Below are 52369 nucleotides of genomic sequence, written 5' to 3' on the forward strand. Positions count from 1 at the left end.
ATCGGTAATATCAGCAGAAGCAGTAAGATAAACATCAACTTCTGGTGCTGAATATGCAGCATGGGTAACAGTTAACTTTGCCTCAGTCGCTACGCGACGAGTTTGCTCAACTAGCACCAGTGGTTCAATCATGCTATCGGTTAATGATCCTACCGCTAAGGTGCTATAACTTTTACCAAGATCTAAGTCGACGGCGGCCTTATCTATCACCACAACACTGTTATCGGCATCCGCAGCAACAGTTACTGTATGTGTACCGTCAGCAAGATTGACATAGCCCGTTACCTCACCAAAAGACAACATGTTAACTGCTGGAGTGACTGCTTCGTCAACAAATACGTCCACCGCAGGCGCGTCAGCAACAGCATGAACAACACGTAAATCTGCGCCGCTGTTGACATCATTTAAGATTACTTGCCCTTCTGGTAGCGACACTTGTAATGCTACTGGTGAATCACCAGACCAGGTATTAGGGATCGCGCTAATAAAGTAATCTTGCATATCGGCTAAGGCAACCGTACCTGAGTCATATACCACATCTTTCATTCCTGATGCGGTAATACGAATTTGATAGTCACCATTAGCTACCTCAATTTGCAAACTTACATCTAAATAGTTTGCAGATAATGTTGGAGTCATAGCGCTAATATCTGCATCAGGGGCGGTAACATAAACATCAACATTGCCCGCTGCAGGTGCAGCATGCAGAACTTGTACTCTGGCATAACCAGTAGCAATGTCCATTATTGGGTTTGCAATCAGTTTTAGATTTAGGGTGTCATTAGTCACTAACCCTAATGCCACTGCGGTATATTCCATATCACTTTGCGCATCAAGAGATGTTTCGAGCACGGTTGCAGTGTTACCATCGGCCAAAACAGCATCAACGCTAATATCGTAAGTCGCCGATGATACTTGGATTAGATCACTAGACATGGCGTAATCCACCTTCGACAGTAATGCATTTCCATTAGCGACAACATTCACTAATGGTGCATCACTACCTGCATGAATAACACGTACGAATGAAATTTCTGGCTCTACAGGATCAACAACCATGACATCATCGTCGTCAGAGCAGGCTGTTAAACCAATTAAAGAAACACACAGTGCAAAAGGGTAAATCCGTTTCATTTTAGAAATCCTCATTAAGTATTGTGACCGATTTCTATACGGGGTGATTTATTTGCTGGTTCAAAAAAAATACACACAAATAATTAACTTTTTAGATAAAAAGATATAAATATTTGATGCCAATATAAAATATGCACAAATAATAATTTAGCACTGGCTGTTTTAAAAAGAATGCTGACTATGATGAAAATAATCGCGGCACAATATCGCAAACATCATTATAGAGAACGGAAGGTAATAAGTGTTAATACTGCTAGCCTAACGTTTAGACTTATTAACTTCACCACAAAAAACCAACATAAACATTACTATCAATTAGTTAATCACCTATCACTGACACAATTAAACTGTAAAAATATCAATCATTGATGTAACTCTACTTACCACGCAAGTCTACTTTACACATTAAAATAAAATGTTGTTATCGACGAGCTTGATGCTGTGAAGCGTAGCTTGATCTTTTAGTACCGACTATTTTGCAAGTTCACCCCGTTAGTTTATTAAAACAAAAACTGATCTCATTAATTAACGAATGCGTAACTAATGCTGAACTCAAAAATGGTATGCACTCAAAAAAGGAAAGTATAATGTTAAATAAATTCACTACAATCATCGCTATTATCCTTGCTAGTTTAGCGTTCTCGTCAGTTTCTTATGCAGAGCATCATGGTATGAAAAAAGATATCGTTGATGTCGCTGCTGAAAATGGCTCGTTTAATACTCTCGTTGCAGCAGTGAAAGCAGCAGGACTTGTTGAAACATTAAAAGGTGAGGGTCCATTTACAGTATTCGCGCCAACAGATGATGCGTTTGCAAAGTTGCCTGAAGGCACAGTAGAAATGCTTCTTAAACCAGAAAACAAAGATAAACTTGTTGCAGTACTAACTTATCATGTTGTTTCAGGCAAAGTGCTGGCTGCTGATGTAGTTAACCTAGATAGCGCAACTACCGTTGAAGGACAAGCTGTTACCATTGAAGTAAAAGACGGTAATGTTATGGTAAATAATGCACAAGTAATCATGACAGATGTTGAAGCTAGCAACGGTGTGATCCATGTAATTGATACCGTACTGTTACCTAAGTAATCGCTAAGTAATGATGGGGCGTTGGTTTTATGTCACGCCCCTGATTTTTCATTTATAAAAATGCAATCTCACCGACACTGTAATGGTCAATTAAAATTATCATCTTGATGTCAAAAGCGATGATGTTCACTTTACACATTAGCCGGTAAATTTATTTTATCCAATTGATATAAACCTCATCCTCGTTAAATAGCATTATTGGCAATGTTAGTGACTTTACCCTTTGCCGATAATTAACATAGAGATAGACAGATTCACAATTAAAATGATCAATTATTTTATTACAGTGTTATAGCCAATAAAAACGGCTTCCTAAGAAGCCGTTAAATTAAATTTAAATCAAAGCTTTACTCAACCGTAACTGATTTTGCTAAATTGCGAGGTTGGTCTACATCAGTACCTTTAATTAATGCCACATGATATGACAGTAACTGCAATGGAATGGTGTAGATCAATGGTGCCATGAACGCATCACAATGGGGAACCTGGATAACTTTCATTGTGTCGTCTGACTCAAATTCTGCATCGACATCGGCAAACACATACATCAATCCACCACGGGCGCGCACTTCTTCAACGTTTGATTTAAGCTTTTCGAGTAACTCATTGTTTGGCGCAACCACAATCACTGGCATATCAGCATCAATCAAGGCTAATGGGCCGTGCTTTAGTTCGCCAGAGGCATAGGCTTCGGCGTGAATATACGAAATCTCTTTGAGTTTTAATGCACCCTCCATCGCGATTGGGTATTGATCACCACGGCCTAGGAATAATGCATGCTGTTTGTCAGCAAAGTCTTCTGCTAATTCAGCAATAGCATCATTTAAGCCAAGCGCCTGCTCCACTTTAGCTGGCATTGATAACAAGCTTTGAGTAATAGCCGCTTCCATTTCACTAGACATGCCATTATGACGGCCAATAGCGGTGGTTAACATTAACAAGCCAGCAAGTTGCACAGTAAAGGCTTTGGTTGATGCGACACCAATTTCTACGCCTGCTTTCATCATGTAAGCCATATCCGATTCACGAACTAACGATGAACCTGCAGAGTTACAGATAGTTAAAGTGGCTTTGTAGCCCATTTCTTTTGCTAGGCGCATTGCCGCTAAAGTATCTGCTGTTTCACCAGATTGTGAAATCGTCACTAATAAGCTATTTGGGAACAGGTGCGACTTACGGTAACGGAACTCAGATGCAATTTCGACGTTACATGATACGCCAGCCCAGTCTTCTAACCAGTAACGCGCGGCCATACCAGCATGATAACTGGTACCACAAGCAATAATTTGCACGTGTTTAATGTCTTTTAAAAATTCAGCGGCATTTTCACCAAAAGCTGAATCTAATACTTTACCACCCGCAATACGACCTTCTAAAGTATGCGCAATCGCAGTTGGTTGCTCGTAAATCTCTTTCAACATGTAGTGACGGTATTCACCTTTGTCACCGGCATCATGAGTCACTTCAGACTCTTTCATTTCGCGCTGAACAGCGTTGCCATTAACATCAAAAATGTTAACTTGACGACGGGTAATTTCTGCTACATCACCTTCTTCTAAAAATGCAAATGAACGCGTTACCGGTAACAATGCAAGTTGGTCTGAGGCAACAAAGTTTTCACCCAGACCATAACCTATAACCAATGGGCTACCACTGCGGGCAACAACCATGCGTTCGCTATCACGACGGTCGATAACAACTGTGCCATAGGCACCTTCAAGTTGCTTAACCGTCGCTTGAACTGCTACTAATAAGCTCGCGGCTGTTTTTAATTCATGATGAACAAGATGACAAATCACTTCGGTATCTGTGTCTGATGAGAACACATAACCTAAACCTTTTAATCTCTCGCGCAATTTACTGTGGTTTTCAATGATACCGTTATGAACAACGGCAATATCACCTTCAGATAAATGTGGGTGTGCATTACGCTCTGTTGGTTCACCGTGTGTTGCCCAACGAGTGTGAGCAATACCGGTACCACCACTTAGAGGGGTGATCTCAAGTGCAGATGACAACTCTTGTACTTTACCTACACGGCGAGTACGGCTTAGCTCACCTTGATGAATGACAGCAATACCTGCTGAGTCATAACCACGATATTCAAGACGGCGTAAGCCTTCGACTAAAATTTCTGCAACATCCCTTTGCGCAACAGCGCCTACGATTCCACACATGTTAGTTTCCTTTACTGTTTTAATTTAATTTGTTTACTTAGCGTATGGCGCGAGAATGACTCTGACGCCATGTGCTGAAATAGTGTTAACGGCTTCTTGGGTAATGTTGTCGTCGGTAACTAAGACATTAACCACTTCCCAGGGCAGCTCAAGATTAGGGATTCGTCGACCAATTTTGGTAGATTCCAGTAGTACCACCACTTCACGCGACATTTCTGCCATCACTTTACTCAAGCCAGTTAGCTCGTTAAACGTGGTAGTGCCGCGGTTAAGATCGATACCATCGGCACCGATAAACAGTTGGTCGAAGTTATATGAACGTAAAACCTGCTCAGCCACTTGACCTTGAAAAGACTCGGAATGGGGATCCCAGGTGCCACCGGTCATCAATAATGTCGGCTCATTTTCAAGTTCATGAATAGCATTGGCCAGTTGTAATGAATTGGTCATGACCACTAAACCATGCTTACCATTAAGCTGTTGAATGATGCCTGATGTGGTACTGCCACTGTCAATGATGATCCGATTATGGTCGCGGATCAGCTCAGCGGCTTTAGCAGCAATAGCTTGTTTATTTAAAGACAGGTTTTCGTTGGCTATTTGGGTCATTTCTTGTGGTAAAGGCACGGCGCCACCATAGCGTCGTAACAATAATCCATGGGTTTCAAGCATAGCCAAATCTTTACGGATCGTAACTTCGGAAGTGGCAAATAAATTAGCCAGTTCGTCGACACTGACTTCGCCTTGCTCATTAACCAATTTAATGATCGAATGGCGACGTTGTTGGGTGTTACGTTTAGTCATTTAAATTAACTACTTTCCGCATAAGTTTCGAAACGAAAGGTATTTTAGCATCAAATGAAACTTTATCTAGATCTTATAACTCAAAAGTTGAAATAAATGTACAAAAAAGCCTCTGAAATATGCAGAGGCTTTTTATGAACTAATTAAGATAAGTTAGCGTTAACTAGCCATATTAGAACTTAACCTCTGCGGCAACACTGAAGTTACGCTCTTGACCAATAGTCACCATATTATATTGACCACCTTCAATATAATCGGTATCAAATAAGTTTCTGACATTTGCACGTACGCTTACGTCTTTACCCATAACATCCATAGTGTAAGCGGCACCAATGTCAAAACGAACATAGCCGTCTTTGCGAATACTGTTATCGGTATTGGCAAAACGCTCGCCAACATAGATAGCACCAAAATTCAGCGCAAAATCTTCGTTCATTTGGTAGCGGGTCCAGATATTGGCAGACCATTCTGGCGCATCAACAGGCGTTTTACCTTCACGTTCATCGCCAGTGTGATATTCAGCATCAAGGTACATCATGGAAGATGTCATAAACCAATTGTCACTTATCTGGCCTTGAGCGCCCACTTCAAATCCACGATGCTTCTGCTCACCACCTTGAGTCGTAATATCAGTATAGGAACCTATTGGAGTCGGGAGTACTTCAGATATTGTAATATTCTCAAGGGTGATATCAAATACAGCCGCGGTCAGTAATAAGCTATCGTTGAACAGTTCCCACTTAGTACCAACTTCATACTGAATACCATATTCAGGTTTTAAATCCAGTTCATCGTTAACATCAAATGGATTATTAACAGCACCTTGCGGGGTAAAACTTTTTGAATAGTTTAGGTAAACACTGCCATTTTCCATGGGCGAGTAAATCACCCCAAACTTAGGCGATAGCGCATAACTGTTCTGGCCTAAACCGTCTTTCTTTTGCTCATCGTAACGAACACCAGTAAGCAGCTTCCATTGTTCATTAAGCGTCATTAAATCTTGCAAATAGAAGCCATAATATTTGTATTCGCTAGGATCACCTTTAACACTTGAATGGTAATCAAGATCAGGCTTAATAACAGGCTGCCCAGGAGTCACGGTTTGGGCTTTACCACGTTGGATCTGTTGCTGATAAAAATAATCTAGGTAATTTGCGCCAATTAATAACTGATGTTGAACTCCGGCAAAATCAAACTCGCCTGTAAAATCTACATAAGCCGTTTTATGTTGCCAGTCATCATAACGATCGAATGGTTTAATGCTATAACCATTACTAAGAGGATCTGTGGTGTATTGTGGCGCTGAGTCAAAACGTTGGCGATTGAATTGTTGATCGTTATAGCCCGCTTTGACTTTCCAGTTGTCACTCATATGCCAAGTCAGATCGGCACCTAAGTTTGACACGGTATTATCGGTAAAGGCCCAAGGCGCATCCCAAACGGTTTTACGTTCGCCAATGACATTACCTTGTTTATCTAACCAACCACCGGCATCAATACCGGCTTTATCTTGAGTGTGATCGTATTTCACTGACAGTAATACATCATCAGTTAAGTCAAATTCCATATTAAGATAACCTAACCAACGATCGCGTTCTTGATTTTCTTCGGTGGTTGAATATTCACGCCAATATGTTGTGTCTTGCTTAACTAACACTCCACGATAACGAATACTTTGGGCATCATTTAAACTTCCTCCCGCATCGATCTGCGCACGGGTAGAACCGTAACCATCTGTGTCTATACCCACATCAAGCATAGAATCATAAGTTGGCTTTTTAGTGACCATATTCACTAAACCACCAGGACCAGATTGGCCATACAACATACTAGAAGGACCTTTCAGCACTTCAACTTGCTGTAGCGTTTCAATAGGTTGTACATAGTGAGACCATTGCTGGTGGCCATTAATCAGATAACCATTACCCGAATTTAACTCAAAACCACGGATGCTAAAGACTTGGCGGTTCCAGCGTGTCGTTCCTGCCGTCACGCTGGAATCGTTAACTAATACTTCAGCAAGGTTAGTAGCTAATTGTTCATCGGTAACAAAATCAGGGATAACATTAACCGACTGTGGGGTATCCATTAAGTCGATATCACCGCGCATAGCGCCAGATGCTGTAGCAACTTTATAATCGTTAAAGGTACGACCGGTCACATTAATGCGCTCTATGTTAGCGTCACTCGACACTTCTGCCACAACTGGCATCGCCATTAATGCTGAACCAACCGCCAAACCTATAACTGAATATTTAAATACCATGACCAACTCCTCAATAAGACTTTCAGTCTAACAATTGAGGGGAATATAAATGAGAATTGTTTTTATTTAAACTTATTTGTGAAAAATTTACACTTACTTGTGACATAGCTATAAATTCATTTAAAACCAGTCAATTAAGAACATTTAATTAACATAAATCAAACTTATAACAAACCTTTTTTCAGTATAATTTTCATATAAAAAATGTATAAATAATAAAAAAGCGGCTCATGGCCGCTTGATTATATTTGAGTTAACCGTTATTTTTTAATTTTTATCGGACGCTGCCAACCAGTAATATGGCGCTGTTTAACGCGAGTAATCACCAGTTCATTTTCAGCAACATCTTTGGTTATGGTTGATCCAGCCCCTAGAGTGGCATTTTTGCCTATGGTAACAGGTGCTACTAACTGAGTATCACTGCCGACGAATACGCCATCTTCAATGGTAGTAATAAACTTATTGGCACCGTCATAGTTACAGGTAATTGTACCGGCACCGATATTCACGCCAGCGCCAATGTGTGCATCACCTAAATAGGCTAAGTGACCAGCTTTAGAACCTTTACCTAATACACTCTTTTTAATTTCGACAAAGTTACCTATATGAGCATCTTCTTTAAGCTCTGCCCCTGGGCGTAAACGGGCAAAAGGTCCTGCACTCGCGGCTTGTCCAAGCTTAGCGCCTTCTACAATAGTATAAGGTTTAATTTCTGCATTATCGGCAATGTCGCAATCAATCAAAATAGCACCTGCGCCGATTGTCACATTGTTACCTAGGGTTACTTTACCTTGAAAAATAACGTTAACATCTATCATCACATCCATACCAACAGTCACATCGCCGCGAATATCAATACGCGCAGGATCGCGGAGATTAGCACCGTCGAGCATCAGTTTTTCAGCAGCACGAGCTTGATAAGCTCTTTCTAATTGGGCAAGTTGCACGCGATTGTTAGCGCCTTCAACTTCGATAGCCGATTGTGGCTGTGATGTGCTAATTTCAACGCCATCAGCCTTTGCCATGGCAATGATGTCGGTAAGGTAGTATTCACCTTGAGCATTATTATTCGATAAACGATTTAACCAGGCTTTTAACTGCTTACCCGGCACAACCATTATACCTGTGTTCACTTCGGTTATGGCTAGCTGTTCAGCGTTAGCATCTTTTTGCTCGACAATTCCGACGACGCTGCCTTGTTCGCGCACTATGCGACCGTATCCGCTTGGGTTAGGTAAATTAACAGTCAAAATAGCCAAGCCATTCACAGGGCGTGCAGCTAATAATGCTTCTAAGGTTGATTGCTGAATAAGTGGTACATCACCGTAAAGGATTAATACTGTATCGTTATCGTTAATATTCGGGTTTGCTTGGGCAACCGCATGGCCGGTACCCAGTTGTTCAGCCTGTAATACCCAGTTTAATGCTTGCTCGCCAAGTGCTGTTTGTAATTTATCTGCGCCATAACCATACACTAACTGAATAGCATCTGATCCTAAGGCATTGGCAGTGTCTATCACATGTTGCACCATACTTTTATGAGCAATAGGATGCAGAACCTTTGGGAGATCTGAGCGCATCCGAGTTCCTTTTCCTGCAGCTAAGATCACAACATTTAACGACATTGAGCATTCCTTTAATGAACCGATATAGATTTGCGCTCATTTTAACGGAATATGGTCAAAAGGGAAAACAGGCAGGGGGTTAATTAGCCGATAATAGGCAATAAAAAAGGCGACTCATAAAGAGTCGCCTTTTAAGCGTCAAATAATCAGATTATCTGGTGATATTTTTCTTGATGCATTCAACAACACGTAATTGAGCCAAAGATTTGGCTAATTCGATTGCTGCGGCTTCATAATTGAAGTCAACTCCGGCGTTGGCAATTGCTTGCTCAGCACGTTCTTTGGCTTCTAAAGCAGCTTTCTCATCAATATCATCGGCACGTAATGCTACATCAGCAAGTACTGAAATTGCAGTAGGTTGTACTTCAAGTAAACCACCTGATAGATACAACACTTCTTCACTACCATCTTGCTTGATAAAGCGCGCCATACCAGGCTTGATTTTTGTCAGTAACGCAACATGGTTAGGCATAATACCTAACTCACCTTCAGCACCAGTAACTTCAAAGAAGCTAACTTGGCCGTGGTAGATGCTGTTTTCTGCACTAACAATATCAAGTTGGACTGTTTTGGCTGCCATCAAGTTCTCCTTAAAGAACTAAGCTTTACGGCCTAGTTATTTCTTTTTGTTAGCTTTCTCGACAGCTTCATCGATTGAACCAACCATGTAGAACGCTTGCTCAGGGATATGATCGAACTCACCATCCAAGATACCCTTAAAGCCACGAATAGTGTCTTTAAGAGAAACGTACTTACCAGGAGAACCAGTAAAGACTTCTGCTACGAAGAAAGGTTGAGATAAGAAACGCTCAATCTTACGCGCTCGGAATACCATGGTTTTGTCATCATCTGACAATTCATCCATACCCAAGATAGCAATAATGTCTTTCAGCTCTTTATAACGCTGTAATACAGTTTGTACACCGTTTGCAACATCATAATGCTCTTGGCCAACAACCTGTGGATCTAACTGACGTGAAGTCGAATCCAATGGGTCAACCGCTGGGTAAATACCCAAAGAAGCAATTTGACGAGACAATACAACAGTCGCATCTAAGTGAGCGAAGGTTGTGGCTGGTGACGGATCAGTTAAGTCATCCGCAGGTACATATACTGCTTGCACAGAAGTAATCGAACCAGACTTAGTTGAAGTGATACGTTCTTGAAGAACACCCATCTCTTCAGCTAGTGTTGGCTGATAACCTACCGCAGAAGGCATACGACCTAATAGTGCAGATACTTCAGTACCGGCTAAGGTGTAACGATAAATGTTGTCCACGAACAACAATACGTCACGACCTTCGTCACGGAACTTTTCAGCGATACTCAGGCCAGTTAACGCTACGCGTAAACGGTTTCCTGGAGGCTCGTTCATCTGACCATAAACCATGGCTACTTTGTCTAATACGCCTGAATCTTCCATCTCGTAGTAGAAGTCGTTACCCTCACGGGTACGCTCACCAACACCAGCGAAAACAGAAAGACCAGAGTGAGCTTTAGCGATGTTGTTAATCAGTTCCATCATGTTAACTGTTTTACCAACACCAGCACCACCGAACAGACCGACTTTACCACCTTTAGCGAAAGGACAAACAAGGTCGATAACCTTGATACCTGTCTCTAAAAGCTCAGTTGAATTTGACTGATCTTCGTATGAAGGAGCTGCACGGTGAATAACATAACGCTCTTCTTCACCGATAGGACCCGCTTCATCGATAGGCTCGCCCAATACGTTCATAATACGGCCAAGGGTTGCAACCCCTACCGGAACAGTAATTGGTGAACCTGAGTTTGCTACCTCTAGACCACGACGCAGACCATCAGAAGAACCCATAGCGATGGTACGAACAACACCACCACCTAGCTGCTGCTGAACTTCCAGCACCAAACCATTACAGGCGCCTTCACCAGTGATCTTCAGAGCGTCATATACTCGAGGTACAGAATCTTGTGGAAACTCTACGTCCACAACCGCGCCAATTACTTGGACAACAGTACCTGTGCTCATGATTAATCCTCTAAACTTGATTTCGTTACCTAAACCTAAACCGCTGCAGCGCCTGCAACAATTTCCGACAGTTCTTGCGTAATCGCAGCCTGACGGGCCTTGTTATAAACGAGTTGCAAATCATCGATCATTTCGCCGGCGTTATCTGTTGCCGCCTTCATGGCTACCATACGGGCAGCCTGTTCAGAGGCAATATTTTCAACAACACCTTGATATACTTGAGACTCTACATAACGAGTTAACAATAAATCCAATACTTCTTTTGGATCAGGCTCGTAAATATAATCCCAAGGATAACTAGCTACTTCTTCATCTGACTTAGGTAAAGGTAGCAGCTGTTCGATCACCGGAGTCTGGGACATGGTATTCACAAATTTGTTAAATACTATGAACAGACGATCCAGTTTACCTTCGTTGTAAGCTTTTAACATGACACGAACTGTGCCAATCAAATCAGCAAGTTTTGGCGAGTCGCCTAAACCTGATGCATGGGCGGATATTTCACCACCAAAGCTTTTAAAAAACTGAACAGAACGGGCACCAATTGGGCAAAACTCAACATTTGCACCTTGTTCTTTCCACTTTTTAACGTCTGACACAACCTTTTTAAATAGGTTAGCGTTCAAACCACCACAAAGGCCACGGTCGGTTGCTACAACAATGTAACCAACCCGCTTGGCATCTCTCACCTCTAAATAGGGGTGTTTATACTCGAGAGTACCTTGCGCTACGTGACCGATCACCTTACGCATATTTTCTGCATATGGACGGCTCGCTGCCATGCGTTCTTGCGCTCTGCGCATTTTGCTGGCGGCAACCATTTCCATAGCGGAAGTGATCTTCTGAGTATTTTTAACACTCGCGATCTTGGTTTTAATCTCTTTAGCGCTGGCCATCTCTACTCTCCAATCTGGGACCTGAGGTGCCTAATGACACCCCGTGTTCATTATTACCAGGTTTGGGTTTCAATGAACTTGTCCATGCCTGCCTTTAACTCACCTTCGATATCAGCGTTATAATCGCCAGTAGCATTGATGGTGTTCATTAGGTCAGCATGTTGACTGTTCATGTATGAAAGCAGAGAGGCTTCGAAGCGACCGATTTCATTTAAAGCAACACCTTTAAGGTAGCCTTTTTCAGCTGCGAAAATAGACACAGACTGGGCAGCAACGCTCATAGGAGCATATTGCTTTTGCTTCATTAGTTCGGTTACTCGCTCACCATGCTCAAGTTGAGCACGTGTTGCATCATCTAAATCAGATGCAAACTGTGAGAACGCAGCAAGCTCTCGATACTGTGCAAGTGCTGTACGAATACCGCCTGACAGTTTCTTGATGATCTTAGTCTGCGCAGCACCACCAACACGAGAAACAGAAATACCTGGGTTAACTGCAGGACGAAGTCCCGAGTTAAACAAGTCAGTCTCAAGGAAGATCTGACCATCAGTAATAGAAATTACGTTGGTCGGTACGAACGCTGACACATCACCAGCTTGGGTTTCAATAATAGGTAACGCGGTTAACGAACCGGTTTGACCTGTTACTGCACCGTTAGTGAACTTTTCTACATAATTTACGTTTACGCGTGAAGCACGCTCTAATAAACGAGAGTGTAGATAGAATACGTCACCTGGGTATGCTTCACGTCCTGGTGGACGCTTCAATAGTAGAGAAATTTGACGATAAGCAACTGCTTGCTTAGACAAATCATCATATACGATTAAAGAATCTTCACCGCGGTCACGGAAGTATTCACCCATAGAACAACCAGAATATGGCGCTAAATATTGCAGTGCTGCAGCTTCAGAAGCTGATGCAACAACAACGATAGTGTTAGCTAATGCACCATGTTCTTCAAGCTTGCGTACTACGTTTGCGATGGTAGAAGCTTTCTGACCAATAGCAACATAGACACACTTAATGCCTGATTCTTTCTGGTTGATAATTGCATCAATAGCCATCGCTGTTTTACCAGTCTGACGGTCACCAATAATCAATTCACGTTGACCACGACCAATAGGGATCATGGCATCAACGGCTTTATAACCAGTTTGGATTGGTTGTGATACTGACTTACGTTCAATAACACCAGGGGCAATTACTTCAACAGGAGAGAAACCATCGTTGTCGATAGGTCCTTTTCCATCAATAGGCTCACCTAGAGTGTTAACAACGCGGCCAAGTAGACCACGACCCACCGGTACTTCAAGAATACGACCAGTGGTTCTAACTTTATCACCTTCTGCTAAATTAGCATAAGGTCCCATCACTACGGCGCCGACAGAATCACGTTCTAAGTTCAACGCGATTGCAAAACAGCCACCAGGCAGTTCGATCATTTCACCTTGCATTACATCGGCTAGGCCGTTAATGCGAATGATGCCGTCACTTACTGCAACGATAGTACCTTCGTTGCGAGCTTCACTAACGACGTCGAACTGCTCGATCCGCTGCTTAATCAGATCGCTGATTTCAGTGGAATTCAGTTGCATGCTCAAACTCCCAATTACGACTGCAGCTTTTCAGACAAACGCGATAACTTACCGCTTACCGAGCCATCAATGACTAGGTCGCCTGATTTAATAATTACACCGCCAATAAGCGATGCGTCGATGCTGCAATTCAGCTTAACTTTGCGTGCGAGACGTTTCTCTAAAGAAACACTAATTTGCTGCTGTTGCTCAGAGCTTAGCTCAGTAGCAGAAACCACATCGGCCTCAACTTCTTTTGCCCACTCATTACGGTATTCAGCAAAAAGTAGCGATACTGTTGACAGTATCCCTAAACGACCGTTTTCAGCCATTACCTTTATCAGGTTTTGACCTTGCTCATTGACTTGCTCACCGCATACTTTAATAAACAGTGAAGCTAGTTGTGTACTCGCGAGAGTACCATTTAGCAGTGGCTTGATTGATTCGTTCTCACTCACCAATGAAGCGAAAGTTAACATTTCTGTCCAACTATCTACTGCTTTATGCTCAACAGCAAAATCAAAAGCTGCCTTTGCGTAAGGGCGAGCGATGGTGCTTAATTCAGCCATAACTCAACTCCCTTAATCAAATTTCAGCAACAAGTTTATTAACAATGTCACTGTGGGCTTCTGGATCAATCGTACGTTCAAGAATTTTCTCTGCACCAATGATGGCTAGAGAAGCAACTTGCTTACGCAGGTCGTCTTTCACGCGATTACGTTCGTTTTCAATTTCTGCTTGACCCTGGGCGATAATTTTAGCTCGCTCAGTTTGTGCTTCAACTTTAGCTTCATCAACGATTTGAGCCTTACGCTTATTAGCTTGCTCAATAATTTCGTTGGCAGTTACTTTTGCTTCTTTTAGTTGCTCAGTAGCTTTAATTTGTGCTAACTCTAGATCTTTTGCTGCACGGCCGGCATCCGCCAGACCATCAGCAATTTTCTTCTGGCGTTCTTCGATGGCATTCATCAACGGAGGCCATACAAACTTCATGCAAAACCACACGAAGAGAATAAAGGCAACCGTCTGACCGAATAGGGTAGCGTTGAAATTCACAACAGCCTCCTAGTTAGATTAAAGACAGAAGCGTTAGTTAAAGCATTGCACCCAATGGGTTAGTAAATAGCATAAATAGCGCAATACCTACACCAATCATAGTTACGGCATCTAGAAGACCCGCTACGATGAACATTTTAACTTGTAACATAGGCGCCATTTCTGGCTGACGAGCTGCACCTTCTAAAAACTTTCCACCTAAAAGGCCGAAACCGATAGCTGTTCCTAATGCACCCATACCAATAAGTAGAGCAACAGCAATAGCCGTCATTCCTAATACAGTTTCCATATCTATCTCCAATATTCTAAATCGTTGTTATTAATGATTTAGGTCAAAAAATTTTTCGGTTACCCTTAATGATCTTCATGTGCCATGCTTAAATAAACAATAGTCAACATCATGAAAATAAATGCTTGTAAAGTAATAACTAAAATATGGAAAATTAACCAACCTAGTTGTAATCCTACACCTAGAGCAGATAACGCCACGTTAGAACCGTACATCAATGCAATAAGGATAAATATCAACTCACCAGCGTACAAGTTACCAAATAGTCGTAGAGCCAATGAAATCGGCTTCGCAACTAGAGTCACTGTTTCTAATAATAAGTTGACGGGTATCATTGCCCAATGGTTAAAAGGCTGAAATGTTAGTTCTTTAACAAAACCTGAAACACCTTTGACTTTAATGCTGTAATAAATAATCAGCACAAACACACCAAGAGCTAAGCTGAAGGTAATGTTAACGTCAGTAGTCGGAACAACTTTTAGGTATGGCACACCAGCTAACGAAGCTAATGCAGGTAACCAATCGACTGGGATCATATCCATGAAGTTCATCATGAAAATCCAGACGAAAATTGTCAGAGCTAAAGGTGCAATAACAGGATTGCGGCCGTGAAAAGTTTCTTTCACACTGCTATCTACGAACTCAACAATCATCTCAACAAAACATTGAAATTTGCCAGGAACGCCTGTTGTCGCATTTTTGCCGGCACGGTAAAACAGCCATAAGAACAACATTCCAAGCCCAACCGAAAAGAGCAACGAATCAATGTGCCAAGTCCAAAACCCTTCACCAACACTTAAATTGGTAAGGTGATGTTGGATATAGCCCTGCGGTGTTAACGCTTCACCAGTTGCAGCCATGATTCATCCCACTTAACTTTGCTTGAAATATAAAGGTGCTATCCAATGTACAACTAACGCTAATGAGTAACAGGTAAAAAGCGGCATAAAACCGACTTTCATATTGATAAACACTAACGAAAATAATCCAATGGTCAACAGCATCTTTACCGCTTCCCCCCAGTAAAAGCTTTTAATCACTTTTGCTGCAGAGCTTGCTCCACTATGTGAGAAAGCTAGGGTTGCGAATACAAAATTAGGAAGTACAGCAATTACACCACCTGCAAGTGCAGATAGGCCATACTGTGCTCCCCACATAACGAAAAATAGTGTTGAAATAATACTCGCGACGATAGCTTGTACCAGCACTAATTTATAGGCTGCTAACCTGCCACGACGCGCTAAAACATTACCCAACTTCATATCTCCGCATTATTGCTTTTCGCGGTCCTAATGTTAAATTTAAAATATTAAACTAGCCTTAAGATTCAAAAAGCCTGCAAAGTATACCTTTTCGCGCTTTGTTTGCAACTTTGATGATAGTAAAACGACGATTTTGCACACTATTCGGCGCTAAATTATCGAAAACAAAAATTAGAGCTCTGTCACAAACTTACTAATGAAATTGGTTTGATTCACAAATCATCGGATTTTATTTAAAATTCCGTCTAATTCAGCAAGATTCTGGTAATTTATTACAATTTTGCCTTTACCTTTACTGCCATGATTGATGGCAACCTTGGCACCGAGTCTTTCAATTAACTCTTGTTCTAAGCGGCTAACATCATGATCTTTAGCTGGTGTTTCGGCGTCTTTAGTCGGATTTAAGGCTTTATTCACTAATCGTTCAGTTTCTCGAACAGTCATTTCTTTAGAAGCCACTAATCGAGCTAAATTTGTCTGTTCATCACCCTCTAATGCCAATAACGCACGCGCATGGCCCATGTCGATATCACCATTCTCTAACAAACGTTTAACAGGCTCATTAAGGCTATTTAAACGTAATAAATTAGACACACTTACACGAGATTTACCTACAGCATCAGCAACTTGTTGATGAGTTAATTCAAATTCTTCAAGTAATCGTTGTAATGCAATCGCTTCTTCCATTGCATTTAAGTCTTCACGCTGAATATTTTCAATTAACGCGATAGCGACCGCGGCATCATCAGCCACTTGCTTAACAATACACGGGACTTTATTTAATTTAGCTAATTGAGCAGCACGCCAACGGCGTTCACCGGCAATAATTTCATAATGAGTTTCAGAAATTTTACGGATCACTATCGGTTGTATCACCCCTTGAGCACGAATAGACTCAGCCAGTTCTTCTAATGCTTCTGGCGACATATCTTTACGAGGTTGATATTTACCGGGCTGTAATAAGTCAAGATCGAGGTGGAGTAAGTCACTTAGCGGAGTAGATTGCTGTTCTTCAGCCTGATCACTTTTACGACTAGCGGCATTACTGTGGCTTAATAAGGCATCCAAGCCTTTACCTAAACCGCGCTTTTTTAAAGTCATTTTTATATCCTACGCTTGTTTTGGTTGAGTTTGCTGTTCTGCACGACGGATAATTTCACCCGCTAGGGCTAAATAAGCTTTAGCGCCAGCACTCGATTTGTCGTAATACATGGCAGGTGCACCAAAACTAGGGGCTTCGGCTAAACGAACATTTCGCGGTATGACGGTACGATATACTTTATCGCCAAAATGTTGCTTGAGTTGATCAGATACATCATTAGATAAACGATTACGCGGATCATACATAGTGCGTAAAATACCTTCTATGCTCAGGGTTGGGTTGACCATGGCGCCTAGCTTAGTAATGGTATCAATCAATGCCGTTAAACCTTCTAGGGCATAATATTCGCATTGCATTGGCACAAGTACTGAATCTGCAGCAGACATAGCATTCACGGTAAGCATATTGAGCGATGGCGGGCAGTCGATGAAAATATAATCGTAATCATCTTTGATTGGCGCTAATGCATTACGTAAACGTATTTCACGAGCATAAAATTCCATCAATTTAATTTCTGCCGCAGTAACATCACCATTACTTGCGATCAAATCATATTTTCCAACGGTATTTTTAATCACAATCTCAGCAAAGGGTTTTTCTTCGACTAATAATTCATAAGCTGTGTTATCGACTTCATACTTATCGATACCACTGCCCATAGTCGCATTACCTTGCGGATCCAAATCGATCAACAACACTCTACGCTTTGTGGCGGCAAGTGATGCGGCTAAATTAACGCAAGTTGTTGTTTTTCCAACGCCACCTTTTTGGTTGGCTACGGCAATGATTTTACCCACAATGTCATCCTGTCTTTAATTATTGATGTCCGGTTAGCTTTATTAGCGAAAGAAATGCGATTTATTGCTTAGCAATTTTTAATAAATGTCGCTGTTCATCTAACTTTGGTACATGCAATACTATGGTTTCTACCAACGAAAATCCTGTTGGCATGTCGTCTAATTCTTGCTGATTTAACTGGCCTTTTAATGCATAAAAAGTGCCTTTTTCAGTTGGTAAATGGTGACACCAACTGAGCATATCTTGAATAGATGCAAATGCTCTGCTTAATACTCCGTCAAATTTAATATCAGGATTATAAGCTTCAACACGACTTTCTATTGAAGTGATGTTATTAATTTTTAACTCGAACTGAACCTGCTTCTGAAAACGGATCCGTTTACCTAAACTATCGAGTAATACAAACTGCTTATCTGGATTCATAATGGCTAATGGGATCCCTGGTAAACCAGGACCGGTTCCCACATCGATAAAACGCTGCCCTTCAAGATAAGGAGAAACGGTTAAACTGTCCATAACATGGCGGATTAACATTTGCTCAGGATCGCGAACGGAGGTGAGGTTATAAGCCTTATTCCATTTATTAAGCATTTCAACAAAACCTATTAATTGTTTTTGTTGTAATTCAGTGGCCGACATATTCATTTCAGCTAAATAGGATTTAAGTTGGGCAGATAACACAGAAAGCCTCGTAAGTTACGTTATAAAGACGGCAGTTATTATGAAGCCGTAAAAGCACTAAGGGAAGCCTTATGGCTTCCCTTGTGTTATTGATTTGAAAAAATGATCTGTTTTAGGCTATTTTTCGCAATAAACCTCTTTTTTTCAAATGAACTAACAAAATTGAGATTGCTGCAGGAGTGATCCCTGAGATCCGTGATGCTTGTCCGACAGTATCGGGTTTATGGTTATTCAATTTTGCGATCACTTCATTAGATAAACCAGGGACCTCTTGATAATCTAGATCAAGTGGTAATAGTGAGCTTTCATGACGAATAGCTTTATCAATTTCATCTTGTTGACGCTGAATATAACCCGAATATTTTACCTGAATTTGTACTTGCTCAGCTGCTTGAGGATCTTCTAGTCCAGGTCCAAAACCTTCCAGAGACATTAACTTGGTATAATCCATTTCCGGACGACGAAGTAGGTCTTCAAATGATGCTTCACGTGAAATAGGCGTATTTAATTGTGGATTAAGTACTTCAAGCAAAGGTGAGTTAGGGTGAACCCATTGGCCGCGTAAACGCTGAAGTTCTAATTCAATTGATTCTCTCTTGGTAACAAATGATGCCCAGCGATTGTCATCAACTAATCCAAGTTCACGGCCTTTTTCTGTTAAGCGTAAATCGGCATTATCTTCACGAAGTAACAAACGATATTCTGCGCGGCTGGTGAACATGCGGTACGGTTCTTTAGTGCCTAAAGTAGATAAATCATCTACTAGTACGCCAAGATAAGCTTGATCACGACGAGGGCACCATGCTTCTTTGCCTTGAACTTGTAGTGATGCGTTCATACCTGCAAGTAAGCCTTGAGCACCTGCTTCTTCATAGCCTGTAGTGCCATTAATCTGACCTGCGAAATAAAGTCCTTCAATGGCCTTAGTTTCTAATGAGTTTTTAAGATCGCGAGGATCAAAATAGTCATATTCAATCGCATAGCCTGGACGCATAATTTCAGCGTTTTCCATACCTTTAATTGATCGAACTAAATTTAACTGTACGTCAAATGGCAAACTGGTTGAGATACCGTTTGGATAGATCTCATTAGTGCTTAAGCCTTCTGGCTCAATAAAGATCTGATGTGACGATTTATCTGCAAAACGATGAATTTTATCTTCAATTGATGGACAGTAACGGGGTCCGATCCCTTCAATCACGCCAGAGTACATAGGGCTGCGATCTAATCCGCCACGAATAATATCGTGAGTTTTCTCATTGGTATGAGTAATAAAACATGAAATTTGTCTTGGATGTTGGCTGACATCACCAATAAATGACATAACTGGTAATGGTGTATCACCCTTTTGTTCGGTCATTTGTGAAAAATCTATGCTATTGGCATCGATACGTGGTGGTGTACCGGTTTTTAAGCGACCAACACGTATATTTAATTCACGTAATCGATTTGCTAACGCAATGGCTGGAGGATCACCCGCTCTACCACCACTGTAATTTTGCATTCCAATATGAATTTTGCCGCTTAAAAATGTGCCTGTTGTTAATACGATCGCTGGCGCTTCAAATACTAGTCCCATTTGAGTCACTACACCAATAACTTTATTATTTTCAACAACTAAATCGTCTACAGCTTGTTGAAAAATACGTAAGTTAACTTGGTTCTGTAAAATACTTTGGATCTTTTGGCGATATAAAGCTCTGTCTGCTTGGGCTCGTGTTGCACGAACAGCTGGACCTTTGCTTGAATTTAATGTTCTAAATTGAATGCCTGCAAAGTCAGTAGCTGTTGCCATTGCACCGCCCAAAGCATCAATTTCTTTAACTAAATGGCCTTTACCTATTCCGCCGATAGCAGGGTTGCAAGACATTTGCCCAAGTGTGTCGATGTTGTGGGTTAACAATAATGTTTTTGAACCCATTCTTGCAGCAGCAAGTGCGGCTTCAGTTCCGGCATGACCACCACCTACAACAATTACATCAAACCGTTCATGAAAATGCATTATCTGACCTTTGATAGCTAAGAAAGTTGAATTCGAATTTAATCTTTTTTCGATTGGATCATTTTAGCACTTGCTTGTCTTAACGTGAACGATCATTTTTCATTGATTGATCAATATGCGGTTTGCTTAATAGATCTTAAGATCTTTATATAGATCTTTTTATTATGTTTATTATTAGGATCGGACTTTTCTGTTGATAACTTTTATTCCTTATTAAAATCATATAGTAAAGTGAAAACTAACCTGTGATCTGATCGCGATCAAACTCAAGATAACATGGGGATAGATCGGCTACTTATCCACAAGGGTGATCATTGAGCGGATCGGAGTGTGAATAGTACAGAGTTATGATCGCTAAAAATAATAGCTTATCCACAAAGTTATACTTATAAAGGTTATATTGTGGGTAAGTGTGATCTAATCTGTGGATTGATCATGATTTATGCAAGATAAGATCGGGATTATTGGTGTTTAGATAAGATGCTGCCATTGTAACAACCACGCTAGAGCAGGTTCTTCAGGGATAGGATCGTGTTGTACATCGATTTGGAGCTTATCCACAATAGCATTTGATCCATGCTGTAAAAGTTGTGCGATGATTTTCTCAGGTCCTTGGCAAAAAGTATCATAGCTTGAGTCGCCAATTGCACACAATGCGAACTTAATATGATTAAGATTGGGCTTTTCGATCATTAATTGTTGATAAAAAGGCACGATATTATCGGGGAGAGCGCCAGCTCCATGAGTAGAACAGACAATGATCCACAGTGAAAAATCAGCTAATTCATCCAAATTTGGCTCTATAAATACCTCTGTTTGATGATCTAACTGAGTAAGTTGAGCTGCCATTTCATCGGCAACATATTCTGAACCGCCTAATGTTGTGCCTACTAATAATGCTATTTTTGTCATGTTGATTTCCAATGATTAAATTTATTCATCTATTTTACGTTTATTTTTCATTGCGCTGTGTAGTTAATATCAGTATTTTCTTAAGCTCTATTTAACAATATAACAACAGGTTTTAATGAATATTGCTGAAATAACTAAACAATTTGCCGACCTTGCATGGGGTCCACACATGCTTATTTTACTCGTCGGCGGCGGGTTATTCTTCCTTATTTACTCTCGATTTGTGCCTTTTCGCTATATAGGTCACGCGATTAATGTCGTTAGGGGCAAGTATCCTGATGATGGCGCCGAAGGTCATATTAGTCATGCTGGGGCGTTATCCAGTGCCATGGCTGGTACCGTGGGAATGGGCAATATTGGTAGTGTCGCTGTTGCCATTATGGTGGGTGGCCCAGGGGCTATTTTTTGGATGTGGATTAGCGCTATTGTTGGTATGGCAACCAAGTTTTTTACCTGTACCTTAGCCATTATGTACCGCGGTAAAGATGAGAATGGTGATGTGCAGGGTGGTCCTATGTACATCATTACCCAAGGATTGAGTAAAAAATGGCATTTTTTAGCCGTGTTTTTCTGCGTTGTTGGTTTAATTGGTAACTTTCCGTTATTCAATTCTAATCAATTAGTGCAGATCATTCGTGAATGGGTATTTGTTAAACCAGGTCATTTTCCTGCCGATCAATCCACTTTTTGGCTCGATTTAAGCTTAGGTATTGTGGTGATGGTGATTGTTGCCAGCGTGATTTTAGGCGGTATTAAGCGGATCGCGACAGTAGCATCTAAAGTTGTGCCATTAATGATCTTAATTTACATGAGCTGCGCTGCGTATGTCATTGTGACAAATATTGAGCAAATACCGGGATATTTTAGTCTTATTTTCTCCGAGGCTTTTTCATTAAATTCAGTAGGTGGCGGTATTTTAGGGACTATGCTAATTGGTATTCGTCGTGCTGCATTCTCAAACGAGGCAGGGATAGGCACTGAGGTTATGGCTCATGGTAGTGCCAAAACCAATGAACCAGTTAAAGAAGGCTTAGTGGCCATGTTAGGCCCTGCTATTGATACTCTATTGGTTTGTACTGCCACTGCTATGATTATTTTAATCTCGGGTGTGTGGCAAGGTACTGAAGCTGAAGGGGTTAATTTATCGGCGCAAGCTTTTGAAATTACTATGCCTGGTGTTGGGCCGTATTTACTTATTTTATGTGTGATATTTTTCAGCATTAGTACCATATTTACCCAAGCATTTTATGGTGGTCAGTGTTTTGCGTTTCTATTTGGGCGTAAACGTATCCGTTTTTACCAATACTTTTATTTATTAGCCATTTTGTTTGCCGCAACGGCTAGCTTGCAAGAAATTGTTAACATTATTGATGCCGCTTACGCGTTAATGGCAATACCGACTATGACGTCTGCTTTATTGCTGGCACCTAAGGTTAGGGCTGCAGCAAAAGATTATTTTTCTCGCTTAGAAAAAAGTCATTAGGGTATTTATAGAGATAAAAAAACGAGCCTGAAGGGCTCGTTTTTATTTTAATGACAGTAGCTGTCTATAAAAGCGCTAAGTGCTTTGCATGAAAACGCAGATGGTCTTCAATAAAGGTCGCGATAAAATAATAGCTGTGGTCATAGCCTGGCTGCATTCTTAGTTCTAGCGGGTAGCCTTTGTTCTTAGCGACTTGCACTAAGATTTGCGGTTTTAGTTGTTCGTCTAAAAAGTTGTCCTTACTGCCTTGGTCCACCAGCGCAGGCACAAATTGCTGGCTTTTAGCCATCAACTCACAGCTGTCGTATTGCTGCCATTGTTGCTGATCATCACCTAAGTAGCCGCGAAATGCTTTTATACCCCAAGGACAGTCCATTGGATGACAGATTGGACTAAATGCTGACAAGCTATTATATCTGTGCGGATTTTTAAGTGCGATGGTTAAGGCACCATGTCCACCCATGGAATGGCCGCTTATACTACGTTGTTCTGTTACCGGAAAATGAGCTTCAATCAATGCCGGCAATTCGTTAACCACGTAATCATACATTTGATAATGCTGACTAAATGGCGGTTTGGTAGCATTAAGATAAAAGCCTGCACCTAAACCAAAGTCATAAGCGCCGTCGGGATCATCTGCGATGCCTTCTCCTCGTGGGCTAGTATCGGGTGCGACTATCGCCATACCTAATTCAGCTGCTATACGTTGTGCACCTGCTTTTTGCATAAAATTTTCATCAGTACAGGTGAGTCCTGACAACCAATATAAAACAGGTACTGCTTGGCTTTCTGCTTGGGGCGGCAAGTAAATGGCAAACCGCATTGCACAATTAAGTGTGCTTGAATGATGACTATATTGTTTATGCCAACCACCAAATGCTTTGGTACTGCTGATACTTTCAATGGTCATTATGTGTCCTTATTTATCAGAACGCAGTTAAGTGACTTTACTCTTAACTGCGCCTGTGATGAGCAATTAAGTATTACTTAGCAAAGTGAATCACACTTCGAATACTTTCGCCTTTGTGCATTAAATCAAATGCTTCGTTAATACCTTCAAGGCCCATGGTGTGAGTAATAAATTGGTCTAACTTAAACTCACCCGCTAAGTATTGTTCAACAATACCAGGTAACTCACTGCGTCCTTTAACGCCACCAAATGCACTGCCACGCCATACACGACCTGTGACTAACTGGAATGGACGGGTTGATATTTCTTGGCCGGCACCAGCAACACCAATAATCACCGACTCGCCCCAGCCTTTATGGCAGCATTCTAATGCACTGCGCATTACATTGACGTTACCAATACATTCAAATGAGAAATCGACACCACCGTCGGTCATTTCAACAATCACATCTTGGATTGGTTTATCAAAATCCTTAGGATTAATACAGTCAGTCGCGCCCAGTTTTTTAGCCAATTCAAATTTTGATTCGTTTAAATCAATACCAATAATACGGCTAGCTCCTGCCATAGTCGCGCCAATAATGGCCGATAAACCAATGCCACCTAAACCAAAAATAGCAACCGTATCGCCTGGTTGCACTTTAGCTGTTTTAAGTACCGCACCAATGCCTGTGGTGACACCACAACCCAGTAAACAGACTTCTTCAAGTGGCGCACTTGGGTTAACTTTAGCTAATGATATTTCTGGTAATACTGTGTATTCCGAGAAAGTTGAGCAGCCCATATAATGGAAGATTGGCTCGCCATCTTTAAAGAAACGTGTGGTGCCATCAGGCATAAGTCCTTTACCTTGGGTAGCGCGAACGGCACTACAGAGGTTGGTTTTACCTGAGGTACAGAATTTACATTTTCCACATTCTGCTGTGTATAACGGAATAACATGATCGCCAACTTGTACGCTAGTTACGCCTTCACCGACCATGTGAACAATACCGCCGCCTTCATGACCAAGAATAGCTGGGAATACCCCTTCAGGATCATCACCTGAAAGCGTGAAAGCATCGGTATGACAAACACCTGATGCCACAATACGTACCATCACTTCACCCGCTTTTGGGTACATTACGTCGACTTCTTCTACCGATAGTGGCTGGCCTGGTCCCCAAGCAATAGCGGCTTTTGATTTTATAAATTGTGCTGACATAAATGATTTCCTTAACATTAACGACCATGGTCAACATGGTTAAGAGGTATTACTACAGTGTAGTGTATTTAGCTATTGTATTTGTTTATCATACAATGATAATTAGCTTATTTTGTAAATGACTTTTACGAGAATGTAATAATGATGAAGTGGGAAGGCATTTTTGAGTTTGTGGCTGTGGCCGAAACTGACAGTTTTACCGTGGCGGGTAAGCGTTTAAGTATTTCTACTGCGCAAGTGAGTCGACAAATCAGTCAGCTTGAAAATCGTTTAAACACCAAATTATTTTATCGCACCACTCGTAAAGTATCGTTAACCGAAGAAGGTACAGTTTACTATCAGCATTGCCGCCAAGTATTAAACAGTCTTGATGAGGCTGAGCGTGCTATTTCCAGCTTAAAAGATAAGCCACAGGGACTTATTAGAATTACCGCACCAGTGACTTACGGTGAAAAGTTTATCATGCCGATAGTCATTGAGTTTATGCAACAATATCCCGACATTGAAGTGATTTGCGAGCTGACTAATCAGCAACTTGACTTGGTGGATGGTGGGTATGATTTGGCTATTAGGTTAGGGCGGTTAACTAATTCAACCATGATGGCAAAGCGACTGACGAGTCGCAGTCAATATGTGTGCGCAGCTCCGAGTTATATCGCTAAATACGGTACGCCTTATGCGTTATCAGAGTTGAGCCAGCACAATTGTTTAATTGGCAGTCAGTCTCATTGGCATTTTGTTGAGCAAGGTAAACCCAAGACGGTAAAAGTGCATGGATCTTTAGCCTGTAGTAGTGGTTTGAGTTTATTAAATGCGGCTATTTGTGGCTTGGGGATTGTGCAGTTACCTGGATATTACGTCAATGATGCTATTGCTGAAGGGGAGTTAGTGGTATTACTTGCATCTTTTCAACAACCTAAAGAAGGTATTTGGGCTTTGTATCCACATAACCGCCATTTATCACCCAAAGTGAGATTGCTGGTTGATAAGTTATCGCAACAGCTTTAATTAACCCTGTTTGGTTGTAGTCTATTAGGTTCCCAAGCTTATTTTTTTAGGCTGAGATTTAACTAGCTCATGGTTCGCAAATAACGCGCAATTTGCGCTTTTGGGAGGCTGGATATTTTATTGATGATATCAATGGTAATAGCTTGCTTGGGCAGTTGCTGCTGTAACACATCAATTTGATATAACCATAAATGGCTGGTCATGGTGGCATCGGCTAAAGCGCGGTGAAACACACCATCGTTAGGTAACTGGTGATGATCGACTAATGTGCCAAGCTTATGATTCGGGGCATCTTGGCTAATACGTCGAGACAATAATAACGAGCAAGCAAACTGACCAGTGTAATGCAGTTTATTATGGCTAAATTCAGCATCGAGAAACTTTTTATCAAAGCTGGCATTGTGTGCCACCAGATTAAAGCCTGCAATAAATTTGGCAAACTGCCCCATGACTTGTTTAGACGCTGGGGCATGTTTCAGCATTTCATTACTGATGCCAGTGTACTGCTCAATAAAGCTATTCACTCGCCGACCAGGATTAATCAGTTCCTGAAAGGTATCGACTATTTGACCATTAACCAGTTTTACCGCACCAATTTCAATGGCTCGGTCGCCATTATCGGGTGATAATCCTGTGGTTTCAAAATCGAGTATCACAACCTGATTTGCGAGTGTGGGGATCATAGCTTGGTTATTTTCCGATACAAAATGAGCCAAAAATCTTACCGAGCAAATCGTCTGAGGTAAATTTACCGGTGATTTCAGATAATGCCATTTGGCACATACGCAGTTCTTCAGCCAGTAACTCTCCGGCTAAATACACTTCAAGCTGCTCTTTACCTAACAGCAAGTGACTGGCGGCAAGATCGAGTGCTTCCAAATGGCGACGACGTGCAATAAAGCCGCCTTCTAAGTTACTTTGGTAGCCCATTAATGATTTAAGATGTTGTTTTAATTCTTCAACACCTAAGCCTGTCTTAGCTGAGATGCGGTAAACGCTGTAACCTTGTTCTTCAGTATTATTTAAGGTTTCACCAGTTATGTCAGCTTTATTACGAATAACCGTTACGCCTAGTTTTGATGGTAGGCGGTCGATAAAGTCTGGCCAAATCTCGCGAGGGTCGATAGCCTCAGTTGTCGTGCCATCAACCATAAACAAGACTCTATCTGCAGTGGCTATTTCGGCCCATGCGCGCTCAATGCCAATTTGTTCAACTGTGTCGAGTGTGTCTCTTAACCCTGCAGTATCTATGATGTGCAGTGGCATACCGTCTAAGTGGATGTGTTCACGTAGTACATCACGAGTTGTGCCAGCAATTTCAGTGACAATTGCCGACTCTTTACCGGCTAGTGCATTGAGTAAGCTTGATTTACCGGCATTAGGACGGCCGGCAATCACTACCTTCATGCCTTCGCGGATAATGGAGCCTTGCTTGGCACTGTCTTGCACTGTGTCTAATTTATCGATGATTTTATATAAGGCATTGGCAATTTTACCATCAGATAAAAAATCGACTTCTTCATCTGGAAAATCAATCGCAGCTTCGACATACAAACGTAAGTTGGTCACTTGGTCGACAAGCTCGTGAACTTCTTTTGAGAACTCACCTTGGAGTGATAGCAATGCACTTTTGGCAGCTTGCTCGCTGGTGGCATCGATTAAGTCAGCAATCGCTTCTGCCTGAGTTAAGTCGAGCTTATCATTCATAAAGGCTTGTTCGCTGAATTCACCAGGCCTGGCTATACGTATGCCGTCAATTTCCATGACGCGTTTAATCAACATATCCAGCACAATTTGGCCGCCATGGCCTTGCAGTTCAAGGACATCTTCGCCAGTAAATGAATTGGGACCTTTAAAGAAAAGTGCAATACCTTGGTCAATAACCTGACCGTCGGCATTGTTAAAGTCACAATATTCAGCATAACGGGTTTTTGGAACATGGCCAATAATCGCCGTTGCGACATTAGTGGCTAAGTCGCCTGATACACGAATGATACCTACGCCACCTCGTCCAGGTGCGGTGGCTTGCGCCACAATAGTGTCTGTTGTCACGGTAGTACCTATAAAATTGATAAAGGAAAAGGCGGCTAATCAGCCGCCTTTTTAATCAGTTATACAAGATTGAGCTTAGGCTATTTTATGCCATTTTTCTCAAGACCAGCATAAATAATCTTCTGTTGAGTGATGGCAACTAAGTTACCCACTAACCAGTAAAGTACTAGACCTGCTGGGAACCATAAGAAGAACACGGTAAAGATAACCGGCATCCACTGCATCATTTTCACTTGCATTGGATCCATTGTTGGCGCTACAGGCTGCATTTTCTGCATCAAGAACATTGATAAGCCCATTAACAATGGCAATACATAGTATGGATCTTGTACTGATAAGTCGGTAATCCAAAGCATGAATGGCGCATGGCGTAATTCATAACTTTCAAGCAATACCCAGTAAAGTGCGATGAAGATCGGCATCTGTAACAGAATAGGTAAGCAACCGCCCATAGGGTTTACTTTCTCTTTCTTATACAACTCCATCATGGCTTGACCCATCTTCTGACGGTCATCACCAAAGCGTTCTTTCATCTCAGTCAATTTAGGCTGAAGATTACGCATTTTGGCCATTGAGGTATATTGCTTCTTCGTTAGTGGGTATAAACCACCACGCACTGTCAGTGTTATCAAAATGATTGCTACACCCCAGTTACCCACAAATGATTGATAGAACATCAATAACCAATGGATTGGAATGGCTAACCACCATAAGAAACCGTAATCAACAACTAAGTTTAAGGTTTCAGAAATCGCTGAAAGCGCTTTTTGGTTTTTAGGACCGACATAAAACTGTGAGCTAATATTTTGTGTTGCGCCAGGTGCAATATCATATACCGCGCCACGGAAACCAATGTTAGCTAATCCACCAGCACTTAAGCTTGTGAAAATAGTATTTGAATCTGTTGCTGGTGGAACCCAAGCTGACACAAAGTAATGTTGAAGCATTGCAGCCCAACCACCGAGTGTAACTTTAGCTAGGTTCTTGTCAGCCATATCGTCAAAGTTATATTTTTCATAACGAGTATCTTGAGTCGAGAAAGCGCCACCACGGTAGGTTGGCATCATCATGCTACTTTCTGATTCTTTAATCGTTTGCTTAATTTGACCATACATTTGCACTTGTAATGGTGCAGCTGAAATGTTGTTGATGCTGTAATCAACTTTGATGTCATATTGACCACGGGTAAACGTAAAGGTTTTTACGTAGGTGACACCGTTATCTGCTGTGTATGTAAATGGCACTGTTAATGTGTCTTTACCATCAGCTAAAGAATATGAGCTAGCCTGAACATTATATGTTGCACGGCCTTTAGCGCTGCTATCAATACCATCACGCCCAATAAGTCCACTTTGAGCAATATAAGTGAACTCATTTTGCTGATCTAAAATAACAAAGGGGTCGTTACTGTCGATTTCGCGTTTATGTTCTACTAATGCAGCATAAACAATGTCACCACCAACTGGGCTGATTTTAATATCAAGCTGGTCAGTGTTGACGCTAATAAGGTTTGTCGTTGCAGGTAATTCTACTGGTGTCCCTGAGATATCTGCTTCTGGAACATCAGCACTGTGCTGTGATGAGGCGTTAGTTTGGGTAACAGTTTGAGCTGTTGCCGGTTTTGGTGCTTTATCTGTTTGCCACTGTGTCCACATTAAATAGCTGACAAAAAGCAGACCGATTAGCAATATATTGCGTTGAGATTCCATAGCCTATTTATTACACCTGTCATTTTTAGGGGGGACGGGATCACTACCGCCGGGATGTAAAGGGTGACATTTTAATATGCGTTTCATTGCAAACCAACTACCTTTCACTGTTCCATGTGTTTTTATTGCTTCTATAGCATAATAAGAACAGGTTGGATTGAACCGACAACGCGGTCCCAATAAAGGGCTGATAAAAATTTGGTAACCACGTATAAACGTAGTTGCTAGCCATTGTAACGGCGACTGAGTTTGTGCCATAGCTTTTCTATTAATTTTTGTATTTCTGCATTTTCCATTTCCATCACGCCATTTCTGACTAATACAACGATGTCGATATCTGGGATGTCGTGTTGATGTAAACGAAAACTATCTCTTATCACACGTTTAATGCGATTACGTTGGTTTGCACGTTTAACAAAACGTTTGGCCACAGTTAATCCTAAACGGGGATGTTGCTCTGAATTTGGAATTGCGAGCAGAGTTATTTCAGCAGAGGATGCTTTGATTGGATTGGAGAATACAGATTTAAATTGCGCGGGAGTTAACAAACGTAACTCCCGCGAAAAGGTATAGCTAGTCACCTAGTTATCTACTTACGCAGATAAACGAGCGCGACCTTTCGCACGACGACGTGCAAGCACCTTACGGCCGCCTACAGTAGCCATACGAGCGCGGAAGCCGTGAGAACGCTTGCGCTTCAGGTTGCTAGGTTGAAAAGTACGTTTACTCATGATGGCAATCCGTCTTTGTTAGTGAATTTTCCTTATCTCCAACATTAGAGGTAAGGGCAAAAAAGAGGCCGAATTGTAATCACTTTAAGTACTGTCGTCAATAACGAAAGTACTTATATGATAAATTTCTGCCAATCTTTATTTGAAGCTACTAAGCATTAAGCACCATAAGATGTGGATAAGTCTGTGTACAGACACTATATCTTGTGGATCTTTCGTTGTTTCAGCAGATCAAAGAAAGGCTATTATAGATCAAGTTGGATCGGTTAATAAAGCTGGATTTGCTTGATTTTTACTATTTACCGATCGATTTTGATCATGGAAGATCATCTATTTATACACAGAATGATCTCGCTGGGGATAATTCTGCTTTAAAGGATAGCGATCATTGTGATCTCACTATAGAATACATCTCCTTTGATTAAAGATATTTGGGGATAAATAAGTGGCGGTTTCACTTTGGCAACAATGTATCGGTAGACTACAAGACGAGTTATCAGCACAGCAGTTCAGTATGTGGATCCGTCCGTTACAAGCTGAAATGGATGGTGATACATTAGTTTTGTATGCACCTAATCGTTTTGTGCTGGATTGGGTACGCGATAAATACATCAATATCATTAATCAATTTTTTACTGAACAAATGGGCAGTAATGCACCTAAGTTACGTTTTGATATTGGTAGCCGTCCTTCTGCACGTCCGGTTGCGCCAGCTCCGGTAGCGGTTAAGCCTGTGAATCGTCAAACCAAAGCTCAAGTGGGAACGACGTCTTTTAATACCCAAGCCGAACCGATTATTAATCCTAATCATCGTAGTAATATTAATCCTACCTATCAATTTGATAACTTCGTTGAAGGTAAATCGAATCAGTTAGGTAAAGCTGCGGCTTTGCAAGTATCTGAAAATCCAGGTGGCGCTTATAATCCATTGTTTTTATATGGCGGCACTGGTTTAGGTAAAACTCATCTTTTACACGCAGTTGGCAATGGTATTATTAAAAATAATCCCAATGCTAAAGTGGTGTACATGCACTCTGAGCGTTTTGTTCAGGACATGGTTAAAGCATTACAAAACAACGCGATCGAAGAGTTTAAGCGTTATTATCGTAGCGTCGATGCATTATTTATTGATGATATTCAATTTTTTGCCAATAAAGATCGTTCTCAAGAAGAATTTTTCCATACCTTTAATGCATTATTAGAAGGTAATCATCAAATTATTTTAACCTCAGATCGTTATCCTAAAGAGATTGACGGGGTAGAGGATCGTTTAAAATCACGCTTTGGTTGGGGTTTAACGGTTGCGATTGAGCCTCCAGAGTTAGAAACCCGCGTAGCGATTTTAATGCGTAAAGCACAAGAGAGCGGAATAAACCTACCTGATGAAGTGGCATTTTTTATTGCTAAGCGTTTACGTTCAAACGTACGTGAGTTAGAAGGCGCGCTAAACCGCGTGATTGCTAATGCTAACTTTACTGGTCGTCCAATTACTATCGACTTTGTGCGTGAAGCATTAAGAGATCTCTTGGCACTGCAAGAAAAATTAGTCACTATAGACAATATTCAGAAGACAGTTGCTGAATACTACAAAATAAAAATGGCAGATATGCTGTCTAAACGCCGTTCTCGCAGTGTGGCAAGGCCTAGACAAGTGGCGATGGCGCTATCTAAAGAACTTACTAACCAAAGTTTACCGGAAATAGGTGATGCTTTTGGTGGTCGTGACCATACGACAGTATTACATGCTTGTCGTAAAATCGCTCAATTGCGCGAAGAAAGTCATGATATTAAAGAAGATTATGCTAACTTGATTAGAACTTTGTCTTCTTAATTCAGGGAATCTAGACACGATGAAATTTTCAATTGATAGGGACGCCCTATTAAAGCCGTTGCAGCTAGTGTGCGGCGCGGTAGAACGCAGACACAATTTACCTATTTTAGCCAACTTATTAGTTGAAGTTAGTGAGTCTTCACTTAAGCTAACGGGCACTGATTTAGAAGTTGAGTTAGTGGGCCAAGCGGCAATTCATGGTGATATTGATGTCGGTCGTACGACCGTTCCTGCCAAAAAACTGCTGGATATTGTTAAGTCATTGCCAGAGCAAAGTGAATTAAAAGTCGAACAGCAAGATAATAAATGGTTATTGCGTTCTGGCCGTAGCCGTTTTTCCTTAGCAACATTACCTGCCGAAGATTACCCCAACGTTGAAGCATTCCAAGCGGATATTGAATTTAGCTTAAAGCAAGGTGTGTTGAAGTCGATAATTGACTCTACTCAGTTTTCTATGGCCAACCAAGATGTGCGTTATTATCTCAATGGATTGTTATTTGAAACCGAAGGTAATGTATTACGTGCTATCGCTACAGATGGACACCGTTTAGCATTAAGCCATCGCACCCTTGAGGTGACATTACCTGAAAAGCAAGTCATTGTACCGCGCAAAGGTGTGGTTGAAATGGCGCGCTTACTCGACAGTGACGATCAGGACATCACCATTGCTATTGGTGATAATGCCATTCGAGCGGTTACCAGTTCTGCTGTGTTTACCAGTAAACTTGTTGATGGACGTTTCCCTGATTACCGCCGAGTGTTACCTAAAGGTGGCAACAAAGTGGTCATTGCCAGTCGTAATCAACTAAAGCAAGCGTTAACCCGTGCCTCTATTCTGTCGAATGAAAAATTCCGTGGTGTACGTATTCAGCTTGAATCTGGTTTATTAAAAATTACCGCTAATAATCCTGAGCAAGAAGAAGCTGAAGAGATCATTGATGTTGAATATGACTCTGACAATCTAGAAATTGGTTTTAACGTTAGTTATCTACTTGATGTTTTAAATAACTTAGCCAGTGATGAAGTTCGTATTACTCTAATTGATGGCAATTCGAGTGCCTTGATTGAAAACCACAAAGAAGAAGATTCTATGTATGTGGTGATGCCAATGCGTCTATAACGGATTATTGTCTAACAAGTTATATAAGGTGCTGTAAGGCGCCTTATTTGTCTTTACTGGATTAATCACAGCGGTTATCACAAATAGGTTTTCATGAGTTTATCGCGTATTACCATCAGTTCATTTCGTAACATTACCTCAGCATCATTGGAGCCTTGTAAGGGCTTAAATTTGATTTACGGTCAAAATGGCAGTGGCAAAACCAGTATTCTTGAAGCTATTTATTTTTTGGGTATGGGCCGCTCATTTCGTAGCCATTTATCGCAACGTGTGATCAACCATGAAGACGATAAACTCACCTTGTTTGCCCATTTAATAGACGCTGAACGAGACTGTAAAATAGGTTTACGTCGTTATCGAAGTGGTGAGACAGAAGTTAAAATTGATGGTGAAAAGGTTAAGCGTTTATCGACCTTAGCCGAAACCTTGCCTATTCAAGTCATCACCCCAGAAAGTTTTTCGTTATTGTTCGAGGGACCTAAAGCTCGACGCCAATTTATCGATTGGGGTGCATTTCATTCTGATCCGAATTTTTATCAAGCTTGGGTGAATACTCGAAAGGTATTAAAGCAGCGCAATCAATTACTTAGAAATCAATCTTCCTACAGCCAAATACAGTTTTGGGATAAGGAGTTGGTGCGGTATGCTGAACAGGTTACCGATATACGAAATCTATATGTAGACTCGTTAAATGAGCTACTAAAGGGTATAATCGGGGTGTTTTTACCTCATATTGATATTAAGGTTTCTTTTACCCGAGGATGGGACAGTAAAACGGATTTTGCCCAATTACTTGAAAACCAATACTCAAGAGATTTAGCCGCTGGTAATACGGGCAGCGGCCCCCACAAAGCAGACTTACGTTTGCGAGTGGGTAATTTACCAGCGCAGGATGCGTTGTCCCGTGGACAATTAAAATTATTAGTCTGTGCACTGCGTATTGCACAGGGAAAGTTGCTCAAACAACAACTAGATAAAAATAGTATTTATCTGGTCGACGATTTACCGTCGGAGTTGGATGCACAGCATAGGCAGCTATTGCTTCAGCAGTTAACCGAAACCGGTGCACAAATTTTTGTCACTGCGATCGATCCGCAAGCAATAGTCGATTCGTTATCTAGCCCTCCAAACAGGATGTTTCATGTGGAACAAGGGCGAGTAACGGTTATTGAATAACAACGAGAGATAAATATGTCAGAGAATAGTTACGATTCTTCGAGTATCAAGGTATTAAAAGGCCTTGATGCAGTCCGTAAGAGACCTGGTATGTACATTGGTGATACTGATGATGGCACAGGTCTTCATCACATGGTATTCGAAGTGGTTGATAACTCTATCGATGAAGCTTTAGCCGGCCATTGTAGCGATATCACCATTACCATTCATTCTGATGGTTCAGTCTCAGTGAAAGACGATGGTCGTGGTATTCCTGTGTCAATCCACGAGGAAGAGGGGATCTCTGCCGCTGAAGTTATTATGACCGTACTTCATGCTGGTGGTAAGTTTGATGATAACTCTTACAAAGTCTCTGGCGGTCTTCACGGCGTGGGTGTGTCGGTCGTTAACGCCTTATCAGAAAAACTACAGTTAACCATTCGTCGTGCTGGTAAAGTCTATGAGCAGTTTTATACTCATGGGGTACCAGATGCGCCGATCAAAGAAATCGGTGATGCCGTTAAAACCGGTACCGAACTTCGTTTTTGGCCAAGTAGTCAGACGTTTACCGACGTTGAATTCCATTTTGAAATTTTAGCCAAACGAGTACGTGAACTGTCTTTCCTCAACTCTGGCGTGGGTATTCGTTTAGTTGACGAACGTGACAACAAAGATGAGTTCTTTAAGTATGAAGGTGGTATTAGTGCTTTCGTAGATTACTTAAACCGTAATAAAACGCCAATAAACAAAGATGTATTCCATTTTTCACAAGAGCGTGATGACGGTATTACTGTCGAAGTTGCCATGCAGTGGAATGATGGTTATCAAGAAAACATCTTCTGTTTTACCAATAATATTCCTCAGCGCGATGGTGGTACTCACTTAGTGGGCTTCCGTGGTGCATTAACACGTAACTTGAATAACTACATGGAACGTGAAGGCTTTAACAAAAAAGGTAAAACCAGTGCTACTGGTGATGATGCCCGTGAAGGCTTAACTGCGGTTATTTCTGTGAAAGTGCCAGATCCTAAGTTCAGTTCACAAACTAAAGACAAACTTGTATCAAGTGAAGTGAAAAGTGCAGTTGAACAAACCATGGGTGAGCAGTTAAACGATTACCTATTAGAAAATCCTGCAGATGCTAAATTAATTGTCGGCAAAATTGTAGACGCGGCTCGTGCACGTGAAGCGGCGCGTAAAGCTCGTGAAATGACTCGCCGTAAAGGTGCATTAGATTTAGGTGGCCTGCCAGGAAAACTGGCTGACTGCCAAGAGAAAGATCCTGGTCTTTCTGAAATCTATATCGTGGAAGGGGACTCTGCTGGCGGATCTGCCAAGCAGGGACGTAACCGTAAAAACCAAGCTATTCTTCCACTGAAAGGTAAAATCTTAAACGTAGAAAAAGCGCGTTTTGACAAGATGTTATCTTCACAAGAAGTCGCAACGCTTATTACTGCATTAGGTTGTGGTATCGGCCGTGACGAATATAACCCAGATAAAACGCGTTATCACAACATCATCATCATGACCGATGCTGACGTCGACGGCTCACATATTCGTACCTTGCTGTTGACCTTCTTCTTCCGTCAAATGCCTGAGTTAATCCAACGTGGCTATATTTATATTGCGCAACCACCACTGTTTAAAGTGAAAAAAGGTAAGCAAGAACAGTATTTGAAAGATGAGCCAGCATTAACGGAATACTTAACCACTCAAGCACTTGATGGCACTAATATTTATCCAAGCCAAGGTGCGTTGGGAATGTCTGGTGAGCCATTAGAGCGTTTAGTCGCCCAGTATCGTGAAGTTGAACGTATTATTAAGCGTCTAGAAAAGCGTTTCCCAGCAGTGTTACTTGACCGCATGTTGTATCACCCTGAAGTGACAGCAGATGTGTTGAGTGATGAAGCGAAGATGACGACTTGGTGTAATGCCTTTATCGCGGACTTAATTGATCGAGAAAGCAGCGGAATTATCTTTACCGTTAATGTGATGCTTGATCCTGAGCGTAAGGTTTATACCCCTAGCGTGACGATCCGTAAACACGGTATTGATACTAATTATTTATTTGGTTATGACTTCTTCACCTCAACCGATTACCAACGTATTGCTAAATTAGGTGCTGCGTTAGACGGTATGATTGAAGAGGGCGGCTATGTACAACGTGGCGAGCGTGTTAAGGAAGTTGAAAGCTTCTTAGAAGCGTTAGATTGGACTATCAGTGAAGCAAAACGCGGTCTGTATATCCAACGTTATAAAGGATTGGGTGAAATGAACCCTGAGCAATTGTGGGAAACTACAATGGATCCTGAATCACGTCGTATGTTACGTGTCACCATTGAAGATGCTGTTGCTGCCGATCAGCTATTTACCTGCTTAATGGGTGATCAAGTTGAGCCGCGTCGTGAGTTTATTGAAACTAATGCGCTCAATGTAGCTAACTTAGACGTATAAGCGCGTTTTAAAAAAAAGGGTGCCTATAGGGCACCCTTTTTTGTATTTTTTTACTATGGTTATATAGTATTTAATTCAACTTCTCATAAGGTTATTAATTGTGGTTACTGGTTTTTTTAAAAAATTATTCAATATTCGTGACCGTAATGAACAAGTTAAATTTACTGGCAAAACATCAGTTGAAAAACGCCAGCAGATCCAACAACAATCGACACAACTCGCTGTTGAAATTACACCTAAACTTGCAGCTGAGTCGCAGTTAGATTTGTCGGCATTGTTTTATAGTTTATTGTTTGCTAGCCAACAATCAACCACCACAGGTATTGCCAATAATCTTGAACGAAGCGTGATGCAAAAAATTGAGCAAGCACTTAGCTCACCAGAGTCTATTGCTGAAAATGTATTAAAACTTCCTAGTAAAATACTCGAACTTGATAAGAAGCTTGCTGATGACAGTATTGAAACCCAAGAGCTAATAAAGCTCATTGAGCAAGACCTTTTATTGTGTGTTGAAGTACTCAAACTATGCAATTCACCCGCATTTAAACGTGCAGATACGGATGTTAGTAGCATTCAACAAGCGTTAGTGCAGGTGGGGCGACAACAGTTAAGGCAGTTTATTACCACTTGCTTAGCCCGAGAATTAATTGATATCAAAGCTATTTACTTTCGACGCTTTGGTGCAGAAATTTGGCGCCATTCTATGCAAGTGGCTTTTTTAGCCAGCGAATTAGCTCGCTCTGAGCAACGAGATCGTGCTTTTTTATTAGGCTTGTTACATGACGTGGGTAAAATTGCGATTTTTAAACTGCTGGTGGATGCTTTTTATCAAGCAGAGCCAGGAGAGCAGCCGAGTTCTTCGTTGTTTAAGCAAGTGATGACCACCAAGTCATTAACGCTGAGTGCGCTTTTAGCTCGTTACTGGCAATTACCAGAGCACTTTGAAGCATCATTAACTTTGTTAGCGAATAGCAATATTAAACCTGTGGATGAGATGGCATTACTCATTTGGAAAGCCAATATTATTAGTGAGTGTTCGATGTTGCAACAGGTTGATAAATTACCTCAAGCAGCATTGGCGCTGTTGTTGGCCCAAGTGGACTTGAGTGAAGAAGAGTTTATTGTGCTACATCAAAAGCTGATGCAATTTTAGATACACTTTAAAAGTAGTCTGTCTTTGGTGGTCCGGTTGTAGATTGATTAAGATATGCTTTTTATCATTGTATTGCCCATAAAAAAGCGCCTTTCGGCGCTTTTTTGTTAATGATAGTCGACTGAATCTATTGCAGTAATGAAATATCCGCAACGTGTAAGAACTGCTCACGAAGATTAGTTAACAAAGCTAAACGGTTGTTTTTCAATGCTTCATCATCTGCCATTACCATCACATCTTCAAAGAACTGATCGACGCTCTCACGTAAGTCAGCTAATAAGGTTAATGCTTGTTGGTAATCACCTGTGGCAAACAAGGGCGCTAACTGCGGTTGCAGTTGTGCAAGTTTAGCCGCTAAGGTTTTTTCTGCTGTTTCGCTTAATAGTGCTTGGTTGATGGTTTCAGGCAGTTTACCTTCAACTTTAGCCAAGATATTAGAAACACGCTTATTGGCTGCAGCAAGCGCACTAGACGCTTCTAAACCACGGAAATGAGATACTGCATTAACGCGACTGTCAAAATCAGCTGGGCGAGTCGGACGACGAGCAAGCACGGCTAAAATAACATCAACTTGAATACCTTTATCTTGATACCAGGCTCGGAAACGTGCCAGTAGGAACTCTAGGACATCCTCACTGGTATTCGCATTGGTGATGTTTGCAGCATGCAATGTTTGTGCTTTAGCAATTAATTCTACTAAGTCCAAAGGTAGCTTGTGTTCAACAATAATTCGCAAAATACCGATAGCAGCTCGACGAAGTGCAAATGGATCTGCCGCGCCTTTAGGTGCTTGGCCAATACCAAAAATACCCACTAAAGTATCGAGTTTTTCGGCTAAAGCAACAGCGCAAGATACATTTGCTGTTGGTACTGTATCACCAGAGAACTTAGGCTTATATTGTTCTTCAAGTGCTAGCGCTACCGCTTCAGTTTCGCCGTCTAAGCGGGCGTAATGCATGCCCATAGTGCCTTGGGTGTCAGTAAACTCCATGACCATGTTGGTCATAAGGTCTGCTTTAGACAATAAGCCTGCACGGCTAGCATCTAGGCTACTAGTATTGACGCCATTGTCGTTCATTTGTGTTGCAATAAAGCCTGCTAACGCTGAAATACGTTCAACGCGCGCTTTTAGTGTGCCCAGCTGCTTTTGGAATACAACCGTATCTAAACTGGCAATACGAGACTCAAGCGTGTGCTTTTTATCAGTGTTAAAGAAGAACTCTGCATCAGCCAGACGTGGACGAACGACTTTTTCGTTACCTGAAATAATCTGCTGTGGATCTTTTGATTCTATGTTGGTGACAAAGATAAAGTTAGGTAATAACTTGCCACTGTTATCAAATACCGGGAAGTACTTTTGATCACCTTTCATGGTGTAAACTAAGGCTTCTGAAGGCACATTTAGAAACTTTTCTTCAAAGCTAGCTGTTAGCACTATTGGCCATTCAACCAATGAAGCGACTTCTTCTAGTAGGCCGTCTTGAATATCGGCAATACCACCTAATTTAGCTGCTGCAGCTTCAGCATCAACTTTGATTAGCGATTTACGTAATTCATAATCTGCTAGTACTTTACCTTGCTCTTTTAGCGCGGCCAAATAGTTGTCGGCATGATCTAACTCAAAGCTGGCTTTACCCATAAATCGGTGGCCACGAATAACGCGGTCAGATTTAATACCAAGTAATTCACCCGCAACTAACTCGTTGCCTAATAGCATGGTCACAGTGTGAACTGGGCGAATAAACTGAGTTTTGTTGTTTCCCCAACGCATTGGTTTAGGGATAGGTAATTTATCGAGTGCTCGTTGTGCCATGTCAGCAATTAAGCTTTTGGTTTCAACACCAACCACTTTAGCTTGGTGAACTAACCATTCACCTTTATCGGTTGTTAAACGCTCTGCTTGCTCAACCGTAATGCCATTACCACGGGCCCAGCCTTGTGCTGCTTTAGTTGGGTTACCGTCAGCATCAAATGCTGAGCTAACCGCAGGACCGCGTTTTTCAACGACTTTATCGGCTTGTGCTAAAGCTAATCCCAATACGTTAATGGCCAAGCGTCGTGGGGCTGCATACCAAACGGCAGAATCAAATGGCAGGTCTGCTTTGGTTAATTCATCGGTAAAGTTAGCTAAAAAAGATTCCGCTAATGTGCGTAGCGCCTTTGGCGGTAATTCTTCGGTGCCCACTTCAATGAGTAAGTTTTCAAAATTCATCTGTTACCTCTACTTACACAGTGGGAAGCCAAGCGCTTCACGTGCTTGATAATAAGATTCTGCAACACCTTTTGCCATCGTACGAACGCGAAGGATATAACGCTGACGTTCGGTGACAGAAATTGCATGGCGTGCATCAAGTAAATTGAAAGCGTGCGATGCTTTCATTACTTGCTCGTAAGCAGGTAGTGGTAATGGTTTTTCTAGTGATAATAAGTGCATGCACATCTTTTCACATTGATCGAACAGGGTGAACATAAAATCGACATCGGCGTGTTCGAAGTTATAAGTCGATTGCTCAACTTCGTTCTGGTGAAAAATATCACCATAGGTCACACGGCCTAAAGGTCCGTCTGTCCACACCAGATCATATACACTATCAACTTCCTGAATGTACATTGCTAGACGTTCTAGACCGTAAGTAATTTCGCCGGTAACAGGACTACATTCAATACCGCCAACTTGTTGGAAGTAAGTAAACTGTGTCACTTCCATACCATTGAGCCAAACTTCCCAGCCTAAGCCCCATGCGCCCAATGTTGGTGATTCCCAATTGTCTTCGACAAAGCGAATATCATGTATTTGAGTATCGATGCCTAGAGCTTCAAGTGAGCCTAAATAAAGCTCTTGAATATTATCTGGCGATGGCTTGAGGACCACTTGAAATTGGTAGTAATGCTGTAAGCGGTTAGGGTTTTCACCATAACGTCCATCAGTAGGACGGCGAGACGGTTGCACGTATGCACTGCTCATTGGCTCAGGGCCTAATGAACGTAAGAACGTCTGCGGGTGGAAAGTACCAGCGCCAACTTCCATATCTAGAGGTTGAACAATTGCGCAACCTTGCTGCGCCCAATATTCCTGAAGGGTTAGGATGAACCCCTGAAATGTCTTTACGTCATGTTTCGTCGTCATGTCTACTACTGTCAGGCTATTAATAGAAAATGTTGATGATTATACCTTGTAGAGCAAGGTAGATGTAGGTTATTTTTTAACGTACTACTCAAAACGTTAATGGAACCGTACCATGCAAGTTAACCGATGTGGCTGGGTAAGTGAAGACCCTTTATATCAGCATTATCATGATACTGTTTGGGGACGACCTGAATTTGATCCTAAACAGCTTTTTGCTAAGTTATGTCTTGATGGCCAACAAGCTGGATTGTCTTGGATTACCATTCTAAAAAAGCAACAAAATTACGAATTACTGTTTGCTAATTTTGAGCCGAGTATTATTGCACAGTACGATCAAGTTAAAGTGGCACAGTTAATGCTCGAACCGGGTATTGTGCGCAATCGTCTTAAAATAAACTCGATCATCAGAAATGCTAAAGCTTATTTAGCATTTGTAGAGCAGGGCGATGATTTCTCTAAGTTTTTATGGGGTTTTGTTGGCAGTAAACCTAAAGAAAATAACTTCAGTTCATTAAGCCAGGTTCCTGCACAAACACCAGAATCTGAAGCTATGTCTAAGGCGTTAAAAAAGCTTGGTTTTAACTTTGTTGGTCCGACAATTTGTTATGCATTTATGCAAGCCGTGGGCATGGTGAATGATCACACCACAGATTGTCATTGTTATGGTCAGTATTGATTTTATTAAAAGTATAAAAAAAAGGTGTTCCACGTGGAACACCTTTTTTATTGGCTTAACTTAATCGTTAGATTTTTTCAAAGAAAAACGGCTTACGTTTATGTTTATCACCATTTAGTTGATTCATGGTTTCTGAATTAAATAGCTTACCATTAACCATAGTGTAAGTGACTTTATCAGTCGTTCTTATATCGGCTAATGGATCGCCATCAATCACAATTAAGTCAGCCAATTTACCCACTTTGATAGAACCCAGTTGATGGTCCATACCAAAGGTTGTCGCCGGATTAATTGTCGCGGTTTTTAATACTTCCATATTACTCATGCCGCCTTGAGCAAACATCCACATTTCCCAATGTGCTGCTAATCCTTCTCGTTGACCATGAGCACCAATATTAGGTTTAACGCCGATGTTGTTTAACTCATTGGCTACGCGGGCAACATTAAAGTGGTTGTAATGTTCGTCCGGTGCTGTGGTTCTTCGCATTGATCGGGCATCAAGTATATCGTGCGGCACATACATACTTAGGCGAGGGTGAGCCCAAACGTCGGTTTTATCATACCAGTAATGCTCACCAGAAATACCACCATATGCAACCACTAGCGTCGGTGTATAGTGAACTTCTGTTTGGCTCCAGAATTGCTTAATATCATTGTAAATTGATGCTGCTGGCAATGAATGTTCTACCGTCGTGTGACCATCGGCTATCATGGATAAATTGTGCTGCAGTAAACTGCCACCTTCAGGCACTACCATCATTTCGAGCTCTCGCGCAGCAGCAATAATTTGTTGGCGTTGATCACGACGTGGTTGGTTGTAACTCTTAACGCTAAATGCACCGACTTTTTTAAGACGCTCTAAGTGGAACTTTGCATCATCAAGTGAATCAACATGCGAAGTATAACCAGGTAAGTTTGCTCCGTATAAAATCGTCCCCGTAGAGAAAATACGCGGTCCAACAATTTTGCCTGCTTTTTGTTGTTCTGAAGCGGCAAATATTTCGGTTGTGTCATTTGATGGGTCGTGAATAGCTGTTACCCCAAGTGACAGACCTGAATATAAGGCCCAGTTTTGTTGTGGAATAATCTCATCATCTGCTTGGCCACCATGAGCGTGAGCATCAAACAGGCCGGGCATGATGGTTTTGCCGCTAATATCGATAATTTGGGCATTGTTAGGAATGACTGTATTAGCATCACCAACACTAACAATTTTATTGTCTTTAACGATAACGACACCATTATCAATAACTTGGTCATTTTCCATCGTAATCACTTTGCCGCCGGTAAATACCACTGTTCCACGTGGAACATCAGCTTTATCTTTAAAACCAATTGCAGTGATTTTAGGATCGACCTTGGTTTCCGCTTTTGTATATTGAGTGTCTACATCTGCTCGATATAAATCTGGGCCCAATGTCCAATACAGTTGGTTGTTCTTACCGTTCCAGCTAATGCTTTCTCCTGCACGGGCGCTTAGTTGAGTAATGGGTAAGTTGGTTGCTTTAGGCCCAATCGCAATGGTTTCACCGTGTTTAGCAAAAGGAGTGACATACACTCTAAAGCGTTCAGCAAATGCTAAGTGCTCACCGTTGGGTGATAAACGAAACTCGGTAGCATGGTCGCTGGTGTAATGGGTACGTTTTTCAAAACCGTTCATGCCGATAGAGGCAAACTCTGGGGTTTCCCCTGAATCCATAAAGTAAACACGGTCTGAGTCAGCTCCGAATTGTGGTTGATGGCCACTGGCTGTTAGTTTGGTACTTTGCTTTCCTTTGATATCGACTTTATATAAACCGGGTTCTTGTGACCAAGTTCGTGGTGTCATGTAGCCACCGCGCGCTTTTCGATAAACAATATATTCGCCATTAGGTGAAAAGGTTGGTTCGACATATTTGCCAGGCTCGTTGGTCAACACCTTGGCTTTACCACCTCTGGCGCTAACAACACTGACTGTGCCTTGCTGTTGATCATTCCAAGTGGTGAATACTATGTCTTTACCGTCACGTGACCACTGTGGGAATAGCTCATTGATGTCATCATCTAAACGGGTTAATCGTTTATGTTTACCGTCTTTAATATCACGAATCCAAATTTTACCTAAGGCTTCAAATACTACTTTTTCGCCATCTGGTGACACTTGTGCCATACGCAGCATTTTTACATCAAATTCATCTTTATCTAAGTTTTGAGTAAAGCGGACTGATGGCTGAATATCTCTTTGAGTGTTAACACTGAATGGAATGTCTGTTACTTGTTTACTGTCGACATCAAGTTTATTGATTTTACCTTTAGCCCAAAATACGATGTGCTTATTGTCTTTGGTCCACGACATTGTTGGGTACACACCATGAATAGCCCATGTTTCCTGCATATCACGATCGAGTTTGTCATACAGCTTGGTTTCTTCACCAGAGGTTAAATCGAGAGAATAGAGCGTTGACTGGAATCCATCACGTTTGATGTAAGCAAGGGTTTTGCCGTCAGGGCTTGGTGTCGGTCTAATCGCACCACCAGTACCTTCAATCAATACTTCAATATCGCCTGTTTGTGTGTCGTAACGTTTGATCTTATAAATGCCTTTTACCGAGTCTTTAGAATAGTGAAAGGTTTTACCTGGGGTCGCATCTTGGCTGAAGTAAATATAACGGCCATCAGGTGAATAGGCGGGTTCACCTAAATCTTTTTGCTCGTTAGGACGCTCAGTTAGTTTTACCCCTTCGCCACCAGCAACGTGAAACATCCACACTTCACCGGCTCCTAAGCTGCGAGTGCCAGTGAAGTGTTTTCTGGCTATTAAATACTGTGAGTCAGGACTCCAGGCTGGGCTGTTGAGTAAACGAAAGGTTTCAGTCGTTATTGCATGTGGATTAGTGCCATCGGCATTCATTATCCAAATATTATCGCCACCATCTTCATCAGAGGTAAAAGCTATATACTTACCGTCTGGGCTATATACTGGCTGCATTTGCCAAGCTATACCTTGTGCCAGTGGTTTTGCTTCACCTCCAGCTATCGGTATTTGGTAAATATCACCTAATAGATCAAATACAATGTGTTCACCATCAGGTGATACATTGATGTTCATCCATGTCCCTTCAGTAACATTAATATCAATTTTACTCAATGGCGCATTTTCAGGAGCATTTACGTGCCATTTTACTTTGTCATCTTCGGCATAGGCAAAGCTAGAAATACCTAGAGTAAGTGCCATAGCGGTGTAAATAGGGGTGAGTTTTTGAGTCAACATAGAGTAGATTATCCGTTGTCGTTTTTATTTTCAGTGGATTTAATCAAGCTTAATACTCGTGTAGGTCATCTCATTTAGCATGATTAGATGACCTGAAGAGTACTTGGCTTTACTGCGTTTGTCGGTTTGAATGGTTCCTTTATCGCATAAATTACCGATAAGGGGTATAACAAATCTGTATCAATTAATGACAGACGATAACACGCATGTTTGTTATCGATTAACAAACAATGAGTGCTATAGCGTTAGATTTTAATATTAAAGGCTTAAATGAAAATGATTTATCGATTTTGCTAATCGATATTTACAGAGTCATCGGCTTGTATTAAGCCAGCTTGGATCACGCGGCAGGTGACTCCGCCACGCCAGTCAGGTGTTAATGCTTGTTCAAGCCCTGAGTGAGCTTGTTGCATTTTTTTACATGGATCGGTTTCGCCAGTGATTTGTAGTTTTAGCTCAGTACCAATTGAGATCGTTTTACCTACATCCGCAGGGCTAAATTCATAGCCGCTGATCAATAAGTTAGCTCGACGAGTTAACCAATCTAAATCTACATTAATTTGCTGGCAGGCTTTTTGCCATTGCTGTTTTGACATCACTGTCACCTGGCGTTTACCTGGTCGGCCAAAAACGTCATTCTCGACACCGCGCTCTAAAGTCACATTGGCACAGAAAGCGGGTTTCATCACGCCGCGTTTTGCTGTTTTGTATGCGATTGCTTCCAATGTGATTGTCATTTTTAAAGTCCTTTTTTGAGTAAATAGTGATATGGCGTTTTACTGGTATCGCTAGCAATTAAGGTGTGATCCATAAATTCACAAAAGCTGGGTATGTCTCGTGTAGTGGCAGGGTCATCCGCTATAACAAGTAATGTTTCACCGTCAGCCATTTTACGTACTGTTTTACGGATCATCATCACTGGCTCTGGACAGCGAAGACCAAGTGCGTCGAGCTGGTGTTGCGCCTGGGTATAAATATCGTTCATTGAGTCCTATCTATTTTACTTATCTAATTATCGCTAATGTTACTCTTGTCATTTATGCTTGCCAAGTTTGCTACTAATTTATCTTTTTTATCTTTTTTTATTTTTCATAAAACATGTTTCACGTGGAACATTAGCCAAAGCAGAAAAATTTAAAAATAAAAAAAACGAGCCAATTTGGCTCGTTTTCATTGCAGCTGATGAATTATCAGCTAGAGATTTTAAACCTTATACGCGTTCGAATACGGTTGCGATACCCTGACCTAAACCGATACACATAGTGGCAAGACCAAGCGTTGCATCTTTTTCTTCCATTAAGTTAATCAGAGTCGTTGATATACGAGCACCTGAACAACCTAGTGGATGACCTAATGCAATCGCGCCACCGTTAAGGTTAATCTTTTCATCGACAACATCTTGTAAGCCAAGATCTTTAACACAAGGTAATGACTGTGCCGCAAACGCTTCGTTTAATTCGATAAGATCTAAATCGGCAACAGATAAGCCAGCGCGAGCTAATGCTTTTTTGGTTGCTGGTACAGGACCATAACCCATGATAGCAGCATCACAACCCGCAACGGCCATTGAGCGAATACGTGCGCGAATGGTTAAGCCTAATGCACGAGCTTTAGATTCTTCCATGACTAACATCGCCGAAGCACCGTCTGACAATGCGGAAGATGTACCCGCAGTTACGGTACCGTTTACCGGGTCAAATGCTGGACGTAAACCCGCAAGTGACTCAAGTGTTGTTTCAGGACGGATTACTTCGTCTGTCATTACTTTGATCAGTGCGCCGTTTACGTCGTGGCCTTCAATGCCCCAAATCTCTTTGGCAAAACGACCTTCAATAGTGGCAGCATGAGCGCGTTGATGAGAACGTACTGCAAACGCATCTTGTTGTTCACGAGTAATGCCGTGCATTTTACCTAACATTTCGGCGGTTAAGCCCATCATGCCAGATGCTTTAGCTACGCGGTTTGCAAGACCTGGGTGAAAATCAACCCCGTGGTTCATTGGTACGTGACCCATGTGTTCAACACCACCAATAATAAAGGTGTCGCCTTGACCGGTCATGATGGCACGAGCCGCTTGATGAAGAGCATCCATTGATGAACCACATAAACGGTTTACGGTAACGGCACCCGCTGTTTTAGGGATACCAGCCAATAATGATGCGTTACGAGCAATGTTGAAACCTTGCTCTAGTGTTTGTTGCACACAACCCCAAATAACATCTTCAATGTCGTTAGGGTCTAGTTGCGGGTTACGCACTAATAATGCTTTCATTAATTCTGCAGAAAGAGTCTCTGCACGTACATTTCTAAATACCCCAGCCTTTGAACGGCCCATCGGGGTACGAATGCAGTCTACGATAACAGCTTGTTTCATGATTTAATTCCTTTCCCACTAATTAGGCTTGGTAGTAACTACCGTTGTTGGCTGCAAGTTCACGCATGGTATCGGTAACTTGATATAAGCCACCAAGATGTGCGTATTTGTCTGCTAGGGCAACAAAGTTTGCTACGCCCATGGTGTCTAAATAACGGAATACACCGCCACGGAATGGAGGGAAACCAATACCGTAAACTAGACCCATATCGCCTTCAGCAGGTGATGCAATAATGCCTTCTTCTAAACAACGAACCGTTTCGATGATCATTGGGATCATGCAACGAGCGATGATGTCATCTGACTCGAATGCTTTTAATTCACCAAACGTTTCGCCTAATAATGCATAGCTTGTAGGATCAATGTCTTTCTTCGGCTTACCACGACGGTCAACAGAATAGGCATAGAAACCTTTAGTGTTTTTCTGACCTAGACGTTTGTTTTCAAACATAATATCGATAGCGTCTTTGCCATTTTTACCCATACGATCTGGGAAGCCTTCTGCCATAACTGCTTGGGCGTGATGACCAGTATCTAAACCGACTACGTCAAGTAAGTAAGCTGGACCCATTGGCCAACCAAACTGTTTTTCCATCACTTTATCGATAGCGGCGAAATCAGCGCCTTCGGCAAGAAGACCACTAAAGCCAGCAAAGTATGGGAACAATACGCGGTTAACGAAGAAACCTGGACAATCGTTAACAACAATCGGGGTTTTACCCATTTTGCTCGCGTAAGCAACAACTGTTGCGATGGTTTCTTCTGAGCTGTGCTCACCACGGATAATTTCAACTAATGGCATTTTGTGCACTGGGTTAAAGAAGTGCATACCGCAGAAACGTTCTGGTTTCTTCAGGCTTTTAGCCAGTAAGTTGATTGAGATAGTTGAGGTGTTTGACGCAATAATCGCATCTTCAGAGACGTATTGCTCAACTTCTGCAAGTACAGTCGCTTTTACTTTTGGATGTTCAACAACCGCTTCTACAACGATATCGCTATTTTTGATAGCGGCATAATCTAAAGAAGGGGTAATGTTGTTTAATACTTTAGCCATTTTCTCTGGCGTAGAGCGGCCGCGAGCAACTTGAGTAGTAAGGATTTTAGCCGCTTCGTTCAAGCCTAACTCTAATGCTGGCTGAGCGATGTCTTTCATGACAATTGGCGTGCCTTTGCTGGCGCTTTGGTAAGCAATACCGCCGCCCATAATACCTGCACCCAATACCGCAGCTTGGTTAACATCATGAGCTAACTTAGCAGCTTTCTTAGCTTTGCCTTTAACGAATTGGTCATTTAAGAAAATACCAATTAGTGCTTGAGCAACATCTGTTTTCGCTAATTTAATGAAAGCTTGTGCTTCCACTTTTAGCGCGCCGTCACGATCTAAACCAGCAGCCTGTTCGACAACATTCACAGCAGCCATTGGCGCTGGATAATGCTTGCCTGCAACAGAGAACACCATGCCTTTAGCCGTTGCAAAAGACATCATGGCTTCAAGTTTAGGTAGCTGAAGTGCTGATTGCTTTTTGGTGCGACGAGCTTGCCAATCAAGGCTACCATTAAGTGCATCATGCAACATTTGAATCGCGGCAGCTTCTAGGTTTTCGGGTGCTACAACGGCATCAATCGCGCCAACTTTCAAAGCATCTTCTGGGCGTTGGTCTTTGGCTGTGGTAATCCACTCAAGCGCATTATCTGCACCAATCACGCGCGGTAAACGCACTGTGCCACCAAAACCAGGAATAAGGCCTAATTTTGTTTCTGGTAAACCGATGCGAGCATTGGTATCGGCAACGCGTAAGTCGGTTGCTAAAATAGTTTCACAACCACCACCAAGAGCAAAACCATTAACAGCAGAAGCTGTTGGAAACGGTAAATCTTCAAGTTTGTTGAATACCGCGTTAGCTTGTTCAACCCAAGCTAGCAAGGTTGCATCATCTTGTTGGAAAAGGGTTAAGAATTCGGTGATGTCAGCACCAACAATAAACGTGCTTTTTGCTGATGTCAGCAATAAAGCTTTAATATTGGTGTTTTGTTTGATGCTGTCTAGCGCTGCATCAAGGGAGGCTATGGTTTCTCTGTCAAATTTGTTTACCGAACCTTGTGCGTTAAAACACAGTTTGGCAATATTATCTTCAAGTAACTCAACCTGAATGGTAGGGCTTTGGTAAATCATTGCTTGCTTCCTTATTGCTTAAAAGCGACTTCCACATCTTATTTACTGTGCAGTTATCAAGCTTGAATCACAGCAGTTTCGGCCATCTATTGACCAGCTAATTCTCAGTGTGCGACTAAATGAGAAAAATTACAACACCCAATTTAAACGGCCGTTTAATTTTTTATCATCTAGCGAGGAGTTTTTATGTTTGTGATAGACTGATTGAGTTAAAACTTATGAAAAGGGATAGTCAATGGATCAGTTAGCTCATCTATACCATGCACACATCGACGAACTAAATCGTCGTGTCGCTGAAATTTGTCAGCGTGAAAATATCTCGGGTTTAGTCATTCATTCAGGGCAACCGCACCGACAGTTTTTAGATGACTTAAATTATCCCTTTAAAGTTAACCCGCAATTTAAAGCTTGGTTACCTATTTTAGATACCGCTAATTGTTGGGTTATTGCCAATGGCCAAGACAAGCCAACGCTAGTTTTTTATCGTCCGGTCGATTTTTGGCATAAGGTTAACGATGTACCGCAGGCTTTTTGGACTGAACATTTTGATATTCAGCTATTAACTAAGCCAGATCGTATCGCAGACTATCTACCTAAAAACCTCACAACATGGGCTTATATCGGTGAGCATTTAGACGTTGCTGATGTATTAGGTTTTAGTGCGCGTAATCCTGATGCGGTAATGAACTACTTACATTACCACCGTGCTGATAAAACTCAGTATGAACTTGAGTGCACGCGTCGAGCGAACCAAATTGCGGTAAAAGGGCATTTGGCTGCCAAAAATGCTTTTTATAATGGTGCCAGCGAGTTTGAGATCCAGCAATGCTATTTGCTTGAAATTGGCCAGAGTGAAAACGAAGTGCCCTATGGCAACATTGTCGCGTTAAATCAAAATGCGGCTATTTTACATTACACCGCTTTAGAGCATGCTAAGCCGGCTCAGCGGTTATCATTTTTGATTGATGCAGGTGCTAACTTCCATGGTTATGCTGCCGATATCACTCGAACATACGCATTTGAGAAAAATCGTTTTTGTGAATTAATTGCCGCCCTAGATAAAGTGCAATTAGCCATTATTGGGCAAATGAAGCCAGGAGTTAAATACGTCGATCTGCATGTTGCGACACACCATCATATAGGCCAGTTACTGATTGATTTTGGCATAGCTAATGGCACAGCTGAACAGTTAGTCGCCCAAGGTGTTACTAGCGCCTTTTTCCCACATGGGCTAGGGCATATGTTAGGGTTACAAGTTCATGATATGGGCGGATTTGCCCACGATGAACGTGGAACCCATATCGCGGCGCCAGAAGCGCATCCTTTTTTACGTTGCACTCGAGTATTGGCTGCAAATCAAGTGCTCACCATTGAGCCGGGCCTTTACATTATAGATACCTTACTTGAGCAACTATCTACAACAGCCAAGCAAACCATTAATTGGCAAACCGTTGCTGAGCTGCGACCGTTCGGTGGTATCCGCATCGAAGATAACGTGATTGTGCATCATAACCGAGTTGAAAATATGACAAGAGAGTCTGGTTTAGTTGATTGAGTCATACCTAATACCACAAGCTAACCTAGCCATAGAAGAAGAGATAAAGCATAGCCGCTTTATCTCTTTGTTATTTCATTGCCCGCATGCTAATGATATGAAGTTAGTACTTACTGACATAAAGCAGCAATATCCAGGTGCCAACCACTATTGTTATGCATTCGTTGCTGGTAGCCCTGAAAATACCATTGATATGGGGGCTAGCGATGATGGCGAGCCGTCAGGTAGTGCGGGTAAGCCCATGTTAGCGTGTTTACAAGGCGCAAATATTGGTGAGCTTGGTGCTATTGTTGTGCGTTATTTTGGTGGTACTAAGTTAGGCGTTGGTGGTTTAGTACGAGCTTATACTTCGGGTATCAAGCAAGGGTTAACTCAAATACAAACTCAGGTTAAGCATTTGAGGTATCCGGCAAACTTAGTGTGTCATTATGCTCAACTAGCTGATATTGAATATTTAGTTGCTCAACACGACGGCGTAGTAATCGATAAAGTGTTTACTGACCGGGTTGAAATACGCCTTGAGTTGGCTAAATCACATCATCAGGCGTTTAACTTAGCGCTAGCGACTCTGACTCAGGGCCAGCTACAAGTAAAGTTTACAGTTTGAGCTATGACTAACTTATGCCAAAATGTCACTCAATTGTTAAATCCGACGCAGCACAACTAAACAGAATCCTTAATGCAATATAAAACAATTATTAGAATTACCGGTTTGCTGATGGGATTATTTTCA

At 41.7% G+C, this 52369-nt stretch carries 45 protein-coding genes; 11 read left to right on the plus strand and 34 right to left on the minus strand.

What is annotated here, in order from left to right; all coding sequences use genetic code 11:
* The coding region (locus H5185_RS05180; RefSeq protein ID WP_182741542.1) for a DUF4397 domain-containing protein at window positions 1-1134 on the minus strand (1134 nt) is incomplete at its 3' end.
* 587 nt (window positions 1135-1721) lie between these two features.
* Between H5185_RS05180 and H5185_RS05185 the strand changes: the two genes are divergently transcribed.
* Complete coding sequence (locus tag H5185_RS05185; RefSeq protein ID WP_124016596.1) at window positions 1722-2219, plus strand: fasciclin domain-containing protein; 498 nt, start codon at window positions 1722-1724, stop codon at window positions 2217-2219.
* A gap of 347 nt (window positions 2220-2566) precedes the next feature.
* Here H5185_RS05185 and glmS read toward each other — a convergent pair whose 3' ends face one another.
* The 18 genes from glmS to mioC all read right to left on the minus strand — a co-directional run bounded on the left by glmS (window position 2567) and on the right by mioC (window position 21671).
* Window positions 2567-4396, minus strand: a complete 1830-nt coding sequence (gene glmS / locus H5185_RS05190) for a glutamine--fructose-6-phosphate transaminase (isomerizing) (RefSeq protein WP_124016595.1) — start codon at window positions 4394-4396, stop codon at window positions 2567-2569.
* A gap of 33 nt (window positions 4397-4429) precedes the next feature.
* Window positions 4430-5200 (minus strand): DeoR/GlpR family DNA-binding transcription regulator, encoded by a 771-nt coding sequence (locus H5185_RS05195; RefSeq protein ID WP_182723706.1) that lies wholly within the window; start codon window positions 5198-5200, stop codon window positions 4430-4432.
* A gap of 172 nt (window positions 5201-5372) precedes the next feature.
* Window positions 5373-7466: a TonB-dependent siderophore receptor gene (locus H5185_RS05200; RefSeq protein ID WP_182741543.1), complete on the minus strand. Its 2094-nt coding sequence runs from the start codon at window positions 7464-7466 to the stop codon at window positions 5373-5375.
* A 260-nt stretch (window positions 7467-7726) separates the two neighbouring features.
* Complete coding sequence (glmU, locus tag H5185_RS05205; protein WP_182741544.1) at window positions 7727-9091, minus strand: bifunctional UDP-N-acetylglucosamine diphosphorylase/glucosamine-1-phosphate N-acetyltransferase GlmU; 1365 nt, start codon at window positions 9089-9091, stop codon at window positions 7727-7729.
* A gap of 151 nt (window positions 9092-9242) precedes the next feature.
* Window positions 9243-9671: a F0F1 ATP synthase subunit epsilon gene (locus tag H5185_RS05210; protein ID WP_124016591.1), complete on the minus strand. Its 429-nt coding sequence runs from the start codon at window positions 9669-9671 to the stop codon at window positions 9243-9245.
* 36 nt (window positions 9672-9707) lie between these two features.
* Window positions 9708-11099: a F0F1 ATP synthase subunit beta gene (atpD, locus tag H5185_RS05215; protein ID WP_011639450.1), complete on the minus strand. Its 1392-nt coding sequence runs from the start codon at window positions 11097-11099 to the stop codon at window positions 9708-9710.
* A gap of 35 nt (window positions 11100-11134) precedes the next feature.
* Window positions 11135-11995 carry a F0F1 ATP synthase subunit gamma gene (gene atpG, locus H5185_RS05220; RefSeq protein ID WP_182698832.1) on the minus strand — a complete coding sequence of 287 codons (861 nt, stop codon included), beginning with the start codon at window positions 11993-11995 and terminating at the stop codon, window positions 11135-11137.
* 53 nt (window positions 11996-12048) lie between these two features.
* Complete coding sequence (gene atpA, locus H5185_RS05225) at window positions 12049-13590, minus strand: F0F1 ATP synthase subunit alpha (RefSeq protein ID WP_124016588.1); 1542 nt, start codon at window positions 13588-13590, stop codon at window positions 12049-12051.
* Between the two features lie 14 nt (window positions 13591-13604).
* Complete coding sequence (gene atpH / locus H5185_RS05230) at window positions 13605-14138, minus strand: F0F1 ATP synthase subunit delta (RefSeq protein WP_182723703.1); 534 nt, start codon at window positions 14136-14138, stop codon at window positions 13605-13607.
* A 16-nt stretch (window positions 14139-14154) separates the two neighbouring features.
* Window positions 14155-14625: a F0F1 ATP synthase subunit B gene (gene atpF / locus H5185_RS05235; protein ID WP_124016586.1), complete on the minus strand. Its 471-nt coding sequence runs from the start codon at window positions 14623-14625 to the stop codon at window positions 14155-14157.
* A 37-nt stretch (window positions 14626-14662) separates the two neighbouring features.
* Entirely contained in the window at window positions 14663-14914 is a 252-nt protein-coding gene (atpE, locus tag H5185_RS05240; RefSeq protein WP_011639455.1) for a F0F1 ATP synthase subunit C, read from the minus strand.
* A 65-nt stretch (window positions 14915-14979) separates the two neighbouring features.
* Entirely contained in the window at window positions 14980-15774 is a 795-nt protein-coding gene (gene atpB / locus H5185_RS05245) for a F0F1 ATP synthase subunit A (protein ID WP_124016585.1), read from the minus strand.
* A 12-nt stretch (window positions 15775-15786) separates the two neighbouring features.
* Window positions 15787-16170, minus strand: a complete 384-nt coding sequence (locus tag H5185_RS05250; RefSeq protein ID WP_124016769.1) for an ATP synthase subunit I — start codon at window positions 16168-16170, stop codon at window positions 15787-15789.
* A gap of 225 nt (window positions 16171-16395) precedes the next feature.
* Window positions 16396-17277: a ParB/RepB/Spo0J family partition protein gene (locus H5185_RS05255; protein ID WP_124016584.1), complete on the minus strand. Its 882-nt coding sequence runs from the start codon at window positions 17275-17277 to the stop codon at window positions 16396-16398.
* A gap of 9 nt (window positions 17278-17286) precedes the next feature.
* Complete coding sequence (locus tag H5185_RS05260) at window positions 17287-18075, minus strand: ParA family protein (RefSeq protein WP_182723702.1); 789 nt, start codon at window positions 18073-18075, stop codon at window positions 17287-17289.
* A gap of 61 nt (window positions 18076-18136) precedes the next feature.
* Window positions 18137-18757, minus strand: a complete 621-nt coding sequence (gene rsmG / locus H5185_RS05265) for a 16S rRNA (guanine(527)-N(7))-methyltransferase RsmG (RefSeq protein WP_182698831.1) — start codon at window positions 18755-18757, stop codon at window positions 18137-18139.
* A gap of 112 nt (window positions 18758-18869) precedes the next feature.
* Window positions 18870-20759, minus strand: coding sequence for a tRNA uridine-5-carboxymethylaminomethyl(34) synthesis enzyme MnmG (mnmG, locus tag H5185_RS05270; protein WP_182741545.1), 1890 nt, complete (start codon window positions 20757-20759; stop codon window positions 18870-18872).
* A 471-nt stretch (window positions 20760-21230) separates the two neighbouring features.
* Window positions 21231-21671 (minus strand): FMN-binding protein MioC, encoded by a 441-nt coding sequence (gene mioC / locus H5185_RS05275; RefSeq protein WP_182741546.1) that lies wholly within the window; start codon window positions 21669-21671, stop codon window positions 21231-21233.
* Between the two features lie 115 nt (window positions 21672-21786).
* Here mioC and H5185_RS05280 point away from each other — a divergent pair, with 115 nt between their 5' ends.
* Entirely contained in the window at window positions 21787-23154 is a 1368-nt protein-coding gene (locus H5185_RS05280) for a sodium:alanine symporter family protein (protein WP_182698829.1), read from the plus strand.
* A 64-nt stretch (window positions 23155-23218) separates the two neighbouring features.
* On the opposite strand, the gene fghA is transcribed toward H5185_RS05280, so the two are convergent.
* Window positions 23219-24064 carry an S-formylglutathione hydrolase gene (fghA, locus tag H5185_RS05285; RefSeq protein WP_182741547.1) on the minus strand — a complete coding sequence of 282 codons (846 nt, stop codon included), beginning with the start codon at window positions 24062-24064 and terminating at the stop codon, window positions 23219-23221.
* A gap of 73 nt (window positions 24065-24137) precedes the next feature.
* Window positions 24138-25268: an S-(hydroxymethyl)glutathione dehydrogenase/class III alcohol dehydrogenase gene (locus tag H5185_RS05290; RefSeq protein WP_182698828.1), complete on the minus strand. Its 1131-nt coding sequence runs from the start codon at window positions 25266-25268 to the stop codon at window positions 24138-24140.
* Between the two features lie 141 nt (window positions 25269-25409).
* Between H5185_RS05290 and H5185_RS05295 the strand changes: the two genes are divergently transcribed.
* Entirely contained in the window at window positions 25410-26276 is an 867-nt protein-coding gene (locus tag H5185_RS05295; protein ID WP_124016576.1) for a LysR substrate-binding domain-containing protein, read from the plus strand.
* Between the two features lie 62 nt (window positions 26277-26338).
* Here the strand turns inward: H5185_RS05295 and H5185_RS05300 are convergent, their stop codons facing one another.
* From H5185_RS05300 to rpmH, 6 genes are all read right to left on the minus strand, one after another.
* On the minus strand, window positions 26339-26959 hold the full coding sequence (locus H5185_RS05300; RefSeq protein WP_182698847.1) for a PolC-type DNA polymerase III: 621 nt from the start codon (window positions 26957-26959) through the stop codon (window positions 26339-26341).
* A 7-nt stretch (window positions 26960-26966) separates the two neighbouring features.
* Window positions 26967-28328 carry a tRNA uridine-5-carboxymethylaminomethyl(34) synthesis GTPase MnmE gene (gene mnmE / locus H5185_RS05305; RefSeq protein ID WP_182741548.1) on the minus strand — a complete coding sequence of 454 codons (1362 nt, stop codon included), beginning with the start codon at window positions 28326-28328 and terminating at the stop codon, window positions 26967-26969.
* 80 nt (window positions 28329-28408) lie between these two features.
* Window positions 28409-30037: a membrane protein insertase YidC gene (gene yidC / locus H5185_RS05310; protein WP_124016574.1), complete on the minus strand. Its 1629-nt coding sequence runs from the start codon at window positions 30035-30037 to the stop codon at window positions 28409-28411.
* A gap of 3 nt (window positions 30038-30040) precedes the next feature.
* Entirely contained in the window at window positions 30041-30295 is a 255-nt protein-coding gene (gene yidD, locus H5185_RS05315; RefSeq protein ID WP_124016573.1) for a membrane protein insertion efficiency factor YidD, read from the minus strand.
* Entirely contained in the window at window positions 30262-30618 is a 357-nt protein-coding gene (gene rnpA / locus H5185_RS05320; RefSeq protein WP_124016572.1) for a ribonuclease P protein component, read from the minus strand. Before rnpA ends, yidD begins: the two co-directional genes overlap by 34 nt.
* A 12-nt stretch (window positions 30619-30630) precedes the next feature.
* The gene (gene rpmH, locus H5185_RS05325) at window positions 30631-30768 is read right to left on the minus strand and encodes a 50S ribosomal protein L34 (protein ID WP_006083827.1); all 138 of its coding nucleotides are present in this window, start codon (window positions 30766-30768) and stop codon (window positions 30631-30633) included.
* A 445-nt stretch (window positions 30769-31213) separates the two neighbouring features.
* Between rpmH and dnaA the strand changes: the two genes are divergently transcribed.
* From dnaA to H5185_RS05350, 5 genes are all read left to right on the plus strand, one after another.
* Window positions 31214-32599, plus strand: coding sequence for a chromosomal replication initiator protein DnaA (dnaA, locus tag H5185_RS05330; RefSeq protein WP_124016571.1), 1386 nt, complete (start codon window positions 31214-31216; stop codon window positions 32597-32599).
* A gap of 19 nt (window positions 32600-32618) precedes the next feature.
* Entirely contained in the window at window positions 32619-33719 is a 1101-nt protein-coding gene (dnaN, locus tag H5185_RS05335) for a DNA polymerase III subunit beta (RefSeq protein ID WP_124016570.1), read from the plus strand.
* Window positions 33720-33812: 93 nt separating this feature from the next.
* Window positions 33813-34895 carry a DNA replication/repair protein RecF gene (gene recF, locus H5185_RS05340; protein WP_124016569.1) on the plus strand — a complete coding sequence of 361 codons (1083 nt, stop codon included), beginning with the start codon at window positions 33813-33815 and terminating at the stop codon, window positions 34893-34895.
* A 15-nt stretch (window positions 34896-34910) separates the two neighbouring features.
* Entirely contained in the window at window positions 34911-37328 is a 2418-nt protein-coding gene (gene gyrB / locus H5185_RS05345; RefSeq protein WP_124016568.1) for a DNA topoisomerase (ATP-hydrolyzing) subunit B, read from the plus strand.
* A gap of 100 nt (window positions 37329-37428) precedes the next feature.
* Window positions 37429-38481, plus strand: a complete 1053-nt coding sequence (locus H5185_RS05350; RefSeq protein WP_182741549.1) for an HDOD domain-containing protein — start codon at window positions 37429-37431, stop codon at window positions 38479-38481.
* A gap of 127 nt (window positions 38482-38608) precedes the next feature.
* On the opposite strand, the gene glyS is transcribed toward H5185_RS05350, so the two are convergent.
* Together glyS and glyQ are read right to left on the minus strand one after the other, a co-directional pair.
* Window positions 38609-40693 (minus strand): glycine--tRNA ligase subunit beta, encoded by a 2085-nt coding sequence (gene glyS / locus H5185_RS05355; protein ID WP_182741550.1) that lies wholly within the window; start codon window positions 40691-40693, stop codon window positions 38609-38611.
* Window positions 40694-40702: 9 nt separating this feature from the next.
* Window positions 40703-41608, minus strand: coding sequence for a glycine--tRNA ligase subunit alpha (gene glyQ, locus H5185_RS05360; RefSeq protein ID WP_124016565.1), 906 nt, complete (start codon window positions 41606-41608; stop codon window positions 40703-40705).
* A 112-nt stretch (window positions 41609-41720) separates the two neighbouring features.
* Between glyQ and H5185_RS05365 the strand changes: the two genes are divergently transcribed.
* Window positions 41721-42284 carry a DNA-3-methyladenine glycosylase I gene (locus H5185_RS05365; RefSeq protein ID WP_182741551.1) on the plus strand — a complete coding sequence of 188 codons (564 nt, stop codon included), beginning with the start codon at window positions 41721-41723 and terminating at the stop codon, window positions 42282-42284.
* A 67-nt stretch (window positions 42285-42351) separates the two neighbouring features.
* On the opposite strand, the gene H5185_RS05370 is transcribed toward H5185_RS05365, so the two are convergent.
* The 5 genes from H5185_RS05370 to fadB form a co-directional block, all read right to left on the minus strand.
* Window positions 42352-45534: an amidohydrolase family protein gene (locus H5185_RS05370; RefSeq protein ID WP_182741552.1), complete on the minus strand. Its 3183-nt coding sequence runs from the start codon at window positions 45532-45534 to the stop codon at window positions 42352-42354.
* Between the two features lie 293 nt (window positions 45535-45827).
* Window positions 45828-46271: an MOSC domain-containing protein gene (locus H5185_RS05375; RefSeq protein WP_182723693.1), complete on the minus strand. Its 444-nt coding sequence runs from the start codon at window positions 46269-46271 to the stop codon at window positions 45828-45830.
* A gap of 2 nt (window positions 46272-46273) precedes the next feature.
* Entirely contained in the window at window positions 46274-46519 is a 246-nt protein-coding gene (tusA, locus tag H5185_RS05380; protein ID WP_124016561.1) for a sulfurtransferase TusA, read from the minus strand.
* Between the two features lie 225 nt (window positions 46520-46744).
* Window positions 46745-47908 (minus strand): acetyl-CoA C-acyltransferase FadA, encoded by a 1164-nt coding sequence (fadA, locus tag H5185_RS05385; RefSeq protein ID WP_124016560.1) that lies wholly within the window; start codon window positions 47906-47908, stop codon window positions 46745-46747.
* A gap of 22 nt (window positions 47909-47930) precedes the next feature.
* Complete coding sequence (gene fadB, locus H5185_RS05390) at window positions 47931-50081, minus strand: fatty acid oxidation complex subunit alpha FadB (protein WP_124016559.1); 2151 nt, start codon at window positions 50079-50081, stop codon at window positions 47931-47933.
* 235 nt (window positions 50082-50316) lie between these two features.
* On the opposite strand from fadB, the gene pepQ reads away from it, so the two are divergent.
* Together pepQ and H5185_RS05400 are read left to right on the plus strand one after the other, a co-directional pair.
* Entirely contained in the window at window positions 50317-51636 is a 1320-nt protein-coding gene (gene pepQ, locus H5185_RS05395; protein WP_124016558.1) for a Xaa-Pro dipeptidase, read from the plus strand.
* A complete protein-coding gene (locus H5185_RS05400) occupies window positions 51629-52243 on the plus strand; it encodes a YigZ family protein (protein WP_182741553.1) in 615 nt (204 codons plus the stop codon). The genes pepQ and H5185_RS05400 overlap by 8 nt, the downstream gene beginning before the upstream one ends.
* Window positions 52244-52369 lie beyond the last annotated feature (126 nt).

The organism is Shewanella sp. SG44-6, assembly GCF_014164185.1.
In the GTDB taxonomy this organism is placed as follows: Bacteria; Pseudomonadota; Gammaproteobacteria; order Enterobacterales; family Shewanellaceae; genus Shewanella; species Shewanella vesiculosa.

Excerpts from the sequence above, each read along its gene's own strand:
- H5185_RS05185 (WP_124016596.1), top strand. The coding sequence starts at position 1,722 with ATGTTAAATAAATTCACTACAATCATCGCTATTATCCTTGCTAGTTTA.
- glmS (WP_124016595.1), bottom strand. The coding sequence starts at position 4,396 with ATGTGTGGAATCGTAGGCGCTGTTGCGCAAAGGGATGTTGCAGAAATT.
- H5185_RS05195 (WP_182723706.1), bottom strand. The coding sequence starts at position 5,200 with ATGACTAAACGTAACACCCAACAACGTCGCCATTCGATCATTAAATTG.
- H5185_RS05200 (WP_182741543.1), bottom strand. The coding sequence starts at position 7,466 with ATGGTATTTAAATATTCAGTTATAGGTTTGGCGGTTGGTTCAGCATTA.
- glmU (WP_182741544.1), bottom strand. The coding sequence starts at position 9,091 with ATGTCGTTAAATGTTGTGATCTTAGCTGCAGGAAAAGGAACTCGGATG.
- H5185_RS05210 (WP_124016591.1), bottom strand. The coding sequence starts at position 9,671 with ATGGCAGCCAAAACAGTCCAACTTGATATTGTTAGTGCAGAAAACAGC.
- atpD (WP_011639450.1), bottom strand. The coding sequence starts at position 11,099 with ATGAGCACAGGTACTGTTGTCCAAGTAATTGGCGCGGTTGTGGACGTA.
- atpG (WP_182698832.1), bottom strand. The coding sequence starts at position 11,995 with ATGGCCAGCGCTAAAGAGATTAAAACCAAGATCGCGAGTGTTAAAAAT.
- atpA (WP_124016588.1), bottom strand. The coding sequence starts at position 13,590 with ATGCAACTGAATTCCACTGAAATCAGCGATCTGATTAAGCAGCGGATC.
- atpH (WP_182723703.1), bottom strand. The coding sequence starts at position 14,138 with ATGGCTGAATTAAGCACCATCGCTCGCCCTTACGCAAAGGCAGCTTTT.
- atpE (WP_011639455.1), bottom strand. The coding sequence starts at position 14,914 with ATGGAAACTGTATTAGGAATGACGGCTATTGCTGTTGCTCTACTTATT.
- atpB (WP_124016585.1), bottom strand. The coding sequence starts at position 15,774 with ATGGCTGCAACTGGTGAAGCGTTAACACCGCAGGGCTATATCCAACAT.
- H5185_RS05255 (WP_124016584.1), bottom strand. The coding sequence starts at position 17,277 with ATGACTTTAAAAAAGCGCGGTTTAGGTAAAGGCTTGGATGCCTTATTA.
- mnmG (WP_182741545.1), bottom strand. The coding sequence starts at position 20,759 with ATGCATTTTCATGAACGGTTTGATGTAATTGTTGTAGGTGGTGGTCAT.
- mioC (WP_182741546.1), bottom strand. The coding sequence starts at position 21,671 with ATGACAAAAATAGCATTATTAGTAGGCACAACATTAGGCGGTTCAGAA.
- H5185_RS05280 (WP_182698829.1), top strand. The coding sequence starts at position 21,787 with ATGAATATTGCTGAAATAACTAAACAATTTGCCGACCTTGCATGGGGT.
- fghA (WP_182741547.1), bottom strand. The coding sequence starts at position 24,064 with ATGACCATTGAAAGTATCAGCAGTACCAAAGCATTTGGTGGTTGGCAT.
- H5185_RS05290 (WP_182698828.1), bottom strand. The coding sequence starts at position 25,268 with ATGTCAGCACAATTTATAAAATCAAAAGCCGCTATTGCTTGGGGACCA.
- H5185_RS05295 (WP_124016576.1), top strand. The coding sequence starts at position 25,410 with ATGATGAAGTGGGAAGGCATTTTTGAGTTTGTGGCTGTGGCCGAAACT.
- H5185_RS05300 (WP_182698847.1), bottom strand. The coding sequence starts at position 26,959 with ATGATCCCCACACTCGCAAATCAGGTTGTGATACTCGATTTTGAAACC.
- yidC (WP_124016574.1), bottom strand. The coding sequence starts at position 30,037 with ATGGAATCTCAACGCAATATATTGCTAATCGGTCTGCTTTTTGTCAGC.
- yidD (WP_124016573.1), bottom strand. The coding sequence starts at position 30,295 with ATGGCACAAACTCAGTCGCCGTTACAATGGCTAGCAACTACGTTTATA.
- rpmH (WP_006083827.1), bottom strand. The coding sequence starts at position 30,768 with ATGAGTAAACGTACTTTTCAACCTAGCAACCTGAAGCGCAAGCGTTCT.
- dnaN (WP_124016570.1), top strand. The coding sequence starts at position 32,619 with ATGAAATTTTCAATTGATAGGGACGCCCTATTAAAGCCGTTGCAGCTA.
- recF (WP_124016569.1), top strand. The coding sequence starts at position 33,813 with ATGAGTTTATCGCGTATTACCATCAGTTCATTTCGTAACATTACCTCA.
- gyrB (WP_124016568.1), top strand. The coding sequence starts at position 34,911 with ATGTCAGAGAATAGTTACGATTCTTCGAGTATCAAGGTATTAAAAGGC.
- glyS (WP_182741550.1), bottom strand. The coding sequence starts at position 40,693 with ATGAATTTTGAAAACTTACTCATTGAAGTGGGCACCGAAGAATTACCG.
- glyQ (WP_124016565.1), bottom strand. The coding sequence starts at position 41,608 with ATGACGACGAAACATGACGTAAAGACATTTCAGGGGTTCATCCTAACC.
- H5185_RS05365 (WP_182741551.1), top strand. The coding sequence starts at position 41,721 with ATGCAAGTTAACCGATGTGGCTGGGTAAGTGAAGACCCTTTATATCAG.
- H5185_RS05370 (WP_182741552.1), bottom strand. The coding sequence starts at position 45,534 with ATGTTGACTCAAAAACTCACCCCTATTTACACCGCTATGGCACTTACT.
- H5185_RS05375 (WP_182723693.1), bottom strand. The coding sequence starts at position 46,271 with ATGACAATCACATTGGAAGCAATCGCATACAAAACAGCAAAACGCGGC.
- tusA (WP_124016561.1), bottom strand. The coding sequence starts at position 46,519 with ATGAACGATATTTATACCCAGGCGCAACACCAGCTCGACGCACTTGGT.
- fadA (WP_124016560.1), bottom strand. The coding sequence starts at position 47,908 with ATGAAACAAGCTGTTATCGTAGACTGCATTCGTACCCCGATGGGCCGT.
- fadB (WP_124016559.1), bottom strand. The coding sequence starts at position 50,081 with ATGATTTACCAAAGCCCTACCATTCAGGTTGAGTTACTTGAAGATAAT.
- pepQ (WP_124016558.1), top strand. The coding sequence starts at position 50,317 with ATGGATCAGTTAGCTCATCTATACCATGCACACATCGACGAACTAAAT.